Source organism: Bhargavaea cecembensis (genome assembly GCF_000826125.2).
GTDB lineage: Bacteria > Bacillota > Bacilli > Bacillales_A > Planococcaceae > Bhargavaea > Bhargavaea cecembensis_B.
In genome coordinates, this window is sequence record NZ_LN651373.1 from 1,742,299 (window position 1) to 1,799,717 (window position 57,419).

General features: G+C 57.9%; 53 protein-coding genes, 1 tRNA gene, 1 pseudogene and 1 other annotated feature (1 of these 56 running past the window's edge). Of the genes and pseudogenes, 4 read left to right on the forward strand and 51 right to left on the reverse strand.

What is annotated here, in order from left to right; all coding sequences use genetic code 11:
- From BN1189_RS14115 to BN1189_RS14200, 18 genes are all read right to left on the reverse strand, one after another.
- Positions 1–300: Maf family protein (locus BN1189_RS14115; RefSeq protein ID WP_040228954.1), on the reverse strand; the 300-nt coding region annotated here is incomplete at its 3' end.
- Positions 301–394: 94 nt separating this feature from the next.
- Complete coding sequence (locus BN1189_RS14120) at positions 395–1,066, reverse strand: hypothetical protein (RefSeq protein ID WP_040228955.1); 672 nt, start codon at positions 1,064–1,066, stop codon at positions 395–397.
- A gap of 86 nt (positions 1,067–1,152) precedes the next feature.
- Positions 1,153–1,908, reverse strand: a complete 756-nt coding sequence (locus BN1189_RS14125; RefSeq protein WP_040228956.1) for a prepilin peptidase — start codon at positions 1,906–1,908, stop codon at positions 1,153–1,155.
- Entirely contained in the window at positions 1,905–2,588 is a 684-nt protein-coding gene (gene gspM / locus BN1189_RS14130) for a type II secretion system protein GspM (RefSeq protein ID WP_052455884.1), read from the reverse strand. Before gspM ends, BN1189_RS14125 begins: the two co-directional genes overlap by 4 nt.
- Complete coding sequence (locus tag BN1189_RS14135) at positions 2,585–3,388, reverse strand: PilN domain-containing protein (protein WP_052455885.1); 804 nt, start codon at positions 3,386–3,388, stop codon at positions 2,585–2,587. Before BN1189_RS14135 ends, gspM begins: the two co-directional genes overlap by 4 nt.
- A gap of 2 nt (positions 3,389–3,390) precedes the next feature.
- Complete coding sequence (pilM, locus tag BN1189_RS14140) at positions 3,391–4,308, reverse strand: type IV pilus biogenesis protein PilM (protein WP_040228957.1); 918 nt, start codon at positions 4,306–4,308, stop codon at positions 3,391–3,393.
- Between the two features lie 26 nt (positions 4,309–4,334).
- Positions 4,335–4,799 carry a prepilin-type N-terminal cleavage/methylation domain-containing protein gene (locus BN1189_RS14145; protein ID WP_052455887.1) on the reverse strand — a complete coding sequence of 155 codons (465 nt, stop codon included), beginning with the start codon at positions 4,797–4,799 and terminating at the stop codon, positions 4,335–4,337.
- Positions 4,800–4,929: 130 nt separating this feature from the next.
- Entirely contained in the window at positions 4,930–6,135 is a 1,206-nt protein-coding gene (locus BN1189_RS14150) for a type II secretion system F family protein (RefSeq protein ID WP_040228958.1), read from the reverse strand.
- Entirely contained in the window at positions 6,135–7,175 is a 1,041-nt protein-coding gene (locus tag BN1189_RS14155; protein ID WP_040229065.1) for a type IV pilus twitching motility protein PilT, read from the reverse strand. The genes BN1189_RS14150 and BN1189_RS14155 overlap by 1 nt, the downstream gene beginning before the upstream one ends.
- Before the next feature lie 12 nt (positions 7,176–7,187).
- Positions 7,188–8,843, reverse strand: a complete 1,656-nt coding sequence (locus BN1189_RS14160) for a GspE/PulE family protein (protein WP_040228959.1) — start codon at positions 8,841–8,843, stop codon at positions 7,188–7,190.
- A 29-nt stretch (positions 8,844–8,872) separates the two neighbouring features.
- Positions 8,873–10,465, reverse strand: coding sequence for a hypothetical protein (locus BN1189_RS14165; RefSeq protein ID WP_052455888.1), 1,593 nt, complete (start codon positions 10,463–10,465; stop codon positions 8,873–8,875).
- Positions 10,452–11,381 carry a hypothetical protein gene (locus BN1189_RS14170; RefSeq protein ID WP_040228960.1) on the reverse strand — a complete coding sequence of 310 codons (930 nt, stop codon included), beginning with the start codon at positions 11,379–11,381 and terminating at the stop codon, positions 10,452–10,454. The genes BN1189_RS14165 and BN1189_RS14170 overlap by 14 nt, the downstream gene beginning before the upstream one ends.
- A gap of 18 nt (positions 11,382–11,399) precedes the next feature.
- A complete protein-coding gene (locus BN1189_RS14175; protein WP_040228961.1) occupies positions 11,400–12,812 on the reverse strand; it encodes a hypothetical protein in 1,413 nt (470 codons plus the stop codon).
- Positions 12,784–13,338 (reverse strand): PilW family protein, encoded by a 555-nt coding sequence (locus BN1189_RS14180; RefSeq protein ID WP_040228962.1) that lies wholly within the window; start codon positions 13,336–13,338, stop codon positions 12,784–12,786. Before BN1189_RS14180 ends, BN1189_RS14175 begins: the two co-directional genes overlap by 29 nt.
- Positions 13,335–13,841 (reverse strand): type IV pilus modification PilV family protein, encoded by a 507-nt coding sequence (locus tag BN1189_RS14185; RefSeq protein WP_040228963.1) that lies wholly within the window; start codon positions 13,839–13,841, stop codon positions 13,335–13,337. Before BN1189_RS14185 ends, BN1189_RS14180 begins: the two co-directional genes overlap by 4 nt.
- A gap of 118 nt (positions 13,842–13,959) precedes the next feature.
- The gene (locus BN1189_RS14190; protein ID WP_179860964.1) at positions 13,960–15,660 is read right to left on the reverse strand and encodes a GGDEF domain-containing protein; all 1,701 of its coding nucleotides are present in this window, start codon (positions 15,658–15,660) and stop codon (positions 13,960–13,962) included.
- A gap of 18 nt (positions 15,661–15,678) precedes the next feature.
- Complete coding sequence (locus tag BN1189_RS14195) at positions 15,679–17,376, reverse strand: GGDEF domain-containing protein (RefSeq protein ID WP_040228965.1); 1,698 nt, start codon at positions 17,374–17,376, stop codon at positions 15,679–15,681.
- Between the two features lie 105 nt (positions 17,377–17,481).
- On the reverse strand, positions 17,482–19,515 hold the full coding sequence (locus BN1189_RS14200; RefSeq protein WP_441296274.1) for a bifunctional folylpolyglutamate synthase/dihydrofolate synthase: 2,034 nt from the start codon (positions 19,513–19,515) through the stop codon (positions 17,482–17,484).
- Positions 19,516–19,668: 153 nt separating this feature from the next.
- Here BN1189_RS14200 and BN1189_RS14205 point away from each other — a divergent pair, with 153 nt between their 5' ends.
- Positions 19,669–20,535, forward strand: a complete 867-nt coding sequence (locus tag BN1189_RS14205; protein WP_040228966.1) for an ATP-grasp domain-containing protein — start codon at positions 19,669–19,671, stop codon at positions 20,533–20,535.
- Complete coding sequence (locus tag BN1189_RS14210; RefSeq protein WP_040228967.1) at positions 20,532–21,323, forward strand: ATP-grasp domain-containing protein; 792 nt, start codon at positions 20,532–20,534, stop codon at positions 21,321–21,323. The genes BN1189_RS14205 and BN1189_RS14210 overlap by 4 nt, the downstream gene beginning before the upstream one ends.
- Positions 21,324–21,426: 103 nt before the next feature.
- Here the strand turns inward: BN1189_RS14210 and BN1189_RS14215 are convergent, their stop codons facing one another.
- The gene (locus tag BN1189_RS14215) at positions 21,427–22,443 is read right to left on the reverse strand and encodes a nuclease-related domain-containing protein (RefSeq protein WP_040228968.1); all 1,017 of its coding nucleotides are present in this window, start codon (positions 22,441–22,443) and stop codon (positions 21,427–21,429) included.
- A 291-nt stretch (positions 22,444–22,734) separates the two neighbouring features.
- Complete coding sequence (locus BN1189_RS14220; protein ID WP_040228969.1) at positions 22,735–25,386, reverse strand: valine--tRNA ligase; 2,652 nt, start codon at positions 25,384–25,386, stop codon at positions 22,735–22,737.
- Between the two features lie 51 nt (positions 25,387–25,437).
- Positions 25,438–25,660 (reverse strand) — a binding site (T-box leader).
- A 63-nt stretch (positions 25,661–25,723) separates the two neighbouring features.
- On the opposite strand from BN1189_RS14220, the gene BN1189_RS14225 reads away from it, so the two are divergent.
- Complete coding sequence (locus BN1189_RS14225) at positions 25,724–25,915, forward strand: hypothetical protein (protein ID WP_082194284.1); 192 nt, start codon at positions 25,724–25,726, stop codon at positions 25,913–25,915.
- Here the strand turns inward: BN1189_RS14225 and BN1189_RS14230 are convergent.
- The 22 genes and pseudogenes from BN1189_RS14230 to BN1189_RS14335 all read right to left on the reverse strand — a co-directional run bounded on the left by BN1189_RS14230 (position 25,874) and on the right by BN1189_RS14335 (position 48,377).
- Positions 25,874–26,539, reverse strand: coding sequence for a hypothetical protein (locus BN1189_RS14230; RefSeq protein WP_098049702.1), 666 nt, complete (start codon positions 26,537–26,539; stop codon positions 25,874–25,876). The two genes, BN1189_RS14225 and BN1189_RS14230, sit on opposite strands and share 42 nt — an antisense overlap.
- A gap of 176 nt (positions 26,540–26,715) precedes the next feature.
- Positions 26,716–27,123, reverse strand: a pseudogene (locus BN1189_RS14235) (aminotransferase class III-fold pyridoxal phosphate-dependent enzyme); the annotation flags it as partial.
- A 573-nt stretch (positions 27,124–27,696) separates the two neighbouring features.
- Positions 27,697–28,989, reverse strand: a complete 1,293-nt coding sequence (gene hemL / locus BN1189_RS14240; RefSeq protein ID WP_040228972.1) for a glutamate-1-semialdehyde 2,1-aminomutase — start codon at positions 28,987–28,989, stop codon at positions 27,697–27,699.
- Between the two features lies 1 nt (position 28,990).
- The gene (gene hemB, locus BN1189_RS14245) at positions 28,991–29,971 is read right to left on the reverse strand and encodes a porphobilinogen synthase (RefSeq protein ID WP_040228973.1); all 981 of its coding nucleotides are present in this window, start codon (positions 29,969–29,971) and stop codon (positions 28,991–28,993) included.
- Positions 29,968–30,732 carry a uroporphyrinogen-III synthase gene (locus tag BN1189_RS14250; RefSeq protein ID WP_040228974.1) on the reverse strand — a complete coding sequence of 255 codons (765 nt, stop codon included), beginning with the start codon at positions 30,730–30,732 and terminating at the stop codon, positions 29,968–29,970. The genes hemB and BN1189_RS14250 overlap by 4 nt, the downstream gene beginning before the upstream one ends.
- The gene (gene hemC / locus BN1189_RS14255) at positions 30,725–31,654 is read right to left on the reverse strand and encodes a hydroxymethylbilane synthase (RefSeq protein WP_040228975.1); all 930 of its coding nucleotides are present in this window, start codon (positions 31,652–31,654) and stop codon (positions 30,725–30,727) included. Before hemC ends, BN1189_RS14250 begins: the two co-directional genes overlap by 8 nt.
- A 23-nt stretch (positions 31,655–31,677) precedes the next feature.
- Positions 31,678–32,508, reverse strand: a complete 831-nt coding sequence (locus BN1189_RS14260; RefSeq protein ID WP_040228976.1) for a cytochrome C assembly family protein — start codon at positions 32,506–32,508, stop codon at positions 31,678–31,680.
- A 221-nt stretch (positions 32,509–32,729) separates the two neighbouring features.
- Complete coding sequence (gene hemA / locus BN1189_RS14265) at positions 32,730–34,091, reverse strand: glutamyl-tRNA reductase (protein ID WP_040228977.1); 1,362 nt, start codon at positions 34,089–34,091, stop codon at positions 32,730–32,732.
- Positions 34,092–34,647: 556 nt separating this feature from the next.
- Positions 34,648–35,229 (reverse strand): ribosome biogenesis GTP-binding protein YihA/YsxC, encoded by a 582-nt coding sequence (gene yihA / locus BN1189_RS14270; RefSeq protein WP_040228978.1) that lies wholly within the window; start codon positions 35,227–35,229, stop codon positions 34,648–34,650.
- Positions 35,226–37,550 carry an endopeptidase La gene (lon, locus tag BN1189_RS14275; RefSeq protein ID WP_040228979.1) on the reverse strand — a complete coding sequence of 775 codons (2,325 nt, stop codon included), beginning with the start codon at positions 37,548–37,550 and terminating at the stop codon, positions 35,226–35,228. The genes yihA and lon overlap by 4 nt, the downstream gene beginning before the upstream one ends.
- A gap of 126 nt (positions 37,551–37,676) precedes the next feature.
- The gene (gene clpX / locus BN1189_RS14280; protein ID WP_040228980.1) at positions 37,677–38,951 is read right to left on the reverse strand and encodes an ATP-dependent protease ATP-binding subunit ClpX; all 1,275 of its coding nucleotides are present in this window, start codon (positions 38,949–38,951) and stop codon (positions 37,677–37,679) included.
- Between the two features lie 179 nt (positions 38,952–39,130).
- The gene (gene tig, locus BN1189_RS14285) at positions 39,131–40,417 is read right to left on the reverse strand and encodes a trigger factor (RefSeq protein WP_040228981.1); all 1,287 of its coding nucleotides are present in this window, start codon (positions 40,415–40,417) and stop codon (positions 39,131–39,133) included.
- Between the two features lie 100 nt (positions 40,418–40,517).
- Positions 40,518–41,498, reverse strand: a complete 981-nt coding sequence (locus tag BN1189_RS14290; RefSeq protein WP_040228982.1) for a tetratricopeptide repeat protein — start codon at positions 41,496–41,498, stop codon at positions 40,518–40,520.
- 170 nt (positions 41,499–41,668) lie between these two features.
- Positions 41,669–41,742 (reverse strand) — tRNA-Arg (locus BN1189_RS14295).
- A gap of 60 nt (positions 41,743–41,802) precedes the next feature.
- Positions 41,803–42,324, reverse strand: a complete 522-nt coding sequence (locus BN1189_RS14300) for a metallophosphoesterase (protein ID WP_052455890.1) — start codon at positions 42,322–42,324, stop codon at positions 41,803–41,805.
- On the reverse strand, positions 42,324–42,929 hold the full coding sequence (locus BN1189_RS14305) for an XTP/dITP diphosphatase (RefSeq protein WP_040228983.1): 606 nt from the start codon (positions 42,927–42,929) through the stop codon (positions 42,324–42,326). Before BN1189_RS14305 ends, BN1189_RS14300 begins: the two co-directional genes overlap by 1 nt.
- Before the next feature lie 98 nt (positions 42,930–43,027).
- Positions 43,028–43,519, reverse strand: coding sequence for a MarR family winged helix-turn-helix transcriptional regulator (locus BN1189_RS14310; RefSeq protein ID WP_098049703.1), 492 nt, complete (start codon positions 43,517–43,519; stop codon positions 43,028–43,030).
- A gap of 72 nt (positions 43,520–43,591) precedes the next feature.
- Positions 43,592–43,816 carry a helix-turn-helix domain-containing protein gene (locus BN1189_RS14315; protein ID WP_040228984.1) on the reverse strand — a complete coding sequence of 75 codons (225 nt, stop codon included), beginning with the start codon at positions 43,814–43,816 and terminating at the stop codon, positions 43,592–43,594.
- A 129-nt stretch (positions 43,817–43,945) separates the two neighbouring features.
- Positions 43,946–44,407 carry an acyl-CoA thioesterase gene (locus BN1189_RS14320; RefSeq protein ID WP_040228985.1) on the reverse strand — a complete coding sequence of 154 codons (462 nt, stop codon included), beginning with the start codon at positions 44,405–44,407 and terminating at the stop codon, positions 43,946–43,948.
- A 738-nt stretch (positions 44,408–45,145) separates the two neighbouring features.
- Positions 45,146–45,943: a succinate dehydrogenase iron-sulfur subunit gene (sdhB, locus tag BN1189_RS14325; protein ID WP_040228986.1), complete on the reverse strand. Its 798-nt coding sequence runs from the start codon at positions 45,941–45,943 to the stop codon at positions 45,146–45,148.
- A gap of 24 nt (positions 45,944–45,967) precedes the next feature.
- Positions 45,968–47,716, reverse strand: a complete 1,749-nt coding sequence (gene sdhA / locus BN1189_RS14330; RefSeq protein WP_040228987.1) for a succinate dehydrogenase flavoprotein subunit — start codon at positions 47,714–47,716, stop codon at positions 45,968–45,970.
- 55 nt (positions 47,717–47,771) lie between these two features.
- Entirely contained in the window at positions 47,772–48,377 is a 606-nt protein-coding gene (locus BN1189_RS14335; protein WP_040228988.1) for a succinate dehydrogenase cytochrome b558 subunit, read from the reverse strand.
- Positions 48,378–48,624: 247 nt separating this feature from the next.
- Here BN1189_RS14335 and BN1189_RS14340 point away from each other — a divergent pair, with 247 nt between their 5' ends.
- Positions 48,625–49,035: a YslB family protein gene (locus tag BN1189_RS14340; RefSeq protein ID WP_040228989.1), complete on the forward strand. Its 411-nt coding sequence runs from the start codon at positions 48,625–48,627 to the stop codon at positions 49,033–49,035.
- 73 nt (positions 49,036–49,108) lie between these two features.
- Here BN1189_RS14340 and BN1189_RS14345 read toward each other — a convergent pair whose 3' ends face one another.
- The 9 genes from BN1189_RS14345 to BN1189_RS14385 form a co-directional block, all read right to left on the reverse strand.
- Positions 49,109–49,477 (reverse strand): J-domain-containing protein, encoded by a 369-nt coding sequence (locus tag BN1189_RS14345; RefSeq protein ID WP_040228990.1) that lies wholly within the window; start codon positions 49,475–49,477, stop codon positions 49,109–49,111.
- Positions 49,474–51,282 carry an excinuclease ABC subunit UvrC gene (gene uvrC / locus BN1189_RS14350; protein ID WP_040228991.1) on the reverse strand — a complete coding sequence of 603 codons (1,809 nt, stop codon included), beginning with the start codon at positions 51,280–51,282 and terminating at the stop codon, positions 49,474–49,476. Before uvrC ends, BN1189_RS14345 begins: the two co-directional genes overlap by 4 nt.
- A 58-nt stretch (positions 51,283–51,340) precedes the next feature.
- Positions 51,341–51,655, reverse strand: coding sequence for a thioredoxin (gene trxA / locus BN1189_RS14355; RefSeq protein ID WP_040228992.1), 315 nt, complete (start codon positions 51,653–51,655; stop codon positions 51,341–51,343).
- 183 nt (positions 51,656–51,838) lie between these two features.
- Positions 51,839–52,816, reverse strand: coding sequence for an electron transfer flavoprotein subunit alpha/FixB family protein (locus tag BN1189_RS14360; protein ID WP_040228993.1), 978 nt, complete (start codon positions 52,814–52,816; stop codon positions 51,839–51,841).
- A gap of 32 nt (positions 52,817–52,848) precedes the next feature.
- Positions 52,849–53,622 carry an electron transfer flavoprotein subunit beta/FixA family protein gene (locus BN1189_RS14365; protein WP_040228994.1) on the reverse strand — a complete coding sequence of 258 codons (774 nt, stop codon included), beginning with the start codon at positions 53,620–53,622 and terminating at the stop codon, positions 52,849–52,851.
- Between the two features lie 24 nt (positions 53,623–53,646).
- A complete protein-coding gene (locus BN1189_RS14370; RefSeq protein ID WP_040228995.1) occupies positions 53,647–54,420 on the reverse strand; it encodes an enoyl-CoA hydratase in 774 nt (257 codons plus the stop codon).
- Between the two features lie 16 nt (positions 54,421–54,436).
- The gene (locus tag BN1189_RS14375; RefSeq protein ID WP_040228996.1) at positions 54,437–55,021 is read right to left on the reverse strand and encodes a TetR/AcrR family transcriptional regulator; all 585 of its coding nucleotides are present in this window, start codon (positions 55,019–55,021) and stop codon (positions 54,437–54,439) included.
- Between the two features lie 88 nt (positions 55,022–55,109).
- The gene (locus BN1189_RS14380) at positions 55,110–56,807 is read right to left on the reverse strand and encodes a long-chain-fatty-acid--CoA ligase (RefSeq protein ID WP_040228997.1); all 1,698 of its coding nucleotides are present in this window, start codon (positions 56,805–56,807) and stop codon (positions 55,110–55,112) included.
- A gap of 243 nt (positions 56,808–57,050) precedes the next feature.
- Positions 57,051–57,419: the 3' portion of a DUF350 domain-containing protein gene (locus BN1189_RS14385; protein ID WP_040228998.1), read on the reverse strand. The gene runs 45 nt beyond the window's last position; the window shows 369 of its 414 coding nt (coding positions 46–414); its start codon lies off the right edge, out of view; its stop codon occupies positions 57,051–57,053.

A 57,419-nucleotide genomic window follows, 5' to 3' on the forward strand; every position in this document is an offset into this window, starting at 1 on the left:
CTCGTTCAGATAGCGGCGGGCCCCCGCCTCCCCGTCCGGCTTCCCGTAGACGGTGCCGTCTCTGTGGACGACCGTGTCGGAGCCGATGACGGCCGCTCCCGGCGCCTTCCCGTGCACGGCATGCGCTTTGAGCGAAGCGAGCCGGACGGCGTAATCGCGCGATGCCTCCCCCGGTTCGATCGGCGGCTCGTCCACGCCCGGCTTGACGACTTCAAAATCGATGCCGGCCAGTTCCAGCAGTTCTTTTCTCCTCGGCGAACCGGACGCGAGCACGACCGGCTTTGACAATCTGAATTTCATCGTTCATTCCCCCTTCATGGCTATGCGTCTATCATAGCCGAGACGGCGGAATCGGGAAAATCGCGACTTTTTGATTTTGAGCCAAAATCCGGGGTCAAAATTCAATTTTGAGGCACCCGGAATTCGGCGCATAATGGTTCAAAAGCTGTAGCCGGATGACCCCCATTTCGTCCGAAATCGCCTCAACGGCGGCGATATTGCGGTCCCAGTCTTTCGGCAGATTCGCCTTTTGGGCGGCATCCTCAAATTTCAAACTTGCAAGTTCCTTCGCGGCGAGCAAAACCGGCAGTTTTCCGTCCCCTTCCGCCGGGCAGGCCGCCGCATCGAGCGTGAACGGCTTGACGAATGTGTCGGCCGTGAGCGCGTCTTTCGCCTCCCCGTCGGTCAGATGCACGGACGACCAGAGATAGAATTTCCCGTCGACCGGGAACACGGCCGCGTTGCGGAGGTTCGTGTCCGCCGCGATGAACGACTGGGCCGATTCGCTCGTCGAGAACAGGCCGTGCTGCACCGCGAAGAACGCCGTCCGCCGGTTGCCCGTCGGTTCGCCGGCGCCGGCCCCTTCCTCCTTCCCCTCCTCCGCCTTCTGTTTGTCCGCCTGCGCATCGACCGGCAAGGCGTCCCCCTCCTCCGCGGCCTGCCCGCCTTTCCCGTCCCCCGACATGACGATGAACCCGAACAGCAGCACCCCGCCGATCCCCATGAGGAAGCCGTGGAACACCGCCATCGCGAGCGCGCCCGTCGTATATTTCTTTTTGAACCGCATGACACCACCCCTTTATAAGCGACATTACCATCCGGCCATTGAAAAAGGACAAGACGTTTGTCGTCTTGTCCTGGAAATTTATCGGGCTAAAAGAACAGGTTTACATACGAGCCGACAATCGCGTCCCCGTACAGGTAGGCGATCGCCGCACCAAGCGCGATCCACGGTCCGAACGGGATCGGCGTCCGCCGTCCCTTCCCCTGGCGCCTTAGATGGATAATGCCGAAAACCGCACCGAGAAGCGCCGCGAAAAACAGGGACAGGAATGAATCGACCGTGCCGAGCACGATGCCGATCGCGACGTACAGCTTGATGTCGCCGCCGCCCATGCCGCCCTTCGACACGATCGCCGTCACTAGCAGCACGCCCGGCAGGACGATCGCCGCCGCGACGCTGTCCCACCAAGGATCAAGCGGGAGAGCGACGCGGAGCACCGCAAGCGGGACGCCGAACAGAAGGAGAAACTTGTCCGGAATGAGCATATAGGCGAGGTCCGACACCGTGATGATGACGAGAAGCGACATGAACAGCAGCGCGACGATCAATTCGCCAGAAAAGCCGAACCGGAGGAAGGAAAGTGCGAACGAAATCCCCGTCAGCAGCTCCATCACCGGGTACACCCATTGGATCTTCGAACCGCACCCCCGACACTTCCCTTTCAGGAAGACGAATGAAAAAAACGGGACGAGGTCGGCCGCCGTCAGACGCCTGCCGCAGTTCGGGCAGTGCGACGGCGGACGGACGATCGACTCGCCCTTCGGCACCCGGAGTCCGACCACGTTGAAGAACGAGCCGAACACGAGTCCGTAAATGAAGAACATCGCCGCCCAGAGCCACGTCATTCCCCGGCCCCCTGTTCCGTATCGTCGTCAAACGGGAACGGATCGTCCTTCAGCGAAGCGGATGGCGCCGGCACTCTCGGCACTTCTCCCTTGAGCGTCTCGAGATCCGGACGGAAGAACGACGAGAACGTCACTTCCAGCTGGACCTGCTCGTCCTCATCGGCTTCTTCCGTCTTTTCCGGCGGGCCGGAGAACGCGACCGAATCGGTCACGGTGATGCGCTCGAGCCGCTCGACTTCTTCGATGAACGAAGCGATCCCTTCGTAGTCCGGCGACAGGATCGATACCGTCGTGAGCAGCTCGCTCACGTTCTCGACGCCCTCCGGCGGATTCTCGATCACCATCTCGCCGGTCGTGAACGCGACGTTCTCGATCTCCGTTCCGGAAATGATCTCCGCCTTGCCGAGCTGGAGGAGCACCATCTCCTCGACCGGCTCGACCGGCACTTTCCGCTGGAGCGGAAGCGAGCTGGCGGGTTCCCGGTCCGTCGCAGCCGCCGCCTGCTGCTGGAGCGTCGACAGCACCTGGCGCTCGGCCTGCAAAGAGTCGCGGGACTGCTGCAGCTGATCGCGCGCCGGCTTAAAGAGAAGGAAGTACGAATACAGCAGGAGCGAAATGAAGAACAAAACCGACAGGACGACGAGGATCGCCTCTTTGCGGTTCATGTTGAATCGGTTCACTGGCCGCCGCCCCCTTCCCCGCCGGACGGTTCATCGGCCGTGTCCGGATCAGCGCCGTCTTCCGGCACGGTGTCCGGATCCGTTTCGGCGTCCGGGTTCTCTTCGTCCACGTTCACATCGACGTCGTTATCGACGTTGACATCGACATCAGTCCCGTCGCCCGTCTCGTCCGGCTCTTCTTCGCCTTCGGCAGGCTCTTCTGCCGTGCCTTCCGCTTCCGCGCGCGGGTCGACAAAGTCGATCACGTAAGTCGCGACGTAGCGCGGGACGAGCGGTTCATCACGGACGACCGGATTCCCTTCTTCGTCGGTCTCTTCCTCGAGCGGGACCGCGGTAACGTCATTTAAAGTGGCGGCCTCCACCATCGTCGCGGCCTTCAGCCGCGCCAGATAGTGCGCGGCCTGTTCATATGTATCGAATTGCACGGACAGATCGGCCGTATGCGGCCCGGTATATGTATAGTCCGTAATGAAGCCACGGAGCGGCAGGAGCGAGACGAGATGGCGGAGCAGCGGAGCCGTCTGGAAACGGTATTCCTCCGCCCAGCCGACCGTCGCTTCGAGCTGCGTCCGGTCTGCCATCGTCTCGGTCCCCGCGATGCGGGACTGGATCTCCTGCTGCTCGGCGCGCATCTCTTCTGCACGGGCATCGACCCGCTGCGCTTCTTCGGCGTCCTTGTTCGCCATGAGGAACAGCGCAAGCCAAAACAGGACGGCCGACAGAAGGATGATGATCGAGACCAGAAGGGCCTTCGATCGCTCCCGGTCCCGCCCGGGCAATAGGTTAATGTCGACGAGCATCGTTACACCTCTTTCAGGGCCAGTCCGATCACCCGGTCAAACCGGGCCGGCAGCTCCCGGCCGTCCGCAGTCTCGACCGGCCGCTTCATGAGCGGCCCGGCCTCGACGCCCATCTGGTCCAGGAACATGGCGGCGAGTTCATCGGATCCTTCGTATTCGCCTGCGATGAACAGGCAGTCGACCGTTTCCTGGCCGTCCATCATGTTGTATGTATAGAAATTGATGAGCTTCCCGATTTCGCGGAACGCCGCGTCGGTCACCCGCTCGGTCCCCTCATCAAATTCAATCGGCCGCATGAACAGCGGCTGGTGACGGTGGAAAATCGACACCGTCAGCTCAGAATCCCGGAAATCCGCGATCAGCACATTGCGGTGCGTGTCGAGATCATGGAGCACGTAAGCGAGGCGGTACAGCGCAAGCGGCGCAATATCGCACTCGACCGGCTTCAGCTTCGCCGTGTCGAGCAGGCCCTCATACTGCCGGATAATCTCTTCTTTCGACGCAATGATGATCGATTCCTTCTCCTCTCTTTCGCTGTCGTACGGAACGACATCGAAAAGCGGGTCATCGAACGGCAGATAAAGAGAAGAGCCGATCTCGATGAAGAAGTAGCCTTTCAGCTCATCTTCAGGGACATCGGCCGGGGTTTCCACTTTTCGGATCATGACATATTGGTCGGGTGCGAGGAACCGGACGCGCTTGCGCCGCAGCCCCCACTCCGCGACCGCCCCTTCCACAACCGCCGCCAGCGCCATTGGATCGGTCACCTTGCCCTCATCCACCAGCCCTTCCGGAACCGGCAGCTCGGCCGCCCGCTCCACGAGGAGGGGATCGGCCGAACGCAGCTCCGCAAAGCGGATGGCATCAGGCTCCAGGGTCATCGATATTACGCGCTGTCTGCGACGGAATGGATTGTTCATGGGGTGTCAGCTCCTATTAAAATTATTTATCCTTGTCCACCAGTTCCTCCACCAGTTTTAGGGATTGTCTTATCACCCTCTGTGCTGCCTTTTTGATCGTCATTATTAATTTGCTCTGCTGTAGCATTGATAGTCACTGTCTTGCTTCCGGAATAATCAATAGCTGTTTTAGTAACTAGTTTACGCGGGCTAGTTTGGGAGACAGTGTCTTCATCACCGATTTTACCCTGGGACTCCAAGTATCCTCCGTCTTTAAGTTGCTTCACTGTTACTATCTCTTTAGAGTTAGTGTCTGAGTAGTAAATCTGGGCCGCATTCAGGACGTTAAGAGCATCTGATTTTACCGCGTTATACCGGCTGTTCTCAATAATATTCCCAATTGCCGGAATGGCAATAGCTGCGATGATGCCGAGGATGACGATGACGGCGAGGAGCTCGATGAGCGTGAGGCCTTTTTCCTCCTTAAGCTTGTTTTTGACGAATTTGATCATAATTGATTCCTCCTTGGAAAATCTTGTAGTATTCTACAACCCTATTATACCAATACCCCAAAATAAGCGATAGATACATAGAAAAATATTTTTACCGGAAGAAGTCATTTGTTACAAGACGGTTACAAGGTCAGCCGACTTGCTCGTACATGCTGAACATCGGCATCATGATGGCGAGGACGATTGTGCCGACGATGATGGCGAGGAAAATCATCATGAGCGGCTCGATGAGTGATTTCAGCCGTTCGGTCGATGCGTCGACTTCCTTTTCATAGAAGTCGGCGACTTTCGCAAGCATCTTGTCGAGCGAGCCGGTCTGCTCGCCGATTGCAATCATATGGGGAATGAGCGGCGGGAACGCCCAGTGGCCGGTCATCGGGCCGGCGATCGAGTTCCCCCGCTGCAGCTCGTCCCGGGATTGCTTGAGAACCCGCTTGATCACTTCGTTGTCGACGACCCGTTCGACCATCGCAATCGCCTGGATGATCGGCACTGAACTTGTAAACAGCGAACTGAGTGTCCGGGTCAGCGTGGCGAGCACCGATTTTTTCATCATGTCGCCGATCAACGGCATCCGGAGGATAAACATGTCCAGCATATATTTCCCCTGTGTGCTCCGGTGCATCAAGTACAGCCCGAGCACAAGCAGCAAAACGATCCCGACGAGGATATACCAGTAGTTCCGCATAAAGTCACTCGCACCAAGGACGAACAGCGTGATTCCCGGCAGCTCGGCGTCCAGGCTTTCGAACATCTCGACGAACATCGGGATGATCGACGTCAGAAGGAAAATGACGACGCCTGTCGCGAGCACAAGCACGACGACCGGATACACCATCGCCGACGTCACTTTCTGGCGGGTCGCAAATGATTTCTCGTAGTGGACCGCAAGCCGGTCGAGCGCGTCGTCGATGTTCCCCGAGGCCTCTCCGGCCGCGATCATGTTCAAGGTGAGTGGTTCAAACGCCTTCGGGTGCTTCGCCATCGAGTCGCTGAGCGAGCCGCCGCCTTTCAGGTCGTCGCCGATTTCGGTGAGGATCCGGCGGAACGGCTTTGATTCGACTTGCTGGGAGAGGATGTTGATCGCGTCGACGATCGTGACGCCCGCCCGCAGCAAGGTCGAGAACTGCTGCAGGAACATGATGAGCTGCGGGCGCTTCACCGGGTTCCCGAACGAGATTTCCTTCGTCAGGGTCGTTTCCGGCAGTTCTTTCATGTCGAGGACGCGGACGCCCTGCTCGCGGAGTTTCAGGACGGCTTCGCGTTTCGTGTCCGCCTGGATTGTTCCGCGCCTCACCCGCTTCCGGTCGCGGCCGTCGTATTGGAAGCGGGGCATCAGTGCTCGTCCCCTTCCAGGTACGGCTTGGCGACGTCGTAGGAGATGACTCCGGAATCGACGAGCTTCTGGATCGACGATTCCATCGTGTGCATGCCCGCCGCCCGGTTCGTCTGGATCGTGCTCGGGATTTGGTGGATCTTCTCGGTCCGGATCAGGTTGCCGATCGCCGGGTTGTTGATCATGATTTCGGTTGCGGCGCGCCGGCCTTTGCCGTCCGCCGTCTTGAACAGCCGCTGTGAAATGACGGCGGTGAGGACGCCGGCGAGCTGGACGCGGATCTGCGTCTGCTGGGTGGGCGGGAACACGTCGATGATCCGGTCGATCGTCGACGCTGCGCTCCACGTGTGGAGCGTGCCGAACACGAGGTGGCCCGTTTCGGCAGCGGTGATCGCGATCGAGATCGTCTCGAGGTCCCGCATCTCCCCGACGAGGATGACGTCCGGGTCCTGCCGGAGAGCTGCGCGGAGGCCGTTCGCGAACGATTCCGTGTCAAAGCCGACTTCGCGCTGGTCGATGATCGAGGCACCGTGGTTATGGACGAATTCGATCGGGTCTTCGAGCGTGATGATGTGCTTTCGTGAGGTTTCATTGATATGGCGGATCATCGCGGCGAGCGTTGTCGACTTCCCAGATCCGGTCGGACCGGTCACGAGGATCATTCCCTGCGGCGTTTCCGCGAGCCGCTTCAGGGTGTCCGGCATGCCGAGCTCCTCGACGCTCATGATCTTCGTCGGGATCGTCCGGAATGCGATCGACACCGAGCCGCGCTGGTGGTAGGCGTTCACCCGGAACCGGGAGACGCCGGGCACGGAATAGGAAAAGTCGAGCTCGCCGTGCTTGAGGAAATCGTCATAGAGTTTTTCCGGGATGACCGTCTTCGCCACGTCCGCGGTGAACTGCGGCGTGTTCGGCTCTTTCCCGTACCGCTTCAGGTCTCCGTGGATCCGGAAGACGGGCGGCACCCCGACCGTCAAGTGAACGTCGGATGCCTTCAGCTGGAACGCCGCGGAGAGCAGCGCATCGATCGTCTGTTTCATCGAAATCACACCTTAGTCGAGCATTGCGACCCGGAACACTTCCTCCGTCGTCGTAATGCCTTGTTTTACTTTCAGGAGTCCGTCGTCGAGAAGGAAAATCGTCTTATTCCGGATGGCGATTTCACGGAGTTTGGCCACGCTTTCCCCGCGGTTGACCGCACTCCGCATCGCCTCGTCCATGATGAGCACTTCGTGGATCGCGATCCGTCCGCGGTAGCCGGTCATGTTGCAGGACGGGCAGCCTTTGCCGCGCATGACGTGATCGATCTTGATGCCGCGCTTTGCGGCGATCTCCATTTCCCGTTCGGTTGCCGGTTCTTCAACCTTGCAATCGCGGCACACCCGGCGGAGAAGCCGCTGGGCGACGACCGCGTTGAGCGAAGCCGTCACGAGGAACGGTTCCACGCCCATGTCGAGCAGCCGCGTGATCGTGGCGATTGAGTCATTCGTGTGGATCGTGCTGAGGACGACGTGGCCGGTGAGGGACGCCCGAACGGCGATCTCTGCCGTCTCGACGTCCCGGATCTCCCCGACCATGACGATGTCCGGGTCCTGCCGGAGGATCGACCGGAGCCCGGCCGCGAATGTCATGCCGACGTTCGCGTTCACCTGGACCTGGTTGATGCCTTCGAGCTGGTACTCGACCGGATCCTCGACGGTCACGATGTTCACTTCTTCACGGTTCAGCTTGTTGAGCGCCGCGTAGAGCGTCGACGACTTCCCGGAACCGGTCGGGCCGGAGATGAGCACGATGCCGCTCGGCTTCGTGATCTCCTGCATGAACCGCTCCAGGTTGATGCGGTTGAATCCGAGATGCGTCAGGTCGGAGAGCGTGCTGCTCAGGTCGAGGATCCGCATGACGATCTTCTCTCCGTACACGGTCGGCAACGTCGACACCCGGAGGTCGATCGGACGGAAGTCGACGTTCGTCTTGATCCGCCCGTCTTGCGGCACCCGGTGTTCGGTGATGTCGAGGTCTGACATGATCTTGATCCGCGCGTTGATCATCGGCTGCATATGCTTTGGCAACACACGTTCGTCGTGAAGCATGCCGTCGATCCGGAACCGGATGAGCAGCTGGTGCTCACGCGGGTCGATGTGGATGTCCGACGCCTTCTGGACGACCGCCGCCGAGAGGATCTGGTTGACGAGCCGCACGACCGGCGAGTCGAGGTCGGTCAGGTTCTCCTCCTCTTCCCGCTGGAGCTTTTCTGTTTCCAGGAACAGCTCGTCAAACGACTCTTCATAATACTTGGCGATCGTCCTCATGACGTCGTCTTTGGAAGCGATGACCGGCTCGATCTGGAAGCCGGTCGAAAGCCGCAAATCTTCGATGGCGATGTAATCCATCGGGTCGACCATCGCGACGAACAGCTTGTCCCCTTCTGTCTTCAGCGGGACGATGAGGTTCCGCTTCGCGTACTCTTTTGAAACGAGCGAGAAGATCTGCGGTTCGAACGGGTACCGATACAAGTTGACGTGCGGAATGCCGAGCTGGATTTCCAGCGTTTCGACAAGCTGCTGTTCCGTGATGAGTCCGCGCTGAAGGAGTGCATCGCCGAGCCGCTGATCCTTGATTTTGTCTTTCATCGTCTCTTCCAGCTGTTCGGGGGTGATCAGTCCCGACTCGATCAGGATGTCCCCGAGCCGCTTTCGTGTCTGGACCATGTCCTCACCTTCCTATGGCCGGCAGCCCGTCACGGCGTGATCGGGTTGCCGCCTTTGTCGTATTCGATTTCACCGTCTCCAGAGCCGGAGCCGTTGTTGCCGCTGCCCGCGCCGTTGCCGCCGGTGCCGGAGTTTCCGCCGGAACCGCTGCCCGAACCGGATCCTGAGCCATTGCCGTTTCCGGACCCGCTACCGGATCCCGAGCCGGTGTTGCTGCCGGAGCCGTTTCCGGACCCGGAACCATTCCCCGAGCCGGAGCCGCCAGAACCACTTCCGGAATTGTTGCCGGAACCGGAACCGCTGCCGGAGTTATTGCCGGGGCTGCTGTTGTTGCCCGAGCCCTGGTTGTCGCCGGATCCGCTGCCAGAACCGGATCCGCCCGTATTGCCGGAGTTATTGCCGCCGGAACCTGAAGCATCTCCGGTTCCGGCCGTTCCCGTCCCGTCGCCCGGGTCGTCCGGCTGTTCTTCCGGCTTCAGCCGGTGCACTTCGATGCGGTGGACCGGCGGGTAGAAGTCGGTCGACACTTCTTCGAGCCGCTCCTCGATCGGTCCGTTGTACACATGTTTCAGGACCGTCGCACGGACGCCGTCCTGCCCGGCTTCTTCGATTCTCGGAGCGACGGATCGGACGTTTTCGCTGAACTGCTTGATCGTCCGGGGTTCGTATGTTTCCATGCCCGTGATGCTCGTCGTGTATTCATAGAAGAACGGAAGGCCTTCGAGCGAAAGCGTCGCCGCGTCGCCGATCGCCTCGGTGCTGATTGTAAAGGATGTGCCGTTCGGGTTCGTCAGCATGAAGTCGGTTTTCGTGAACGGATCGATCGCCGCCTCGTAGCCGACCGGGATTCCTTCCGGCAGCCGGTCGCTGATCGAACGCTCGTCGACGATGAAGTTCGTCTGGAGAACCGCCGCATACAGGAGCGAAGCCAGTCGGGTCATCTCGTCTTTCGTCAGGGAGCCGGCGTGCGCATCCTCCATCATCTGGAGGAATGAAACCGAAGTCCCCGCCTCGATCCGGTAGCCGTTGATCGCGGCAAGCCCGATCTGCAGGCCTTCCGTGACCGGGATGCCGGTGAACGTCGCCGTCGCTGCGGCCGCTTCGTCTTCTTTCCGCGTGGCGTCGAGGAAATCGGTGATCTGGATATTTGCCGGCATCGTGCCGTTGCGGAGACGCCGCTCGATTCCGTCCGTGATCGACTTCACTTCATCGTCGGTAAACGCGACCATGCCGAAATTTTGGTCGAGCAGCGTCCGGATCGCTTCCTCGTGCACATGGACGATGAGAGGGTTCTCCTCGCCGGTATTCGCCCCCTGGATCGTCTGCTGGACGTCATACTGGACGGCTTCGGGCGGCAGCTTGAACGAAGCGTCCTGGTAATAGACGTCCACGTCAAACCGCCCCTCAAGATCGGTCACTCCTTCGCTCAGCACTTTCGTCGTCTGGGCTTCCTTGAAATCCGAAACATCGTACGGTCCGATATATGTATTGTCCCCGAAGTCCTTCGAAGGGAACAGCCAATTCCCGGCGAGCAGGGAGCCGCCGGATGCAAACAGATAGAAGAAAACAGTTGAAATGAGGACCCCGAGGAAGACGGTCAACGTACGTTTATTGTTTTCCATCCTCTTCCTCCTCTACGATAAAGTCGTCATCATCCAGCAGATCGAACGGGTTGGAATCAGGGAGTTCGTCTTCCGCCGCTTCCTCGGCCGGGACGTCCTCCGGCTCAGGGCGGCTGGAAAGCCAGGCCTCGAGTTCATTGTCGTCCAGCAGGTCATCTGCCGGTTCGTCTGGGGGCTGCACATTCGGTTCACCGGGTGTTGTTGTAAAGCTCGCCGGATCAATGAAATCATCGTCCTCCAGCATGGCGGGATCGTCGTCCGGGTCGATGTCCGGCTTTGTAAACTCGGGCATGTCCTGCTTGCCGATCACATCAAGCCCGTGGTCATTGAAGCCGGACGGCTCAATATCGAGCTCCGCATCGACGACTTCCGCTGGATCCGCGTCTTCCGGCTTTTCGCCGAAATCCGGAGGTCGGACAATGTCCGCGGTTCCCGGCAGGACGATCTCTTCCATGCCGGGGATGTCGTCCACCTGCAGTTGCGTCGGCTCCGCGGCTGTGTCACCCGCTTCCGGGCCGGCGTCAATTGGCTCGATCGTGCCTTCATCTTCATTCAGGATCGCGGCGCGCACCTCGGCCGGCGTGATGACCGGCACTTCGTCTTCATCCGCCGCAGCTTCGGGCTCTCCGCCGAGGCGGATCGGTTCGCGGATCACTTCATCGACCCCCTCGGCCACGGCCGCGTCGCCCATCCGCTTGTCGATCAGGACACCGGCCGCAAACGCGAGCCCGATCATCGCCAGTACCGCATAATAAAAGGCGAAATGCTCCTGCAGATAAACCCCCGCCAGTGCGATGAAGAACCCCGCCGCCGCCATGACGGCGACCGACTTCCCGGCCTTGCCCTTCGTCATGAGGTAGTAAATGACCGGAAACACAATCACCGCTCCGATCACAAGAAAAATATAGTCCAGCATGGCGGGCCTCCTTTCGGTTTACTCATAATTGATTTCGATGTCGTAATCCGTCAGCAGATTCGGAAACAGTACAGGCGTCTTTACAGTCGTAGATTCAGAATCGCCTGTGTTGATCCTGACACCGCAAGATTCCAAAAAACTGCGTGTATCATTTGTGTATTTGACATTGGCGTTACCGGCCGGGAGCGGCGATTGGCTTGTGAAAATATAGATCATTCCGGACCCCTTGTAGTTCAGGTCGCTTTTGCTGTTTCTCAAGCTGTTGAGACTCAGCAGCGTAGAGCTGATATCCAAGTTCTCTTTATTCAGGCAAAATCGTGATCCGCTATTGATCGTTAATTTGTCCGGTGCAAATCTAGGTCTTTTTGCATTTCCGATCAAAACAAAGGTGCTGTTGCTCAGGTCTTGGTTGTTCTGGAAAGTGATCAGCTCTGCCATCATAAAGTGCCTTGAGCTGTTGTTCAGATTTTTCAGCGCCAGTAAGCCCTCATAATACATCGTCATATTCGTCGAGTTGTTCAAGTTCGGCTCGTTCTCGATCACGCCATTTGGAATATAAAGAGGAATGCCGTAACCGTTGAATTTGTTCAGCTGGTTTTCAACCGCATTTACTTTCACATAGAAATCCGACGAAACGCCGAGACGGCTGATGTGATATAAGTAAGAAGAAGTCAGCGTGCCTTTGTACTCGCAAGAAGGCATGTTCTTCACCGGTGTGGATGGACAGGCAGGAAGAGTCTCGTGTTTGAGCTGAGGGAAAAACTGGACCAGGTCTTTCGGTGGTGTTGTCTGAGTCACCGTAATCTCATCAGGATCCTTTCTGTTCAAAAATTTAGGATCAGGAATGGCGATTTTCCCTGCCAGTTCTTCGTTCCTCTCTGAAGTTGTCCCTCTTACCCTAAACTCAATTGACTTATCCTTGACCTGATAGCTGATGACTTCATATAGCACATCTTCAGTCACATCTTTGTGACTATTGAATTTTAAAGCTGAACGATTTTTTCTAACATCCTCCGCCAAGACGCCGACTCTCTCGGTGAACTTCCTCTTTTGTTCTTTATTCAGTTCTTCGTAATTGCAATCCACCCATTGTTGGAGATCGGAGATTGTGGAGCAGGCCTGATAAACCGGTTTCTGATGGGGATACAGTCTTGCCTCGGCTTTAATTTTCTCCGATTTCTCCTGCCCCTCAAGGACCAGCTCGTCATAAATGTCGTCGATCGCTTCTTGCGTGAACGTTACCGTGTATTCCACGCCCATCTCCGCAGCGGCAACCGCCTGGTTACCGGACTCCACTGTCCTTTCTTGGCGGGAATGGTTCATCGAAGTGGCGATGAACACGGCTGAAAATGAAAGCAGTAGAGTGATGATCAGTAAAACCAGGACAAGCGTATATCCCTCTTCACTCGGAAACCTCTGTTTCCTTCCCATCGTCCTCCACCTCCTTGAACCGGGTGAGCGTCGTTTCTTCTGTAAATTCTTTGCCGTCATCGGAGAGCAACTGGATTGAAATCCTTAAATCCTCTCTTCTCGGGTCCACTTTTTCAATCGGCGCACACTCTGTAAGTTCACCAGGGGCGTTAGCTTCTTCTTCAAACAATGGAAGGCGGCAGACTTTAACTTCGGCTCCTGAATAGATTTCAGTCGGCTGTTTTGCTCCGTCTCCACATGGGGCTTTGCTGGATACCTTGCCATCTTTTCTTGGGTTCACGGAAAGTTCCAAACGATTACCCGAGGCCTGCAATGAATAGCATTCCCCCGTCCGGTGCTCCTGCGTCAGTTTGGTGATGATCAGATTCATGTCCTGCTGCAGATGAACATCCCGGGTCGCAACCGAATTGAATTTCGAACCGATCGAAAATAGGGTCATGATGATGGCGACCACCATTCCGACAAGGGCAAGCACTGCAATCAATTCGACGAGCGTCATTCCTTTTTCATTAGTCGCCCGCTTCATAATCTAAATACCTCTCTAACTTTCAGGTAGCCGTAGGTTTCCGACATGTTGTGACTTCCTTCGCGTTCAGAGACCATTAAATGCACTTTATGCAGTTGATAATCGTCGAATTGCTCATCTTCATCCGGCGGAGAAATGATTGCTTCCACAAACTCTCCGCTCTTTAATCCATAGGTGAGAACGGCAATGCCTCCGGTTCCCCCTCGCACGTTCACCATGTCTGCATTGGGATTTACAGCTTCGAAATTTTCCGCGAGTCTTTTAGCGAATGTAACCAAATCCTCATTTTGCAATTTCTCGGCATCCAAACTTTTGAACAGAGCCATCTCTTCCCTGGCAATGTTCATTGCATCGAGCTTCACGTCGGTGCGTTCATTGAAGAGGGTCATCTGCGGAAAGATCGACATGACGCCGATGAAGACGATGCCGATAATTACGAGAGTAGCCAGGATTTCGACAAGCGTCAGTCCGTTTTCTTCATTGAAGACCGGCCTATTCCGCATGCACTCCACCCCGTTTCTCTTAATCTCTCTTCATTATCATTCATTCGACATCGTTTGTCATTTTCCTTTTCCCTAATTTTCCGCCGGGCACACCAAAAAGCCGGAACGGGGCCGGGTGTCAGTAGACACCCACCCGGTTCCGGCCTGCCTGTTTGCCTCCGACGTAGAGGGCGCGATCGGCGTTTCTGAGAAGTCCCATCGGTTCGTCGGAGTCATCCGGCGCGGTGGCGACCCCGATGCTGACGGTAATGCTGACGAATGCCGGCTCCCGCACCGCTCCAAGGTCCGGCCTAATCTCGAAGACCGATTGTTCGATGTACTTCCGGAGATGTTCGGCGAATTCTTCCGCCTCCTCTTTCAGCCAGCCGGGCAGGAGGATGACGAATTCTTCGCCGCCGAACCGGGCGACTCTCCCCTTCCCGGCAGATTCCCTCTGCAGGATCGAGGCGAGCGACTTCAGGATGTCGTTGCCGCTCTGGTGGCCGTATGTATCGTTCAGTTTCTTGAAGTGGTCGATGTCAAGGATGAGGAGCGACAGCCGGCTGATCGCGCCGCCCTTCACGTTCGCCATCGTGTAATCCAGTTCTTTTTCAAACCAGCGGAAGTTATAGAGCCCGGTGAGCGGGCACCGTTCGCTTTCCGTCAGGGCGGTTTCATGGATCCGCGCTTTTTCGAGCGAGACGCGGAAGTGGGTGCAGATCAGCTCAAGCATCGGCATGTCTTCGCGGTCGAACGCGTGGCGGCGGTGGGAGCCGACGATGACCCAGCCGGTCTGCCCCCCTTCGCGCCGGAGCGGGGCGGTCATGACGCTCTCCGTCCCTTCCGGCATGTTGACGGGCAGGTGGCGCTTCCATTCATTCGCCGTGCTGTACTGGCGTACGTTCGACCGGTCGAGGCCGCTCCCCCTGACCCCGTCCCGGCTGAAGGAGAACAGGCGGGGCACGGTCGTGTACCGGCCTTCCTCCCAGGCGCTTACCGGGACGAGCCGGCCTTCCGCGGATTCGATGACGTAGACGGCGTCGGCCTCTTCCATCTCCTGAAGCCTCCTCGTGAACAGTTCCGTGAGTTCACTGTAGGACAGGCGGTCGGCGAGTTCATATCCGATCTCCGAGGCTTTGCCGAGCCGCCGGTTGACCGATTCGGTCGAGTTGTAGCGGGCGGCGAACACGAGGGCGATGAAAAACGGGACGGCAATCGGCAGCAGGCCCGCCGTCCCGAAGTTCATCTCGAGGAAATAAGCGGCGATGCCAAACGGGAAAATGACCGAAAGCGATCCGAGGTCCCACAGCGTCTCGACCGACCTGAACCGGTACGGACGGCCGGAAAGGCGCGAATCGACGAACAGGCACAGATGATTGACGAGCATATAAGTGAGCGCGTAGACAGCGCCGAATACGATGACGCTCTCCGGCTCCAGCATCCCCGTTCTCCCGCCCGCGAGGAAAAAGGCCCCCGCGGCCGCCACCGAACTGACGAAGAAGATGAGCGAGTTCAGGGTGAACCGGTGGAAAACGGGCATCGGGCTTCCGACGGAGAGCACTGTGATCAGCGTGATCAGCTGGGAAACGGCGATTTCCGGTCCGAGCCCGAACTGGAGGAAAATCGGAATGAGCAGCCATTCCTGGAACGTGACCGTAATATTCTTGAAGCTGATCGGATAGAAGGCGGTGATGACTGCTAGCAGGGCGAGACTGAAGAAAGTCGGCCACGCGTCCGCCGTCACGCCAAAGCCGTCTCTGACGATCAAGGCATAGCCTGCCGGGACGACGGCCGCCCAGACAATAGGCAGCAGGATCCGCTCTTTTTTACTGATTCCCACGTGGACGCCCCCCTTCATTCAGCCGGTGTACGCGGCCACCTTGTTCCGTCCCTCTTGCTTGGCGCCGGTGTAGAGCGCGCGGTCGGCATTGCGGATGAGCGACATGGCGTCATCCCCGTCGTCGGGCACTGTCGAGACGCCGATGCTCACGGTCACCGGCACCGGAGCGGCGGGACCGCTTTCGGAATCCACTGTGAACCGATGGGCGCCGACCGCCTGGCGGATGAGTTCCGCGTGACTGAGCGCCGCGTCTTTTCCGGTCTCTGGCATGATCGCGACGAATTCCTCTCCGCCGTACCGGGCGACAATCCAGCTTTCGTCCGCCGTCTTTTGGAGCAGATCGGCAAATTCCACGAGGATTTCATTGCCCGCCTGATGGCCGAACCGGTCGTTCACCCCTTTGAAATGGTCGATGTCGATCATGAGGAGCGACAGTCCGCCGAGTTCACCGGAGTTCACCCGCTCGACCTGCTGGCGGAGTGTGTTTTCCATATAGCGGTAGTTGTACAGCCCGGTCAGGCCGCAGCGCTCGCTTTCGCTCACCGTCTGCTGGAAGTGGCGCGCTTTGTCGAGGGCGACCGCGAGGTAGGAGCCGAGCAGTTCCAGGATCCGGAGCTGATATTCTTCGTAGGCGTTCTCGCTCTTCGACATGATGCCGAGGATGCCTTCGATTTTCTTGTTCCGGACGATGTGCACGCCGATCAGGCTTTCCGCCTCAGCCGGGTAATAGTCGTTCGCATAGCTTACCCATTCGGATTGACTGCCGAACATGCGCCCCTTTTCGGACCGGTAGATCATCCCGCCGATCCCTTCCTCCGGCTTGCTCTTCGTCAGGCGGATGTCGGCGAATTCGCCTTCTTCCATGATTTTGAGCGGCTCGATCCGGTCGTTCCGGATATCAAAAATATACAGATAATCAACCGGCAGAAGCGTGGCGACCCGCTCCGTGAACAGGTTGAGCACTTCCGGCTGGGTGAGCTTTCCGGACAGCTCATGCCCGAGGCTGACCGTTTTCATGAGCACATCATTCACACGTTCCGATGCATCGTACAGCCGCACGAGCAAGGTCACGGTGAAAAACGGGAGAGCGAGGAGCGGCAGGCTCCAGTAGCCGATCAGGCCGTAGAGAAAATAAAACGCCAACGCATACGGAAAGACGATCAGCGCGGTCAAGGTGTCCTGCCGGCTGATCCGCGACCAGAACGGGGTCGGGACGCCGGCCAGGAATTGATACACGTACAGGAACAGCGTGTTCCCTCCCGCATGGACCGTCATGTAGGCGGCCGCGGGAACGACGAGCGTCATGATTCCGTCCGCTCCGTGTTCACCTCCCGTCAGTCCGAATGCCGTCGCAGACAAGACCGACAAGATGAAGAACATGAGCGAGTTGAAGAAAAACCGGTGGACGGGATCCGGCGCATGGCGGTTCAGCGGAATGGCCGCGAGTAAAGCCAGCTGCATGACGGCCGCTTCCGCCAGCACGCCGTAGCGGAGAAACACGGGGATCGTGAGCCATCCGACGAGCAGGAGCGGCACGCCGTTCCGGATGACCGGGAAAAAGACGGCGGCCATCGCCAGCAGGACGACCGGGCCGAACAGCTGCAGATCCGGCGATTCCACCGGGCGGTTCAGGGCGAGCCAGACGAAGCCCGCCGGTACAATGAGAAGCCAGATGAAGAATGTGACTGCCTTCAGTCTCGTTTTCCGGTCATCCATCCGACTTCCCCTCCCGCTTTACGAAATGAACGAAAATTGCACCAACTATTATTCAACTCTACCAAAATTATCTGATTCTGTCTTGCACGATTCTGCTTTATTCATTTAATTATTCAGCAAGGAAGGGCGTATTTCCGACAGGAGATAAAGCGAGCCGGTGATGACGGCCGGGGCCCCCCCGTGATCCCAGCGGCCGTGCTGCACGTCGGCGAGCGTCAGCCGGCGGGACGGGATCGACGCGGCCGCCTGGAGCCGTTCCGCCGATGCCGCCTCTTTATGCGGGAATGAAACGAATGTGAGCGTCTCGGCGAGCGGCTCCAGGATCCGGATGACTTCTCCGTAGTCTTTCCTCGCGAGCATGCCGATCAGGAAGTGCACTTTCGCCTGCGGGCCGAAATGTTCCTTGATCGTCTCGGCGAGTGCGGCTGCGGCCGCCGGGTTGTGTGCGCCGTCGAGGAACACGCCCGGCCGGATCTGCTCGAATCGGCCGGGGACCGATGCCTGCCGCGCGCCTTTTCGGACGGCTTCTTCTTGCAGCGGGATGCCGGCCGCGAGCAGCGTCTCGAGCGCGAGCGCCAGATTGATCCGCTGGTGCGGGCCGGGAAGTCCGGATTTCAAATCGCTGAATGTCCGGCTGTTTTGGAAAGTGTTGCCGGTGAGCGTGAAGTCCTGCCCGAAGATCCGGAGCGGGGCACCGGTTTTGCCGGCTGTCCGTTCCACTTCCCTCATGGCTTCTTCCGGCAGCGGGCCGATGATCCCCGGGACGCCCGGTTTCAGGATGCCGGCCTTGTGTGAGGCGATCTCCCGCAGCGTGTTTCCGAGGAAGCCGGTGTGGTCGAGCGCGACGGACGTGATGACGGACGCCGCCGGGATGTTCACGTTCGTGCTGTCGAGCCGGCCGCCCATCCCCGCTTCAAGGAGGACGAGGTCCGGACGGGCTTCAAGGAACACGAGGAACGCCGCCGTCGTCAGGAGCTCGAAATCGGTCAGCTTCCCGGAAAGGCCCGCTTTTTTTATTCTCCCGAAAGCATCGTCCAGCATCTCCGGCGTGACCGGTTCCCCGCAGATTTTGATCTGATCGTGGATATCCGTAATGGCGGGAGNCGTCAGCCGGCGGGACGGGATCGACGCGGCCGCCTGGAGCCGTTCCGCCGATGCCGCCTCTTTATGCGGGAATGAAACGAATGTGAGCGTCTCGGCGAGCGGCTCCAGGATCCGGATGACTTCTCCGTAGTCTTTCCTCGCGAGCATGCCGATCAGGAAGTGCACTTTCGCCTGCGGGCCGAAATGTTCCTTGATCGTCTCGGCGAGTGCGGCTGCGGCCGCCGGGTTGTGTGCGCCGTCGAGGAACACGCCCGGCCGGATCTGCTCGAATCGGCCGGGGACCGATGCCTGCCGCGCGCCTTTTCGGACGGCTTCTTCTTGCAGCGGGATGCCGGCCGCGAGCAGCGTCTCGAGCGCGAGCGCCAGATTGATCCGCTGGTGCGGGCCGGGAAGTCCGGATTTCAAATCGCTGAATGTCCGGCTGTTTTGGAAAGTGTTGCCGGTGAGCGTGAAGTCCTGCCCGAAGATCCGGAGCGGGGCACCGGTTTTGCCGGCTGTCCGTTCCACTTCCCTCATGGCTTCTTCCGGCAGCGGGCCGATGATCCCCGGGACGCCCGGTTTCAGGATGCCGGCCTTGTGTGAGGCGATCTCCCGCAGCGTGTTTCCGAGGAAGCCGGTGTGGTCGAGCGCGACGGACGTGATGACGGACGCCGCCGGGATGTTCACGTTCGTGCTGTCGAGCCGGCCGCCCATCCCCGCTTCAAGGAGGACGAGGTCCGGACGGGCTTCAAGGAACACGAGGAACGCCGCCGTCGTCAGGAGCTCGAAATCGGTCAGCTTCCCGGAAAGGCCCGCTTTTTTTATTCTCCCGAAAGCATCGTCCAGCATCTCCGGCGTGACCGGTTCCCCGCAGATTTTGATCTGATCGTGGATATCCGTAATGGCGGGAGAAGTGAATGAAGCCGTCCGGAGACCATGCGAAGCGGCGATCGCCTCCATGAACGCGACCGTCGATCCTTTGCCGTTCGTCCCGGCGACGTGGATGAACCGGAGGCCGTTTTGCGGATGGCCGAGCGTTTCCACTGCCTCTTCCATCGCTTTCAGGCCCGGCCGGATTTCATCCGCCGCCTGCAGGTTATGACGTTCTTTATAGAAATCCAATTTCGGAATCAATGCCGTCGCCTCCGGTGTGGTAAACTTGTCTTGAATTTATTTATTAGTATAGCATCACTAGGTGGAGGAAACGCCATGAACAGCTGTTGGATCATTTATAACGGAAGCCTCGTCTCCGACAAGTTTGCCGATCAGGCCCGCCTCGTCGCGGACGCTGCGGAGCGTGCAGGCATCCGGGCAGAGACGAAGAAAAATTACGAGGTCATGATGGATCTCCGGAAAGAGCCTGCCGGCCGTCCGGATTTTGTCGTGTTCCTCGACAAGGACATCCTTCTCGCCTCCTGGCTGAAGTCGTGCGGCGTGCCGGTGTTCAATGACCCGGACGTGATCGAGACTTGCGACAATAAAGCCAAGCAATACATCCGGCTCGCCGCGGCCGGACTGCCGATGCCCCGGACGGTGATCGCGCCGAAAGTGTATCAGTCGTTTTCGATTGCCGGCAGCGGCTACTTCGAGCGGGTGCTCGGCGACTTCGGCCTGCCGCTCATCATCAAGGAAGGCCACGGGTCGTTCGGCGCGAAGGTGTATTTGATTGAGACCGAGGAAGCGTTCTTCGAGAAAGTCGATTCGCTCCGCGGCGTGGATTTCGTGTTCCAGGAATTCATCGCCTCGAGCCGCGGACGGGACATCCGGGTGAACATCGTCGGCGGCGAGATCGTCGCCGCGATGCAGCGGCACTCGGAGACCGACTTCCGGGCGAACATCACGAACGGCGGGAAAGCGGAGCCGATCGAGTTGACCGAATCGCAGCGTGCGGTGGCGCTTGCTGCGGCGGAAGCGGTCGGCGCCGAGTTCGCGGGCGTGGACCTTCTGTTCGGACCGGACGGGGAGCCGCTCGTCTGCGAAGTGAATGCCACCGCGCACATCCGCAACATCTTGAACGTCACCGGCGTGAACGTCGCCGACTCGATGATCGCCTATATTTTGGAGAAGCTCGGATGAACGGCATCCTCTATTACCGGGCGGAAGAAGCGGAGCGGAACGCCGGGTTCATCCGCTTGATGCAGCAGGCGGCCGACCGGACAGGCACCGGGCTGCGGCTCGCCGTGAATGCGGAGGAGATTCCGGAGGATGCGGACTTTATCTTATTCCGCGACCGCGATCCGGAACTCGCACGCATGCTCGAGCGGGCCGGTCACCGGTTGTTCAACCGGGCGGAAGTGAACCGCATCGCCAACGACAAATACGCGACGTTCGAGCTAGGCGCGCTCCTCGGCCTCCCTGTCGTGCCGACACGCCGGGTTGCGCACCCGGATGAGATGAATGTGTTCCCCGCAGTCCTGAAGACCGTCGACGGCCACGGCGGGACGGAAGTGGTCCGCTGCCTCGACAAGATGGACGCCGGCTGGTTCTTCTCCAGGCATGCGGGACGGAAAATCATCGAACAGCCGTTCATCGAATCCGGCGCGGCCGATGTCCGGCTGTTCATGATCGGCGAAGAAGCGGCGGGTGCCGTCAAGCGCACCGGCAGCACCGGATTCAAATCCAATTACACCCTCGGCGGCCGCGCGGACCCGTATCTCCCGTCGGCCGGCATGACCGCCGCCGCCGCCAAAATTGCCCGCGCCCTGAAAAGCGACTATATCGGCGTCGACTTCCTCCTCCTCCCCGACGGCGGCTTCCTTTTGAATGAAATCGAAGACCCCGTCGGCTCCCGCTCCCTCTACGACACAAGCGGCATCAACATCGCCGAACTGATCATGGAGCGGATCCAGGAACAGATGAAGTGAGTGAAACGAAACCCTTCCACGGCATGCAGCCCGGGGAAGGGTTTTTGGGTGTGGTTCTATCTATTCGGGGCGGCTTTCTATCTATTCATGGAGTCCGAGGGTCTTAATTGGAATAGTCCTTCTCCCCCAGCAGCATTACACGAGTTCCTTCCCTCTGGAGAAGCCGTAAAAATTGCAGTTCATAATCCAGTTCATACTCGGTCTGTTTTCCGCTGCCTACTTTCTTGACGGCCAGCCGGTTAAGAATGTTCCGTGCATGCGTGGAGCTTTTTAATGACAGGAGCTCCATGCATTGCTTAACTGTGATCCTCCTGCTGACCAGCAGAAAATAGGCCAGAAGCGTTTCTTCATAAGGATCTTGAACCGTTAAGCCGCATGCAGGGCATTTCCACGCCCTTTCAGTCTGCTTGATCAGCTTACTCCAGCATTTGCACAAAGGACCGAGGTAAAAGTCATTTCGATTGAAGCCTTCCCGTTCACAGAACGGAAACGGAAAATAGCGGATTTGCTGACGTTGCAGGAACATCGCAACATCGTCAATGTCTTTTCCGGTCATACTTCGGGGCTCCATCAGCTTCGAGCGGATCAACCTGCGCAATTCTCTTGATTTGATCACCGGCAAGTTTGGGGGGATTTGCTCAATGATCGGGTGATTGGCAAATACAACTCTTCCGGTTATCGGTACCGGGAAGCCATGCTTGTAAAGCAACGCGGCCAGGTTCCCGATTTGGTCTTGCAATTGTGCCGCAGGGCATTCCATCGCGGTGGTCACCTGTCCATATTCGTCAAGCTTGTGCAAAGCTGCGGGTGATGTGCAAAACTTCAGCCTGCCGGCAATCTGCTTTGTCTCCAGAAGAATCACGCCGCTATGAAGGATTGCCAGTATGTCGACCTGGAATTGCTGACCTCCCGGCAATGGGAGATTGAGATCATGAAGAATCCGGCTTTCTTCCGGCAGTTCCACTGAGCGCAGTACATCAAGAACTTTTCGTTCCCCGGACATTCCGGCTTGGACATTGTCTAACTTCTTATGCAGCTCCTTGCGTTTGCTGTCGCTCTTCCAGTATCGATTGGCAGCCTCCTTTAAAGCCCATTCCATCGCAAACGAATTTAGTGTCATTTCCCCCCGAACACCCGCTTTCCTGTTTTATTAACCATAGCATAAAAGGAGTGGGAGGGGAGGTTTAGGCGGGGGAATATTCTGCTTTTTTAACGATTAGATGGAATCGCTCCATGAATAGATAGAAAGGGTGTGCGAATAGATAGCAAGCGACCTCGAATAGATAGCAAACGCCTCCGAATAGATAGAAAGCGCCCACGAGTAGATAGTACACCCTCAATTAGAAAGCACCCGCCCCCTCTCACATCGAAAAACCCCCGACACGCTTTACGCATGGCGGGGGCCAATCACTTAAAGTTCCTTCAGTTCCGCGATCCGCTTCTGGACCGCGTCGTATTTCTCTTGGTAGTCTTTTTGCTTGGTGCGTTCTTCTTCGACGACGCTCTCCGGTGCCTTCGAGACGAAGCGTTCGTTGGAGAGTTTGCCTTCGACGCGCTTGAGTTCTCCCTGCCATTTGCCGAGTTCTTTTTCGAGGCGGGCGAGTTCTTCGCCGATGTCGATGAGGCCTTCGAGCGGCATGAACAGTTCGGCGCCGGTGACGACGGCGGTCATGGATTTGCCCGGGGCTTCGAGGTCGCGGCTGATTTCGAGCTCTTCCGGGTTGCAGAAGCGTTCGAGGTAGTCGCGGTTGCCGTCGAGTGCCGCCTGGGTCGCTTCATCGTGCGTGCGGATGAGGAGCGCGACTTTCTTGCTGATCGGCGTGTTCACTTCGGCGCGGATGTTGCGGACGGCCTTGATGACGTCCATGAGGTGCTTCATGTCGCCGGAGCGCTGTTCATCCGAGAGCGACGGATCGGCGATCGGCCATTTCGCCGTGACGATCGATTCGCCTTCGTGCGGCAGGTTCTGCCAGATCTCCTCGGTGAGGAACGGCATGAACGGGTGGAGCAGCCGCATCGTGTTGTCGAGGACGTAGGCGAGGATCGAGCGGGTCGTTTTCTTCGCGGCTTCATCGTCGCCGTAGAGCGGCAGTTTCGACATCTCGATGTACCAGTCGCAGAAGTCGTCCCAGATGAAGTTATAGAGCGCGCGTCCGACTTCGCCGAATTCGTACTTGTCGGCGAGCTTCGTCACGGTGTCGATCGTTTCATTCAGCCGGGTCAGGATCCACGCGTCGGCCGCGGATTTCTTGCCGCCGAGGTCGATCTCATCAAAAGTCATGCCTTCCATGTTCATCAGGGCGAAACGGGACGCGTTCCAGATCTTGTTCGCGAAGTTCCAGACGGCCTCGACTTTCTCGTTCGAGAAGCGGAGGTCCTGTCCGGGCGATGAGCCGGTCGCGAGGAAGTAGCGCAGCGAGTCGGCGCCGTACTGGTCGATGACGTCCATCGGGTCGACGCCGTTGCCGAGCGACTTTGACATCTTGCGGCCGTCTTCCGCACGGACGAGCCCGTGGATGAGCACGTCTTCGAACGGGCGCTCGCCGGTGAATTCGAGCCCCTGGAAGATCATGCGGGACACCCAGAAGAAGATGATGTCATAGCCGGTGACGAGCACGTCGGTCGGATAGTAGCGCTTGAACATCTCGCTGTCTTCGTCCGGCCAGCCCATCGTCGAGAACGGCCACAGTGCGGACGAGAACCAGGTGTCGAGCACATCTTCGTCCTGATGCCAGTTTTCCGCGTCAGCCGGCGGTTCCATGCCGACGTACACTTCGCCGGTTTCATTGTGGTACCAGGCCGGGATCCGGTGGCCCCACCAGAGCTGGCGGGAGATGCACCAGTCGCGGATATTCTCCATCCAGTTCAGGTACGTCTTCTCGAACCGCTCCGGCACGAAGTTCACTTTCCCTTCGCCTTGCTGGAGGTCGATCGCCTCATCCGCGAGCGGCTGCATCTTGACGAACCACTGGGTCGACAGATACGGCTCGACGACCGCGCCGCTCCGCTCAGAGTGGCCGACCGAGTGCGGGTGCTCTTCGATTTCGAACAGGACGCCCATATCCTGGAGATCCTTGACGATCGCTTTGCGGCAATCAAACCGGTCCATGCCCTCGTATTTGCCGGCACGGCTGTTCATCGTGCCGTCCTCGTTCATGACGAGCACGCGCTCCAGGCCGTGGCGGTTGCCGACTTCAAAGTCGTTCGGGTCATGGGCAGGCGTGATCTTGACGGCGCCGCTTCCGAAGTCCATTTCGACGTAGTCATCCGCCACAATCGGGATTTCCCGTCCGACAATCGGAAGGATGACCGTCTTGCCGATCAGGTCCTTGTACCGCTCGTCATCCGGGTGGACGGCGACGGCCGTGTCCCCGAGCATCGTTTCCGGGCGGGTCGTCGCGATTTCGATATGGCCCGTGCCATCCGCAAGCGGGTACCGCATATGATAGAAGGCACCCTGCACGTCTTTGTAAATGACTTCAATGTCGGAAAGGGCCGTCTTCGTCTTCGGATCCCAGTTGATGATGTACTCGCCGCGGTAGATGAGCCCCTTTTCATAGAGCTTCACGAACACGGTGCGGACCGCATCCGACAGGCCTTCATCGAGCGTAAACCGCTCGCGGGAGTAGTCGAGCGCCAGGCCGAGCTTCGACCATTGTTCGCGGATGTGGCCGGCGTATTCCTCTTTCCATTTCCACGTTTCTTCAAGGAATTTTTCGCGGCCGAGGTCGTAGCGCGATTTTCCTTCCTCGCGGAGCTTGCCTTCGACTTTCGCCTGCGTCGCGATTCCGGCATGGTCCATCCCCGGGAGCCAGAGCGCATCATAGCCCTGCATCCGCTTCATCCGGATCAGGATGTCCTGGAGCGTCGTATCCCAGGCGTGGCCGAGGTGCAGCTTGCCCGTAACATTCGGCGGCGGGATGACGATCGTGTACGGCTCTTTCCCGCTTTCGGGATCCGCTTCGAAAAATTTGCCGTTCACCCACCATTCGTAGCGTCCCTGCTCGATCGACTGGGGATCGTACTTGGTCGGCATCGATGTCTGTCCGTTGTTCTGTTCCATTCAATTCTCCTCCTTCGGGTTCCCGGAAAACCAAAAAACCCCCCGTCCAAAATAAAGGACGAAGGGTTGATCTCGCGGTACCACCTTTAGTTCCGGCGCGCAAAAAAGCGGCCGGCGCTCAATACGATAACGGTCTGGGACCGGCACTCCGCTACTCGGTTTCGCGGAGGCTGCTCACGGGCGACATTCGGACGGCGCTGCCGGGGGCTTTTCACCGGGCGCCCCCTCTCTGAAGACAGCATCCGGGCCTACTCTTCCCGCTCGATGCATCATTATCCATTTCGTCCATTGTACAAAACGGCCGCCGGCAAGTCAACCGCCGAAAGGAGGAATTCCAGTGAGAAGAAAATACAATCCATACCTGCTGCCGACCTGTCTGAGGAAGGCCCGGTTCTACTGCAAGGCCGCCATCATCCCGGTGTGCTGCTTCCAGCTCATCCGCACGCTCATCGTACCGACGACCGGCGATTTCCTGCTCCTCGCCGTCCTAGTCGGAATCGCCGTAGCTTTTTACAAAGATCTTATATGAGGGATAAGAAAAGACCGTATACGTGTCTTCCAGGCCGGCGATGAACGCCCTGGCCTCGTCCGGTTCATCCGGCAGGGACACATCGTCCGACCGTGACGCCCCGCCCGCTGCCTCGGCGGGCGCCTCCTCTTCGGCCAGCGCCAGCCGCGGAGTCGAAGACGATTCCGGACGCCTCGCCTCGGATGTCCGTTCCGCCGGTTCTTCTGCCAACGGTTTCTCTTCGGCCGGGGAGTCGCTCCCGTACTCGCAGTCCACTTTCCAGGAAATGCAGAAAGCCCCGTCATCGGTAATATGAGCCCTCACGTCGTGGGCCTTGAGGGTGGCGGCCGCCGCCTTGTCCGCAGGAAGGTCGATATAGAGGGGCACCGCATACTCGAAATAGCCGGTCTCCCCGTCCATGTCGATTTCCTCGATCATCGTGGCTCCTGCAGGGGCAGGCGTCGCTTCCTCCCCGTTGAACACCGCCATGCAGGTCATATGGTAGATCCCCGTCAGCCGGTAGGAATTGTCCGTCCGTTCGTCCGAATACTGCGGCGTCACATTCACCGACTCCGCCCTCACCGGCTCCCCGCACCCTTCAGGGAACCGGAACAGCTGCTCCATCGACCAGGTCGACATGCCCATGTGCTTCTCCTCCTTCATGAACTTGCGCATACCGGAGTATATGCACGGACAGGCATGGATATGGCGGAATGGAATAAAAAAAGCAAGGACGGCCGGCCCGCGGAAAGCGACCAACGTCCTTGCTTTTTGCTTTTACTGATATGGAGCCGGTTTTTCGGACAGCCCCTCTTCTTTCCTCAGCGTTTCAGCTGGCGGAAGACTTTATGGAAGGCTTCGATCGTGCGGTCGATGTGTTCTTCGGTGTGGGCCATCGACAGGAACACGCCTTCGAACTGGGACGGCGGCAGGAAGATGCCTTCCTCCGCCATGAGTGCGTAGTATTTGCCGAACAGTTCCAGATCCGACGTCCGGGCACTGTCGAAGTCGGTGACGTCCTCGTTTGTGAGGAAATAGCCGATCATCGAACCGGCACGGTTGACCGTGTGCGGGATGTTGTTTTCTTCGGCCGCTTCGCGGAAGCCGGCCTCGATCCGGTCGCCGAGCTTCTTGAAGTGATCGTACGATTCCGGCGTCAGCTTCTTGAGCGTCGCGAGGCCTGCGCTCATGGCGAGCGGGTTGCCGGAAAGCGTGCCGGCCTGGTAGATCGNAGTCGCTCCCGTACTCGCAGTCCACTTTCCAGGAAATGCAGAAAGCCCCGTCATCGGTAATATGAGCCCTCACGTCGTGGGCCTTGAGGGTGGCGGCCGCCGCCTTGTCCGCAGGAAGGTCGATATAGAGGGGCACCGCATACTCGAAATAGCCGGTCTCCCCGTCCATGTCGATTTCCTCGATCATCGTGGCTCCTGCAGGGGCAGGCGTCGCTTCCTCCCCGTTGAACACCGCCATGCAGGTCATATGGTAGATCCCCGTCAGCCGGTAGGAATTGTCCGTCCGTTCGTCCGAATACTGCGGCGTCACATTCACCGACTCCGCCCTCACCGGCTCCCCGCACCCTTCAGGGAACCGGAACAGCTGCTCCATCGACCAGGTCGACATGCCCATGTGCTTCTCCTCCTTCATGAACTTGCGCATACCGGAGTATATGCACGGACAGGCATGGATATGGCGGAATGGAATAAAAAAAGCAAGGACGGCCGGCCCGCGGAAAGCGACCAACGTCCTTGCTTTTTGCTTTTACTGATATGGAGCCGGTTTTTCGGACAGCCCCTCTTCTTTCCTCAGCGTTTCAGCTGGCGGAAGACTTTATGGAAGGCTTCGATCGTGCGGTCGATGTGTTCTTCGGTGTGGGCCATCGACAGGAACACGCCTTCGAACTGGGACGGCGGCAGGAAGATGCCTTCCTCCGCCATGAGTGCGTAGTATTTGCCGAACAGTTCCAGATCCGACGTCCGGGCACTGTCGAAGTCGGTGACGTCCTCGTTTGTGAGGAAATAGCCGATCATCGAACCGGCACGGTTGACCGTGTGCGGGATGTTGTTTTCTTCGGCCGCTTCGCGGAAGCCGGCCTCGATCCGGTCGCCGAGCTTCTTGAAGTGATCGTACGATTCCGGCGTCAGCTTCTTGAGCGTCGCGAGGCCTGCGCTCATGGCGAGCGGGTTGCCGGAAAGCGTGCCGGCCTGGTAGATCGGACCGCTCGGGGCCACCTGTTCCATGATTTCGCGCTTGCCGCCGAATGCGCCGACCGGCAGCCCGCCCCCGATCACTTTCCCGAGGCAGGTCATGTCCGGCGTGACGCCGAAGTGCCCCTGGCCGGAGTTGTAGCCGACCCGGAAGCCGGTCATGACTTCGTCGAAGATCAGGATCGTGCCGTTCTGCTCGGTGAGTTCACGGAGACCTTCCAGGAAGCCCGGCTGCGGCGGGACGACGCCCATGTTGCCGGCGACCGGCTCCACGATGACGGCGGCGAGGTCTTCGCCGAACCGCTCGAACACTTCGCGGACCGCTTCAAGGTCATTATAGGCAACGGTGACCGTATTGCCGGCGACCGATTTCGGCACGCCCGGGCTGTCCGGCAGGCCGAGCGTGGCGACCCCGGAGCCCGCCTTGATGAGCAGGGAATCGCCGTGGCCGTGGTAGCAGCCTTCGAATTTCAGGATCTTGTCCCGGCCGGTGACGCCCCGAGCCACGCGCAGTGCGCTCATCGTCGCTTCCGTCCCGGACGATACCATGCGGAGCATCTCGATCGACGGAACACGTTCCTTCACGATCTCCGCAAGTTCGTTTTCCACGAGCGTCGGCGCGCCGAAGCTGGATCCCCGCGACGCCTGCTCCTGGATTGCCCGGACGACGTCATCGTCCGTGTGGCCGAGGATGAGCGGTCCCCATGAGAGGACGTAGTCGATGTATTCATTGCCGTCGATGTCCTTGATGATCGCGCCTTTTCCTTCTGACATGAAGATCGGATCCATGTCGACCGCCTTGAACGCGCGGACCGGCGAGTTGACGCCGCCCGGCATCAAATTCACCGCTTCGGCATAGGCCTTGCGGGATTTCTCATACGAACGTGCCATTTCAGTTCCCCTCCATGTAACGTACCGCATCTTTCGCGAAATACGTGATGATCATATCCGCACCCGCGCGTTTCATGCCGGTGAGTGTTTCCATGACGATCTTTTCTTCATCAACCCAGCCGTTCTGCGCGGCCGCCTTGATCATCGCGTACTCGCCGCTGACGTTGTAGGCGACGAGCGGCAGGCCGGAGAAGTCCTTCACTTCGCGCATGATGTCCATGTAGGCGAGCGACGGCTTGACGATGAGCATGTCTGCGCCTTCCTCGATATCGGACTGCGCTTCGCGGATCGCTTCGAGCCGGTTGGCGGGATCCATCTGGTACGTCTTCCGGTCGCCGAACTGCGGCGAGCTGCCCGCGGCTTCGCGGAACGGGCCGTAGTAGGCCGACGCATACTTGACGGCATACGACATGACCGGGATGTCTTCGAAGCCGGCTTCATCCAGTGCATGGCGGATGACCGTCACGAATCCGTCCATCATGTTGGACGGCGCGATGATGTCCGCTCCGGCTTCGGCCTGGCTGACCGCCGTCTTGGCGAGCAGGTCGAGCGACGGGTCGTTCAGGATCTTGCCACCTTCGATGACGCCGCAGTGTCCGTGGTCGGTATACTCGCAGAGGCAGGTGTCGGCGATGACAAGAAGTTCCGGATGGCGTTCTTTCGCAAGCCGCGTCGCTTCCTGGACGATTCCGTGATTGTGATAGGCGCCCGTGCCTTCCGCATCTTTCTCGGCAGGCACGCCGAACAGGATGATCGCCGGGATTCCGAGGGAGACGATGTCGTCGAGTTCCTCGCCGAGCAGATCAAGCGACAGGTTGAAGACACCCGGCATCGAGCTGACTTCCTGCCGGATGTTCTCGCCTTCAGCCACGAACAGCGGGTAGATCAGATCTTCTTTCTGAAGCTTCGTCTCCCGGACCATGGAACGCAGCGCCTCCGAGTTGCGGAGACGGCGGTGTCGGGTGAATTGAAGTGGGTTCATGAGATTCCTTCCTTTCGGTTCCGAAGTTCGCGGACAAGGTCGAGCAACGTATATTTCTCCGGCATCACATCCGCACGGACGCCGGCGTCAAGCAACGCTTTTTCTGTAATATGGCCGATCGCTCCGATCGTAAACCGGTCCCAGCCCGTCACGGGCGCCACCCGCTCCGCGAATATGCGTACCGCGGAAGGGCTCGCAAACAGGACGGAAATCCGTCCGTCCCGGCCGAGCTCCTCGGTGAGCGACCGGATGCCGTCTTCGTTCTGGACCGTTTCATACACGGTCCATTCATCGACTTCATTCGGGAGGCCTTCCTTGATCGTGTCGCCGGCGAGCGCCCCTTTGACGAACAGGCAGCGCTCTCCTTCCGACGAGACATCCGGGAATTCCTCGACGAAGAAGTCCGCACTGTACGTTTCCGGGATGAAGTCCGCCGTGAAGCCGATTTCCTCCAGCGCCCTGGCCGTCTCGCTCCCGACCGCGGCAATCTTCACGGGAATGTCGCCGGCGGTCATTCCTTCATTCTCCATCTTGTTGCCGAACACGCGGACCGCATTGGCGCTCGTGAAAATCAGCCACTCATAGGACGTGCAAGTCTGCATGCGGAGCGAATCCGTCGGAACGACGCGTTCGACCGTCTTGATCAGCGGCAGGATGAGCGGTCGTCCCCCGTAGAGCCGGACGGCCGCCACCGCCTCCTGTGCTTTTGGGGTGCCGGTGAAGATGACCGTTTCACCGGCGAGGGAATATTGGTCATTCATCGAGCTCCGCCTTCACTTTCCGGAGCACCTCGTCCGCCCCCTGCTCTTTCAGCATCCGGGCAACCTCCATTCCGGCCTTGACCGGATCCGCATCCACGACGGTCGCGCGGAACACATCCGATGCATCGGGACTCGCGATAAAGCCGGTGAACCGGACCTGGCCACCGTCCACGACGGCATGGCCGCCGATCGGAACCTGGCAGCTTCCGTCCATCGCGGAAAGGAACGTCCGCTCCGCGGAGACCGCTTCCTGCGTCGTCCTTTCCGTCAGCTTGGCCAGTTCGGCGAGGAGCTCCTCGTCGTCCGCACGGCATTCGATGCCGAGCGCCCCCTGGCCGACAGCCGGGATGCATTCTTCTTCATTCAGGTACTGGGTGACAATCTCCTCGTTCCAGCCCATCCGCTTGAGCCCGGCGGCTGCGAGGAGGATGGCGTCATATTCGCCGTCCTGCATCTTTTTCAGGCGGGTGTCGATATTGCCGCGGATCCACTTGATCTCGATGTCCGGCCGCATGAGCAGCAGCTGGGCGCTCCGGCGCAGGCTCGACGTCCCGACGACCGCGCCGGCCGGCAGGTCCTCAAAACGGACATTGCCGTTTGAAATGAATGCATCCCGCGCATCTTCCCGTTCCGGAATGCAGCCGACCGTGAGGCCTTCCTGGAGCTCGGCCGGCATGTCTTTCATGGAATGGACCGCAAAGTCGATTTCCTTGTTGAGGAGCGCCTGCTCGATCTCCTTGACGAAGAGGCCCTTGCCCCCGACTTTGGACAGCATGACATCGAGGATCTGATCCCCTTTCGTCACGATTTCCTTCACTTCGAACTCAAACGGCGCACCTGCCGCCTTCAGTTGATCGATGAACCAGTTTGTCTGTGTAAGTGCTAGCTTGGAACGTCTCGATCCTACGATGATTTTTCTCAAATTGACCCCGTCCTTTCAAAACTTCAGTACCAGAAATGGAAAATCGACAGCCGGCTGACGAGGAGGAAATTGACGATGAGCGCGAGAAACGCGAAGATATGCCCCCATGCCACGTCCGGCCCCTGCAGCCTGCCCCGCTTCTGCAAGAACAGAAGGATGCAATAAATCACGATCAGCAGAAACGATCCGATGATCTTCGGGTCCCAGACCGGGAACCCCTTCGCCGCGATGAACGCCCACTGCAGCCCGAGGATCAGGCTGACGAGCAGGATCGGGATGCCGACGATGGCAGAACCGGTCATCGCCCGTTTGGCCTGCTCCAGCGAAGGCAGCCTGCCCCACTGGCTGTTCCACTTTTTCTTCTTCAATGTTTTGTAAAGCCTCAAGTAGAGGATGGCAAAAACGAATGACAGCGAAAATGCGGCGTATGCAAGCATCGCCGATGTGATATGGATAAACAGCAATTCCGAAATGAGCGTGTCCCCGACTGCCGAGCCCCGTGTTCCGGCCGCTCCGAACGTGGCAATGACCACCGAAGCGAAACCGATGACATTCAGGAAGAAGACGGCAAAGTCCGCTTTCCTGAAGAAATGAATCACGAGCGACAAGCTGATCACGAGCCATGCGTAGAAGTTCACGCCCGCAAACAGGCTCAGGACCGGCAGGCGGCGCTCTTCCAGAAAGTCCATCCCGAGATAGATCGACTGGAGGACCCACACGAGGATCAGCGTCCATTCCGCAATCCTTCTGAGCCGGGCATTGCTGTTCAGAAAATCGATGAAATAAAAGACGAGGCTCACCGCATAGACGACGACCATCACCTCATGCAGCCTCATCGTCCCGATATCGGTCATAGAATTCCTCTGCTTTCATGGATCAAAAACGCTGGACTGCCATGGCATGCTTAGGGCAGAGCACAATGCGGGAAACCCGCCGTCATGCCTTGCCGCCCGGCAGATTGGGCCATGCGCCCGCAACCGGACGGGCCGTCCCTTGTTTGATGTTTTCCTCAATGAAAAAGGCGTTTCCGCGTCTATAGTGTATCACATAGATGCGGAAACGCCCCGGTAAAGACTCAATGTGCGGCAGACGGCTCAAGCGGTCCGGGAACTGCGCCGGCCCGGCGCTTTTCCCGTTCCCTCTCCGCGGCATTCGCCTTCTCGTCGGCGACCGCCTCTTCAATGCCGAAAATCTTCTGGAACAGTTCAAGCTCGCGTGCGGCATTCGGCGAACCGGCAATTTCCTTCGCCTGGAGGATCGGCTCTTTCAGCATCTGATTAATGATGGATTTCGTGTGCTTGCTGAGGACTTTCCTCTCCCGGTCATCAAGGTCGGGAATCTTGTTCAGAATGCTGTCCATCGTTTCCGCCTGGATGGCGAGCGCCTTTTTCCGGAGTGCGGAAATGACCGGCACCACGCCGAGCGTGGCCACCCAATCATTGAAGGCGTCCAGTTCCGAAGCGATCATGCCCATGATCTCATCCGCCGCGCGCCGGCGTTCGGCCAAGTTCGCTTCCACGATCCCCTGCAGGTCGTCGATGTCATAGAGGAAGACATTCGGCAGGTCGCCGATCCTCGGATCCAGATCGCGGGGAACCGCGATGTCCACCATGAACAACGGCTTCCCTTTCCGGAGCTTTTCGACAAACTGCATCAGTTCCAGGTCGATCACGTAGTCTTTCGCTCCCGTCGAACTGATGAGAATATCGGCCTCCAGCAGCGTGCACTGCAGTTCGTCCATCGGCTTCGCCGTCCCGTTGAACTCCTCTGCCATCGCCTGTGCCTTGCTGAACGTACGGTTTAAAACAGTCACCTTGCCTGCGCCGCTCCCGTGCAGGTTCTTGATGGCCAGTTCGCCCATCTTGCCCGCCCCGAGGATCACGACATGCTTTTTCTCGAGCGTTCCGAAGATCTTCTTGCCGAGCTCGACGGCCGCATAGGAAACCGAAACCGCGTTGCCGCCGATATCCGTATCGGCATGCGCCCGCTTCGCTGTGGTGATCGCCCTCTTGAAGAGCTCATTGAACACGGTGCCGCTCGTGCCGTTCTCCTGCGCCAGCAGGAAACTCGTCCTCACCTGGCCGAGGATCTGGGTTTCGCCGAGGACCATCGAATCGATGCCGGCCGCGACGCGGAACAGATGCTCCATAGCCTGGTCCTGCTCCTCGATGATGAGGTACGGCTCCAGTTCCTCAAGCGGGATTTTGAACCACCGGGCGAGGAACCGCTTCACATAATAGCGTGCCGTATGGAGCTGGTCACCGACGACGTACAGCTCGGTCCGGTTGCATGTGGACACGATGACGTTCTCGAGGATGCTCTTTTCTTGTTGGAGTGCCTGCATGGCGGAGGGCAGCTCGGATTCATGGAAGCTCAGCTTCTCCCTCAACTCAACAGGCGCCGTGCGGTAGTTCACTCCGACGACAATCGTATACATAAGGTTGTCACGCCTCTCACGTTCTGATTCACGGCTTCTATTATAACACGGTTGAGCCCGCGCCATTCCTGCCAATTGTGAACAGGCAATGAAACCAGGGCTCCGCCGGCCGCTTCTTCTTTATAATTATTCTAATTGAATATACCAAAGAACTTTCTTGAAATCAATGCAATTGCCCGTGCCTTCAGATTACCCTCGCGGACTGCCGGATAACCTGGGAGAAAAGGGTGATTCGCGGTGCGGGGAGCACAGGGGCGGTGGTGTTTTTTCGGCTGTTCGATCGATTTGTGATTGTGGGGGGGAGGTTTTTCCGGCTGCTTGCCCGCTGCCGGGGTTTCACGGCCGCGATAGGCGTTTTCGCGGCCGCATTGACCCTTTTCGCGGCCGCTTTTCCGAAGCGGGGATTTTCGCGGCCGCATTTGGGGGTTTCGCGGCCGCATTGATCCTTTTCGCGGCTGCTTTTCCGATGAGGGGGTTTTCGCGGCCACTAATCGCCATCCGAGAAAACCTCTCCCCATAAAAACAGGACAGGCTGCCGGGGCAGCCTGTCCTTTCTTTACATTCGTTTTTCGATTTCGGCCCATGCTTCTTCTTTGCCTTGTCCAGTCTCGGAGGAGAACAAGATGAGCGGGTCGGATGGAGCGAGGTCGAGGGCTTCTTTGATGATCTTCCGGTGTTTCGGAAGCCGGGCCCTTGAGATTTTGTCCGCTTTTGTGGCCACGATGATGATCGGCAGGTTGTAGTGCCTCAGAAAATCGTGCATGAGGATGTCATCCTCGCTCGGCGGATGCCGGAGGTCGACGAGCTGGATGACGGCCCGCAACGGTTCGCGGCCCGTCAAGTATTGCTCGATCATCCTTCCCCATGCTTCCCGCTCGGACCGGGATACTTTCGCATACCCGTAGCCCGGCACGTCGACGAAGAAGAGTTGTTCTTCGATTTTATAGAAGTTCAGCGTCTGGGTTTTCCCCGGCTTGGACGATGTCCTCGCCAGACTTTTTCGGCCGATCATCTTATTGATGAACGACGATTTTCCGACGTTTGACCGGCCGGCCAGCGCAAACTCCGGATAGCCGTCTTCCGGGTACTGTTCCGGCTTTACGGCGCTGATCGTGATTTCTGCCTGATTTACCTTCATGCTTGTTCCTCCTTGAGCGCCAGTGCGAGTACTTCGTCGGCCGTGTGGACAAGATGGAAGGTCAGGTCTTCACGGACGCTGTCCGGAATGTCGTCGATGTCCCGCTCGTTGTCTGCCGGGATGATGATCGTCGTCAAACCCGCACGATGTGCGCTCAGCGTCTTTTCTTTCAATCCGCCGATCGGGAGAACCCGGCCGCGGAGCGTGATTTCACCGGTCATGCCGACTTCTCGCCGGACCGGCTTTTTCGTCAATGCCGATACGAGCGCCGTGGCGATCGTGATGCCTGCGGACGGCCCGTCTTTCGGGACGGCGCCTTCGGGCACGTGGATATGGATGTCGGTTTCGTCGATGAAGTCCGGTTCGATCCCGAGTTCCTTCGCATGCGAGCGCACGTAGGAAAGGGCCGTCTGGGCGGACTCCTTCATGACGTCGCCGAGCTTCCCGGTGAGAATCAGCTTCCCTTTTCCGGCGGACAGCGCCACTTCGATCTGCAGCGTGTCTCCGCCGACCGTCGTGTAGGCGAGACCGGTCGCCACGCCGATCTGGTTTTCCCGTTCGGCCATGCCGTACCGGAATTTCGGTTTTCCGAGCATGTCTTCCACTGTCGCCGGATTGACCGTGACCCGCTTGCTTTTGCCGGAGACGATCCGCTTCACTGCTTTTCGGGCGATCGCGGCGATCTGCCGCTCAAGGGAACGGACGCCCGCCTCCCTCGTATAATAGCGGATGATGTGAAGGATCGCTTCGTCGGTGATCCGCAGCTGGTTCTTCGTCAAGCCGTGTTCCTCCAGCTGTTTCGGATACAGGTGGTTCCGGGCGATCGCCTGTTTCTCAAGCTCGGTGTACCCGGCGATCGAAATGATTTCCATCCGGTCGCGGAGCGGTCCCGGAATCTGGCTCAAGTCATTCGCCGTCGCGATGAACAGCACATTCGACAAGTCATACGGCTCTTCGATGTAATGATCGCTGAAATCGTGATTCTGTTCCGGGTCGAGCACTTCGAGCATCGCCGAGGACGGATCTCCCCGGAAATCGTTGGACATCTTGTCCACTTCGTCAAGAAGGAACACCGGGTTGATCGTACCGGCCTTCCTCATCCCCTGGATGATCCGGCCGGGCATCGCCCCGACATAGGTCCTGCGGTGCCCTCTGATTTCCGATTCGTCCCTCACTCCGCCGAGGGAGATGCGGACGAATTTGCGTCCGAGCGATTCTGCGACGGACCGGGCAAGCGACGTCTTTCCGACGCCCGGCGGTCCGGCGAGGCAGAGGATCGGCCCGCGGAGCGAGTTCGTCATCTGGCGGACGGCGAGGTATTCAAGCACCCGTTCCTTCACCGACTCGAGGCCGTCATGGTCCCGTTCAAGGATGCGTTCGGCCCGGTTCAGATCAAGCCGGTCTTCCGTCGCTTCCTTCCACGGGAGCACCAGCAGCCAGTCGATATAGCTGCGGATGACGCCGCTTTCGGCCGCGGCGGCCGGGAGCCGCTCGTACCGGTCGAGTTCACGCAGTGCGGCGGCGAGAACATGATGCGGCATGTCCGCTTCAAGGATCTGTTCGCGCAGCTCGGCCACTTCCCCGCCTTTGCCGTCGGCGTCTCCGAGTTCGGTCTGGATGGCCTTCATCTGTTCGCGCAGGTAGAACTCTTTCTGCGTCCGCTCCATCGCTTCCTTGACCCGCTGGTTGATCTTCTGTTCCAGCCCGAGCACTTCCTGCTCATTGAGCAACCGGCTGATTAGCCATTCAAGCCGTTCTTTCACGTCGAGCTGTTCGAGGACTTCCTGCTTTCCGGCCACTTTCAGCGGCAGGTTTGCTGCAACCATATCCGCCAGCCGGCCCGGCTCCGAGATATCGGAGACCGATTCGAATGTCTCGGCGGTCACTTTCTTGGACAGTTTTGAGTATTTCTTGAACTGGTCCAGCAGCGAGCGCATGAGTGCCTCGTGCTCGATATCCTTCTCGGTCGTTGCGTCCAGGATCTCGATATCGGCCGTATCGTACTTTTCGCCTTCATGCAGCCGGGTCAGGCGGGCCCGGTCCGTTCCTTCGATCAGGACGCGCATCGTCCCGTTCGGCAGTTTGACCGTCTGTTTGACCTCTGCAATCGTGCCGATTTCATACAAGTCGTCCAGTTCCGGACGTTCGACGGCGATGTCCCGCTGGTTTCCGAGGAAGACGAGGCTGTCCTCGAGGAGAGACTGTTCAAGGGCTGCCATCGACCGCTCCCGGCCGACGTCAATATGGAGCACCATTTTTGGAAAGACCAGCATTCCCCTGAGCGGCAGGAATGGGATCTCGTTTCGATTTGTTGTCGGCATATCCGGAGTCACCTCCATGTATTCATGTCCGTTTGGGGATCGTTTAAACATCCCCGGTTGCGAAAAAAGCCGGCGTCCGCGCCTCGCCGTCCGGCGGCTGGGCGGATGCCGGCTCTTCCTTTTGGATCAAGCCGATGTTTTTTCGCTGTTCGGATCATCGTTCACCGGTTTTCCGTCCTTGTCGAGCAGGATCGGATGTTTTTCATCGGTGACAGACTCTTTCGTGATGATGCAGTCAACGACGTCTTCCCTTGATGGAAGGTCGTACATGACATCCAGCATGATATTCTCGATGATGGACCGGAGGCCGCGCGCCCCCGTCTTCCGCTCGATCGCTTCGGCTGCAATGGCATGCAGGGCGTCATCTTCAAACGTGAGGCGGACGCCGTCCAGTTCGAGCATTTTTTGATATTGCTTGACGATGGCGTTTTTCGGCGCCGTCAGAATCTGGACGAGCGTATCCTCATCGAGCGGTTCGAGGCTCGCAAGGACCGGCAGCCGGCCGATGAATTCGGGAATGAGCCCGAAACGAAGCAGATCTTCCGGAATGAGTTTCGAAAGAAGGGATTCTTCCATGACTTTCTTCTCGTTCGGTTCTGCCCCGAAGCCGATGACTTTCTTGCCGATCCGGCGCTTGATGATGTCTTCAATGCCGTCGAACGCACCGCCGACGATGAAGAGCACATTTGTCGTGTCGATCTGGATGAATTCCTGATGAGGATGCTTGCGGCCGCCCTGCGGCGGTACGCTTGCAACCGTGCCTTCCAGGATCTTCAGGAGCGCCTGCTGGACGCCTTCGCCGGAAACATCACGGGTGATCGACGGGTTTTCGGATTTCCGCGCCACTTTGTCGATCTCATCAATGTAGATGATGCCTTTTTCCGCGCGATCGACGTCATAGTCGGCCGCCTGGATGAGTTTCAGGAGGATGTTCTCGACGTCTTCACCGACGTAGCCGGCTTCCGTGAGAGATGTGGCATCCGCCATCGCGAATGGAACGTCCAGAATGCGCGCAAGCGTCTGGGCGAGGAGGGTCTTCCCGCTCCCGGTAGGCCCGATCAGGACAATATTGGACTTGGCCAATTCCACATCGTCGATCTTGCTTTCGGAGTTCACGCGCTTATAGTGGTTGTAGACGGCGACGGAGAGGGACTTTTTGGCCCGGTCCTGGCCGATGACGTACTCATCCAGGATCCCCTGGATATCCCGGGGCTTCGGAACGTCTTTCAGCTCGAAACCTTCTTCGGTCCCGACTTCTTCCTCGACGATTTCCGAGCAGAGCTCTATGCATTCATCACAAATATATACACCCGGTCCGGCTACCAGCTTGCGTACCTGTTCCTGAGGTTTGCCGCAGAAGGAGCAGTTCAGGTTTTCATTTTCATCGTTGAATTTAAACAAAATGGTTCACCCCTTATCAAGTGACAATCTTACAAGATTGCCTATATGATGGCAAATAATTCGTCCTCTCCCTGCCTGAGGACAAGCTTTCCTCTATTGTACCGGAAATCAATCTATTATATGTATAAAATAAGGCGCTGGATGTCCCGGCGCCTTATTTGCCTTGCTATGGAGATGAATTATTCGTTTACGCTTGCGTTGTCGACGAGGAATTCGATCGTCTTTTTGAAGCGGATGTCGTTCTCGAGCATTTCTGTCCCGCCGAGCACCGATTTGATCTGCTCAGGTTCCATGCCGAACTGCTCGGACATCGTCTTCAGTTCTTCCTGGACATCGTCTTCCGACACGTCGATGTTCTCTGCATTGGCGATGGCTTCAAGAACAAGCGATACGCGGACGCGCATTTCTGCATCTTCCTGCATTTGCGCACGGAGCGCCGCCTCGTCCTGGCCGGAGAGCTGGAAGTACAGGTCAAGCGTCATGCCCTGCTGCTGAAGGCGCTGGCCGAATTCCTGAACCATGCGGTCGACTTCCGATTCAATCATCACTTCCGGAAGTTCGATCTCGGAGTTTTTCGCGACGGTTTCAACGAGCTCGTCGCGGAGCGCCATTTCAGCGGCTTCTTTCTTCTCCGTGGCTGTCTGTTCTTTCAGCTTGCTGCGGAGCTCGTCGAGTGTTTCGACTTCGCTGTCCAGTTCCTTGGCGAACTCGTCGTCAAGTTCCGGCAGCTCAGGCGACTTCACTTCGTGGACCGTCACTTTGAATGTCGCCGGCTTTCCTGCGAGTTCCGCTGCATGGTACTCTTCAGGGAAAGTCAGTTCGACGTCTTTCGATTCGCCGGTTTTGATGCCGACGAGCTGTTCTTCGAATCCTGGGATAAAGCTGTCGGAGCCGAGTTCGAGCTCGTAGCCTTCCGCTTTGCCGCCTTCGAAGGCCTCGCCGTCCGTGAAGCCTTCGAAATCGATGACGACCGTGTCGCCTTTCTCTGCCGGCTCGTCCTCTTTGATGATGAACTCGACATTGGCCTGGCGGCGGTCGTTCAGCTGTTCCTCGATTTCTTCATCGGTTACGTCCGTGTCCTGGCGTTCGACTTCAAGACCTTTGTAATCGCCGAGTTTCACTTCAGGCTTCACGGTTACGGTCGCCTTGAAGATGAGCGGCTGGCCCTGTTCGATCTGTTCGATCTCGATATCCGGACGGTCGACCGGGTCAATGCCGGCTTCGTCGATTGCATTGGAGTACGCTTCCGGAAGGATCTCGTCGACTGCATCCTGGTAAAGGGACTCGACGCCGAACATCTGCTCGAACATTTTGCGCGGTACTTTGCCTTTGCGGAAGCCCGGAACGTTCACTTGCTTGACGACTTTCTTGAACGCCTTGTCGATGCCTTCGTTCACTTTCTCTGCGGGCACTTCTACAGTCAGGATTCCCTGGTTGCCCTCTTGTTTTTCCCAATTCACTGTCATATTAAAAACCTCCAGACATGATCATTCGCACGGTAGCGTTCGTGTTCACTTGTTTGACAACTTTTTCAGTATAGCACAGATGTGCGCAGTTTCAACAATTTCATAACTGCCGGCTGTTGTGGGCGAGCTCGATGCGATTGATGAGGTCGATCACCGGATGGGCACCCGCATCCGTGCCATCGAACAGGCTTTCGATATATGTATGATAGGCATCCGCCACTTCCTCCGCCGGCTGTCCCGGCCACTCGAACGGATAAGCCGTGAAACGATAGGTCCTGAGCAGCTGGACGGCGATCTGTTCCTTCGACGGATCCTTAGAGAACCGGTCGATCAGGAGCCGCTCCACTTCGGCGGTCTTTTCCATCTGTTCGGGTCCCGGCAGGCCGTTCGGGATGAATTCACCGGAAAGGCCCAGCTTCCTGACGGTGACCGGTTTTCTGTACCCTGCCGCAGAAAGCAGGATCAGCGCATAGGTGATCACCATCGGCGGAGCTTCCTGCCTGCCGGCCAGTCCGACGAGAAAATCCGTCCAGCTGTGCAGCCCCGCGTCCGGGATGGCCGACAGGAGATCATGCTGCTCCACTTCCGGCAGGGAAAGGAAGTCGACGATCGCCGGCGGCTCGCTCTCCGGTTCTTCTTCCGGCTCATCATCCCGGTCCTGCAGGCGCCGGTTCAGCCCTCTCAGGTAAATGAATTTCTCCCGTCTTTCCGGCGGGATGGCCCCCTCGTCAAGAAGTGCGGAGATCGTCTCCTCCACCTCCTCGTATTCCCGGAGCTGGATGCAGATCGACAAGTACATCTCCATCGCCTCGACATATTTGGCCGGCCCCGCCTGCAGGTAGCGGGAAGTCGCTTCCTTCGCCTCCGGGTATTCCCTCATCTCATAAAGACAGACGGACAAGGCGCCGAGGAGCCTCGGATTGGCCGGCTCATGCCGGAGTGCCTGATGGAGGACAGGAACCGCTTCGGCAAAGCGTTCCTCGTTCACGAGGCGCATCCCTTCCGCATACAGGCGTTCAAAGGATCCCGGCAGAAAGATGACATTGCCCCGCTTTCGAAGATTTCTTTTCTTTCTGCGCAACGATGCCACCCCTTCCACCTCTTGTCTTTACATCATAGCATAGCCGGAGGCGTGTTTGAAATACGCATTTCCTTTCGGTTCCCGCATCCAACGGGAAAATAAAGGCACGAAGACAGCCAAAAATAAAAAACGCCTTTCCTCGGCCAGGAGCCGTTGGAAAGGCGCAGGTACGTCCCAGGCAGGATTCGAACCTGCGACCGACAGCTTAGAAGGCTGTTGCTCTATCCTGCTGAGCTACTGGGACAAGCGGCAACCTGAAAGTTGCACAAGACAAAAACTATTATAGGATGACGGAACTTGAAAGTCAACGCCGCCCGGGGAAATTAATGAATTCCTGCGCAGCCGCTTCCGTGCCGTCCGGCTTCTTGAACCGGACGGTGACTTGATCCCCCTCTTTTTCGATCACCGCATAGGTCGGCGGGTTTCCGGGCCAGGGCTTGGCGGCACTGCCCGGATTGACGAACAGCGTGCCGGCATCCTCTACTGCCCCGAACCGGTGGGTGTGGCCGAAGAGGACCAGGTCGGCGTCCCGTTCGGCCGCCTCGTACCGGAGACCGAGCATTCCGCTCTTCACACCTTGAATATGTCCATGGACGGCCAAAATCCGGAGATCCCCGGCTTCCAGCATCCGGTGCTCGGGAAAGGCCCCCGGCGGATCGCAGTTCCCCTGGACCGCCGCGAAGCCGGAGAGCGCCGGGTCACCGGACTGGAACTCACTGTCCCCGCAGTGGATCAGCAAGTCCGCGCCTTTCTCGGCCTCCCTGAAACAGCGGATGACTTCCCGGTCGCCATGCGTATCGCTCAGGACGGCGATTTTCCAGTCCATCAGCCTTCCTCCCCGAAGAGGGTCCCCGCCTCTTCTTCCAGCTGGCGGATGGCGGCTCCCCGGTGCGAGACCGCGGCTTTTTCCTCCGGAGTGAGCTGGGCCATCGTCCGCTCTTCGTTCGGGACGTAAAACACGGGGTCATAGCCGAATCCGTTGTCGCCGGAAGGTGTGCGCATGATCCTGCCTTCACACGAACCTTCATAGTAATGGGTCTCTCTCCCCGGTCCGGACACTGCCAGCACACAGATGAACCGGGCGGTGCGTTCCTCGTCGGGCACATCGGCGAGTTCTTCAAGTAGCTTTTCGATATTCTTCCCGTCGGTCGCATCCGGTCCGCTGAATCGCGCCGAATAGACCCCCGGCCGGCCGCCGAGCGCATCGACGGCCAGGCCGCTGTCGTCCGCGATGACCATCTTGCCGAGCCGTTCCGCCACCGTTTCCGCCTTCAGACGCGCGTTTTCCCTGAATGTGGTGCCCGTCTCTTCCACATCCAGATCCTCCGCCACGTCGTGGAGCGTGAGCACCCGGACGCCGTACGGTGCCAGCAGGGTTTCAAAGTCCTTCGCCTTGCCTTTGTTTTTCGTCGCAATGATAACTTCCTTCATTTTTCGTCTCCTCCTTGTCGCTCCTCCGTATGATTGCCTGTTCGGGAAAATCCAAAACCCGGAGGCACTTTCCGGCCCCCGGGTCATGATCAACGGATTCACTTACCTTTTTGCTGCTTCCGCTTCCGTCTGCCTTCCTGCATGCCTTCCTGCAGTTTCGTCAGCATCGACGAAAGATTCACCACTTCCTCCGGTGAAAAATCCGAAAGCACTTCCTGGAGATCATACCGCCGTTTTTCGATCACTTCTTCGATGATCCGCTCCCCGTCCTCCAGAAGGTGGATCCGGACGACCCTGCGGTCCTGATCATCCCGAACTCTCTTGACCAGCCGATTTTTCTCCATCCGGTCGACAAGGTCGGTTGTCGTCGAGAAGGCAAGATACATCTTGTTCGACAGGTCCCCGATCGTCATGTCCCCGTGTTCGAGCAGCCATTGAAGGGCCACGAACTGGGGCGGCGTGATCGGATAGTTGTCGAGAATCTCCCGTCCGCTCTGCTTGATCAGCGCGGATATATGACGCAGCTCTTTTTCCAGGAATGCGATTTCATCCGGATTGTGCTGCCCATGTTCTCTGTTGGAACCAGCCATCATCTCACCACTCCCCGAAACCGATTGCATGTCTATATTGTGACGCGTTTCCACCGGAATGGCAAGGGGCTTTTAGTCAAGCGAGAGTTCCGACAGCCGAAGAAGCTCGACGATCGCCTGAGCGCGCCCGGATACCCCTAACTTCTGGATGGTGTTCGAGATATGGTTCCGGACCGTCTTTTCGCTGATTCCCAACCCGGCGGCGATCTCTTTTGTCGTCTTGTCCTTCACGAGCAGCTGGAAGATCTCCCTCTCCCTTTTCGTCAGCAATGAACGATGATGCAGCTCATCCGCCACTTAGCGCCCCTCCCCTCAACTCTTCATCACAGCGTATGATGAAAAGGCCCGGCGGGTGAGGGCTTTCGCCCGGCCGGCATTCAGATGAGAGGAAAACTTTCGGCTCCCGGCTTGAGGGTGCGCCGTCTCTTAGCGTGCAGGCGTACCGGCCGGATTGAAGGCAAGGCGGTCGGCTTCCGTCCATGGTGACGGCTTTCCGGTCTTCCGGTTGATCTTGACGATCGTCCCGCGGCCGGTGAACACGGCATCGCCGTCCCCGTCTGTTGCAAGATAATGCAGGTCAACGGAAGAACCGCCGACTTTCGCGGCTTTCACATGAAGATGAATCGTCTCATCAAAAAACACTTGTTTCAGATAATCACATTGCAGATCCGCGACAACCGGGATATGTTCCTGGTCAGGATTGAGCCAGTCATTCACCAGTCCGATGTGCTTGAAAAATTCAATCCGGGCATGCTCGAAATAAGTGAAGTTCACTGTATTGTTCAGATGCCCGTACATATCCGTTTCAGAAAAACGGACGGTCACCGGCGTGGAAAACCGGAATCCCTCTTTCCATGCATCGAAGTCCTCTATATATTGTACTCTCATCCTTATCCCCCATTCCACCGACTGAACGGTCATTCATTTTCAATGATAGCAGAATATTCAATGGAACGGAAGGAAATCCGCAAGAATCGATTGGAGTGTGCGCCGAAAACCTCGGGGCCCGTCCCAAAACCTTGCAATCGTTGTGCAGGAATGCGGTTTGGATTGAGGATGAGGCAATTTGGAAGATAGGTTTGCAATTAGAATATGGAATTTGCAATTAGAGGAGCCGATTTGCAATTAGAAGCAGGAATTTGCAATTAGAGGACCGGATTTGCAATTAGAATCACGAATTTGCAATTAGAAGATCCGATTTGCAATTAGAATCACAAATTTGCAATTACAGGATCCGATTTGCAATTAGAATCAGGAATTTGCAATTATATAAGTTGAATTATATTCTGTGCATTCATTATCCTGGCCGATTGGAGTGGAAGGCGGCGACTCCAGTGGGAACAGCGCGAGCTGAAGACCCCGCATGTGCTGTCCAACGCTTCGCTTTTGGACGCAGACGCCAACCTCCGTATTGGCGCCGGCTGAAGCCGTGCCCACGGAAAGCGTCCGCCTGCAACGGAAATCGACGGAATGAAGTTAATTATCTCAACTTATATAGAAACACAGTTTTGCAATTAGAGAACGGATTTACTATTGGTCATACGGATTTGAAGATATTGTGCCGAAAATGCAAAAAACCCGTCCGGGCCGGGTATGCCGGCTGCGGGCGGGTTTTGGGCTTTTCGATCAGTCGACCAGGTGGTCACTGCCGAAGAAGTTTTTGAACGAATGGATCGTTGCCGAGCGGTTCATTGCGGCAATCGACGTTGTGAGCGGAATGCCTTTCGGGCAGGCGACTACACAGTTCTGCGAGTTTCCGCATTCCTGGAGACCGCCGTCCTGAAGGAGCGCATCCAGACGTTCGTCTTTGTTCATGGCGCCTGTCGGGTGCGTGTTGAACAGGCGGACCTGCGAAATCAGTGCAGGGCCGATGAAGTTGGTCTTGTCGTTGACGTTCGGGCAAGCTTCGAGGCAGACGCCGCACGTCATGCACTTCGAGAGCTCGTAAGCCCATTGGCGTTTGCGTTCAGGCATGCGCGGACCTTCGCCGAGGTCATACGTGCCGTCGATCGGAATCCATGCTTTGACCCGCTTGAGCGAGTCGAACATGACTTCCCGGTCAACGATGAGATCACGGACAACAGGGAATGTGCGCATCGGCTCGAGTTTGACCGGCTGTGAAAGGTTATCGATCAATGCCGTGCAGGCCTGGCGCGGACGGCCGTTGATGACCATCGAGCAGGCACCGCACACTTCCTCGAGACAGTTCATTTCCCAGTTGATCGGAGTCGTCTTTTTGCCGTCGGTATTGACCGGATTACGCCGGATTTCCATGAGTGCCGAGATGACGTTCATATTCGGGCGGTATTCCACCTCGAATGATTCCCAATACGGCTTCGAATCCGGACGGTCCTGACGCTGGATGTCAAAACGGACTGTCTTCTTCGCCGTATTCTTTTCCTGTACGGCAGTTTGTTCAGCCATTGTTTGTGTCTCCTTTCTCGGTGATCAATGCTTCTTCGTATAGTCGCGTTCACGCGGCGGGATAAGCGAGACGTCGACGTCTTCGTACGAGAAGACCGGTGCAGAGACGCCGTCGAACTTGGCTTTCGTCGTCTTGAGCCACTCTTCGTCGTTCCGTTTCGGGAAGTCCGGCTTGTAGTGGGCACCGCGGCTCTCATCCCGGTTAAGGGCGCCGAGCGTAATGACGCGCGCCAGATAGAGCATGTTCTTAAGCTGGCGGGTGAATGTCGCGCCCTGGTTGGACCAGCGCTGCGTATCGTTGACGTTGATGTTGTTGTAACGTTCCAGGAGTTCCTGGATCTTGTAGTCCGTTTCCTGGAGCTGATCGTTGTAGCGGACAACCGTCACGTTCTTCGTCATGATCTCGCCGAGCTCTTTGTGGAGGACGTAGGCATTTTCCGTGCCGTCCATCTTCAAGATGCCTTCCCACTTGTCCTGTTCCTTCTTGACGGCGCCGTCATAAAGGGCCGAGGACAGGTCTTCGGCATGCTTGTCAAGACCTTCAATGTACTTGACCGCGTTCGGTCCGGCAACCATGCCGCCGTAGATCGCGGACAGGAGCGAGTTCGCACCGAGGCGGTTCCCGCCGTGCTGGGAGTAGTCGCATTCGCCGGCAGCGAACAGGCCCGGAATGTCCGTCATCTGATCGTAGTCGACATAGAGACCGCCCATCGAGTAATGGACTGCCGGGAAGATCTTCATCGGCACCTTGTGCGGATCTTCGCCCGTGAATTTCTCGTAGATTTCGATGATGCCGCCGAGCTTGACGTCCAGCTCATGCGGATCTTTATGGGACAGGTCGAGGTAGACCATGTTTTCGCCATTGATGCCGAGCTTCTGGTTCACGCAGACGTCGAAGATTTCACGCGTCGCGATGTCACGCGGCACGAGGTTTCCGTATGCCGGGTATTTCTCTTCAAGGAAGTACCACGGCTTGCCGTCTTTGTAAGTCCAGATCCGGCCGCCCTCGCCCCGTGCGGACTCGGACATGAGCCGGAGCTTGTCGTCTCCAGGGATCGCAGTCGGGTGGATCTGGATGAACTCGCCGTTTGCGTAAGTTGCACCCTGCTGGTAAACGATCGATGCTGCGGAACCGGTGTTGATGACCGAGTTCGTCGACTTCCCGAAGATGATCCCCGGTCCGCCGGTTGCCATGATGACGGCATCCGAGCGGAACGACTCGATTTCCATCGTTTTGAGGTTCTGTGCCATGATGCCGCGGCAGACGCCGTCGTCATCCACGACTGCCCCGAGGAACTCCCAGTTCTCATACTTCTTGACGAGGCCTTCCACTTCATAGCGGCGGACCTGCTCGTCAAGGGCATAGAGGAGCTGCTGTCCAGTCGTCGCACCGGCGAAAGCCGTGCGGTGGTGCATCGTTCCGCCGAAACGACGGAAGTCCAGAAGACCTTCCGGCGTCCGGCTGAACATGACGCCCATCCGGTCCATCAGGTGAATGATGCCAGGTGCAGCCTCTGCCATTTTCAGGACAGGCGGCTGGTTTGCAAGGAAGTCACCGCCGTATACGGTGTCATCGAAGTGGATCCAAGGGGAGTCGCCCTCCCCTTTCGTGTTGACTGCACCATTGATGCCGCCCTGTGCGCAGACGGAGTGCGAACGTTTAACGGGAACCAATGAAAACAACTCGACCGGCGTGCCTGCTTCGGCAGCCTTAATCGTCGCCATCAGTCCGGCAAGTCCGCCGCCGACGACGATCAATTTGCTTTTCGCCATTTCTAGTTCACTCCTCAGTTCGTTCAATACTAAGCTACAATTGCGGATCCGGCGATCAGACGAATGCGAAGATCGCGCGGATGCCGATCACGGACAGGGCGAGGAACAGCACTGTCATGACGTATGTGGAGATGCGCTGGGAACGGGCAGACTGGGTAACGCCCCAAGTGACGAGGAACGACCAGAACCCGTTGGCGAAGTGGAATGTCGCGGAAACGACGCCGAGCACGTAGAACGCGATCATGAACGGACTGGAGAACACGTCCGCCATCATGTCGAAGTCCACTTCGGTTCCGAGCGCCTTCTGGATGCGGGTCTGCCAGATGTGCCATGCGATGAAGACAACAAGAATCACACCCGTGATCCGCTGGAGCAGGAACATCCAGTTCCGGTATGTACCGTATCGGTTCACGTTCGGCTTCCCGGTGAACGCGATGTACAGACCGAAGAATGCGTGGAACATGAGCGGGATGTAGATGACGATCCACTCCAGCCAGAGCACGAACGGCAGATTGCCCATGAAGGCGGATGCCCTGTTGAACGATTCCACTCCATTCGTGGCAAAGTGGTTGACGATCAAGTGCTGGGTCAGGAACAGGCCGATCGGAATGATCCCGAGGAGCGAGTGCAGCCGGCGCAGGCCAAAATCATAATCTCTCATGAATTCTCTTTACCTCCCTTGGTACTGACAAACAGGCAGGCGACGACGCCCCCGCCTGTTGACGGAAGCGAACATTGACTGCTTATTTCATCATGATTACAATATTAGGACATGACCATTGTACTCCTCCCCCCTAGGGAAATCAAGGTGACCGACACAAATTCGACAAGAGCCGCCAATCCGGCTGCGGAGCAGCAGATAGCGGTGCCGGATCAGTTCGGAAGGTCAGAATGGATGAGGTGATTGGATGTCTGAGGAAAACGGGACGGCCGTCCGGGAAGAGGCGACCCGGTTCGGTTATGAATTAATCCGCGACCACGTGCTTCCGTCGGTGCTCGGGAAGCATGAGAGTGATATCCTCTATTGGGCCGGCAAAGAACTGGCGAGGACCTTTCCCCTGTTCCGGATGGATGAGGCTCCGGAATTTTTCCGGGAGGCCGGCTGGGGTGGCCTTTCCGTCGAGCGGGAGGCCAAAAAGGAGGCTGTCTGGCTGCTGGAGCCCGATCCCGAGTACGTGAAGAGGGGCAGCCGGTCCTACATGCTCGAGGCCGGTTTTTTGTCCGGCCAGTATGCGAAGATCCACGAGTGCGAATGTGAATGCCATCCCGAGCCGGACAAAAAGAAAGGGCTGGTCCGGCTGAATCTGGTATGGGCTTGAAACATGATAAAAGCGAAGGCCGCGACAGAGTGATCCACCCGCCGCGGCCATTTTTTTGTTGCCCTTTCTCCGTTCACCATTTCAGCTTGTCCTGGATCTGCCGGTTATACTCCTTGAACGCGCTGCTGTTCGTCGGAACTCCCTTTTTTGCAAGGAGAGAGTTCATTTTTTTCATCTGTTTGTTGTAGGCGGTTTCCAGGTCGGTCTTTTTCGAAGCCGGCGCATGCTCGATCCGGCCGCCGAGTTCGGTCATCTCTTTCTGGACGAACATCGCCTCGTCATCATAGCCGCTGTTCTTCAGGATCCGGACCGCCATCCGGATGTCGGGCGGCAAGTGTTCGAATTCATCTTTCGGGAGCGGCTTCCCTTTGCCCGGCAGGTGATCGAAGTCGCCCTGCTCCCTCGCCTTCCGGATCGCGTCTTCAACGATCGTCCAGTTCATCCCTTCTCCTCCGATCCTTCTTTGGCCGCCTCCGCTTCCTTGAAATAGCCGGCGACGGTCTCGGCCACCGCCTGCGGAAGGCCCGCTTCCTTCAATTGTTCGGCGGTGGCTTCGCGGATTTTCTTGACGGAACCGAAATGCTTGAGCAGCTGGCTTTTCCGCTTCGGACCGACACCCGGAATTCCGTCGAGCGAGGAGGTGAGGGACTTGGCCCCCCTCCGCTGCCGGTGGAACGTGATGGCGAACCGGTGGACCTCATCCTGGATCCGCTGCAGCAGGTAGAATCCTTCGCTCGTCCGCTTGAGCGGAACGACTTCCGGCGGGTCTCCGTACAGGAGGAGTGCCGTCTGGTGCTTGTCGTCCTTCGCCAGTCCCGCGATCGGGATGTCGAGTCCGAGTTCGTCTTCCACCACTTCCCTGGCGGCGCTGATCTGCCCTTTCCCGCCGTCGATGAGGATCAGGTCGGGCAGCGGCAGCCCGTCTTTCAGCACCCGGACATAGCGCCTGCGCACCACTTCCCTCATGGCCCCGTAGTCGTCATGCCGGGCGGCGGTCCGGGTTTTGTACTTCCGGTAGTTCTTTTTATCCGGCCGCCCGTCGATGAATGACACCATCGCGGAGACGGCTTCCGCCCCGTACGTGTGCGAGTTGTCGAATGCCTCGATCCGCAGCGGGGCGGCAATGCCCATCGCCTCGCCGAGTTCCTCGCACGCCCCGACCGTCCGCTGTTCCTGCCGTTCAATCAGCTGGAACTTCTCGGAAAGTGCAATGCGCGCATTTTTGGCGGCGAGCCTGACGAGGTCTTTTTTCTTCCCGCGCTGGGGGACACTGACTTTCGCACTGAGCAGCTCCTGGACGATTTCCGCGTCCGTGCCTTCGGGCAGCAGCAGCTCTTTCGGCAGCAGGTGCTCGGACTTGCCGTAGAACTGTCCGATGTACGTGAGGAATTCCTCGTCCGGATCCCGGTAAAGCGGGAACAGGGAAACATCCCGTTCGATGAGCTTGCCCTGGCGGATGAAGAACACCTGGACGCACATCCAGCCCTTGTCGACCGCGTAGCCGAACACATCGCGGTCCGTCATGTCGTTCGTCGTGATCTTCTGCTTTTCCATGACCGTCTCGATATGGGAGATCTGATCCCGGTATTCCTTCGCCCGCTCGAACTCCAGTTCTTCCGCTGCCCGGTTCATCTTTTCCGTCAGGTCCCGCTTGACGTCCTTGTATCCGCCGCTCAGGAATCTGGCGATGCCGTCGGTCAATTCCCGGTAGGTTTCCGCGGGCACTTCATTGATGCACGGGGCCAGGCACTGGCCGAGATGATAATAAAGGCAGACCCGGTCCGGCAATGTCTGGCATTTCCGGAGCGGGTAAAGCCGGTCGAGCAGCTTTTTCGTCTCCGCTGCCGCGTAGGCGTTCGGATAAGGGCCGAAGTATTTGCCCTTGTCCTTCTTCACATTCCGGGTGATGATGAGCCTCGGGTGCCTCTCCGCGGTGATCTTGATATACGGATACGTCTTGTCATCCTTCAGCATGATGTTATATTTCGGGTCATGCTTTTTGATCAGGTTCAGTTCCAGTATGAGCGCTTCGATGTTGGATGATGTGACGATATACTCAAAATTCTCGATTTCAGAGACGAGCCGCTGGGTCTTCGCATCATGCGACCCGGTGAAATAAGACCGGACCCTGTTTTTCAGCACTTTCGCCTTGCCGACATAAATGATCGTCCCCTGCCGGTCCTTCATGAGGTAGCAGCCGGGCTGATCCGGCAAGATTGCCAGCTTCTGCTGGATTCGTTCGTTCATAGTTTCTCACCTGCCAAAAAGAACCGGGCACCACAGGGGCCCGGTTCTCGTGTTTCTGTTACGCGTGCTGTTCGATGAATTGGACAAGTTTTTCCTTCGGATTGAATCCGACGACTTTGTCCACGATTTCGCCGTTCTTAAAGAGGACGAGTGTCGGGATGGACATGATGCCGTACTTGCCGGCTGTTTCCTGGTTTTCATCCACATCGACTTTCACGATCTGTACTTTGTCTCCGATTTCAGCGTCCACTTCTTCCAGGACGGGCGCGATCATCTTGCACGGTCCGCACCACGTTGCCCAGAAGTCGACGAGCACGAGTCCGTCGGATACTTTGTTCTGGAAGTCCTGGTCGGTTGCATGTTGAATAGCCATATTGGAGATCCTCCTTGTTATCGGGCAATGCCCCGGTGAAAACAACCGGTGCACGCGGTACGCGGCATCGCCTTTTTTATTGACTGCTACCGGTAGTATAGCACGGCCCCGGATTCCGGAGCGAATGTTCTGCCCGGGCCAAAATGCGGCCCCCGAAGTACTCATACCCGGGGGCCTGCAGGATCATGCATTCACTTTTGTTTTCTTGATCTCTTCGATCATCATCGGAACCACTTCGAACAGGTCGCCGACGATTCCGTAGTCCGCCACCTTGAAGATGTTGGCTTCCGGATCTTTGTTGATGGCGACGATCACTTTCGAGTTCGACATCCCGGCGAGGTGCTGGATTGCCCCGGAGATGCCCGCTGCAATATACAGATCCGGTGTGATGACCTTGCCTGTCTGCCCGATCTGCAGGGAGTAATCGCAGTAGTCGGCGTCGCACGCTCCGCGCGATGCGCCGATTGCTCCGCCGAGCAGGTCTGCGAGTTCTTTCAGCGGTTCGAAGCCTTCAGGCCCCTTGACGCCGCGGCCGCCGGCCACGACGACCTTCGCCTCGGACATGTCGACGCCGTCGGTCGCTTTTGTGACGACATCCTTTACAACGGAGCGCAGGTTCTGGATGTCTGCGCTCACGGACGAGACGTCGCCGGAGCGGCTTTCGTCCTTTGCCGGTGCCGCGATGTTGTTCGGGCGGATTGTGAAGAAGATCGGTCCTTCGTTGATCTTCACTTTTTCAAACGCCTTGCCGGAGTAGATCGGGCGGATGAAGACCGCGTCTTCCCCTTCGCCTTCGATGTCGGTTATGTCGGAGACGAGTCCGCTCTTGAGCTTGGCCGCGATCTTCGGCGACAGGTCCTTCCCGAGCGCCGTGTGGCCGAATACGATTGTTTCCGGCTGCTCCTGTTCGTAGACGGCCATGAATGCCTGGCCGAAACCATCGGATGTATAGTGTTTGAGGTGCGGGTGTTCGACTGTCACGACACGATCCGCGCCGTATTGGATCATTTCCTGGCCGAGCCCCTGTACGTCGTCCCCGATCAGGACACCGACAACTTCTCCGCCGTCCGATACTTTCTTCGCTGCCGCGATGGCTTCAAACGAAACATTCCGCAAAGCGCCGTCGCGCGCTTCCCCTAGTACAATCACTTTGTTGGACATAGATTACCCCTCCTGATTCGAATAATACCGGCTCAGATGACTTTCGCTTCGGTGCGGAGCAGCTGGACGAGTTCCTTGACCTGGTCCCCAAGATCGCCTTCAAGCACACGTCCCGCAGCTTTCTCGGGCGGAAGGAAGATTTCGATCCGCTCCGTTTTCGCTTCGACCTCATCTTCATCGATGTCGAGGTCGTCAAGTTCGAGTTCCTCAAGCGGCTTTTTCTTCGCCTTCATGATCCCCGGAAGGGATGGATACCGCGGATCGTTCAGTCCCTGTTGCGCCGTGACGAGCAGCGGCAGTTCCGCTTCGATCGTCTCGGAGTCGCCTTCGACGTCCCGCACGATGTTCGCCTTTTCGCCGTCGACCTTCAGTTCGGTGATCGTCGTCACGTAGTTGATGCCGAGAAGCTCGGCCACACGCGGGCCGACCTGACCGGAACCGCCGTCGATCGCCACGTTGCCGGCGAGGATGAGGTCCGCGTCTTTGTCCTTCAGGTATTCGGCGATGATCGTGGCCGCCGTGAATTCGTCGATGTCATCGAGATCGTCGTCCGTGTCGATGAGGACCGCTTTGTCGGCTCCCATCGCAAGCGCCGTGCGAAGCTGCTTTTCCGCGTCTTCCCCGCCGAGCGTGAGGACCGTCACTTCGCCGCCATGCTCGTCGCGGAGGCGGATCCCTTCTTCAACCGCATATTCGTCGTACGGGTTGATGATGAATTCCGCTCCGTCTTCTGCAATTCCACCGTTCTGGACAGAGATCTTCTCCTCTGTGTCGAACGTCCGTTTTACAAGTGCGTAGATGTTCATGTTGCCATCCTCCCCTTCGAATGTTTATCTTCCCTGGAAATCGGGTTTGCGCTTTTCGATGAAGGCTGCGATGCCTTCTTTGGCGTCTTCCGAAACAAACACTTCTCCGAATGACTCGGCTTCCGCCTTCACGCCTTCATGGAAGCCTTCATGCTTTCCGTACTGCAGCATCCGGAGAGCGGCCCGCACGGAGACGGGGCTCATTTTGGCAATCTTCCCTGCCGTTTTGAGCGTCTCATCGAGCAGTTCGTCTTCGCCGAAGGCCCGGTTTGCGAGCCCCCAGCTGACGGCTTCCTCCCCGGTGATCGGCTCGGCGGTCAGCATCATCTCCGCAGCCTTGGCCGGTCCGACGTACCGCGGAAGCCGCTGCGTGCCGGCAAACCCCGGGATCAGTCCGAGCGAAAGCTCAGGAAGCCCCAGCTTCGCTCCGCTCGTGACGAACCGCATATGGCAGGACATCGCCAGTTCGAGTCCGCCGCCGAGCGCCGCGCCGTGAATGGCGGCAATCACGGGCTTCGGGAAGTTTTCCAGCCGTTCGAACACTTGCTGGCCTCTCCCGGAAAGCCCGGAAAATTCCTCGCCGGACTCTACTTCCGTGAATTCCTTGATGTCCGCCCCTGCCGAGAAGAAACGTCCTTCCCCGTGCAGAACGATCACCCGGACGTCCGGATCCTGTTCGACTTCATCCAGGAGCTGGTCGACCTCGCGGATCAAGCCTTGTGAAAGCGCATTCGCAGGCGGCCGCGTGATTGCGGCGATCGCCAGTTTGTCCTTCTTCTCCACTTTCAGGAATTCCATCCGAAACTCATCCCCTTCAGTCGGCTTTCATGCCTTTCATGAGCAGCCTATGTACATTCGGCGCCAGTTTCATTAAATCATATTTCTGACCGTTCATCACCCATGAGGTGATAATTTCATCCATGGTGCCGAACACCATCTGCCGCGCGAGCCGGATATCCATCTCTTTTTCAAATTCTCCCCGCTCGATCCCTTCGGCCAGGATCCGGTCCAGGAGGGCCAGATAATCTTTGAGCACATTATTGATCTTGTGCCGCAGATCCTGATTGGATTGGCGGAGCTCGAGCTGGGTGACGATGGCCAGATGATGGTCCGAGTAGATCACGCGGAAGTGGTTCTCGATCATCCGACGCAGCTTCTCCTCGGAAGTTTCGTTCCCATCCAGGATCTTCTGCAGGTTCTCAACGAAGATCGACATCTTCTCACGGAACACCGAAACGAGAATGTCTTCTTTGTTTTTGAAGTAAAGATAAATCGTCCCGTCAGCGACGCCCGCCTGTTTGGCAATCTTCGAGACTTGCGCCTGATGATAGCCGTTTTCGGCAATGACGATGACCGCGGCGTCCACGATCTGTTTGTATTTCGGCTTGTTCCGCTTCAAAGATTCCACCACCAAAGAAAAAGAAATATGAATGATGGTTCATTCATATTTCTATATTAGACTGCATATATCGGTCTGTCAAGCGTTCTCAGGAACCGACTTTCTCCTCGTCGAGTTTCTTTTTCTCCTCGTCCACAAGCTTGCGGCGGAGGATTTTTCCGACGGCCGTCTTCGGCAGTTCATCACGGAATTCATACAGCCTCGGCACTTTGTAGGCAGCCAGATGCTTCCGGGAGAATTCGTTGAGTTCCTCTTCCGTCACTTCATGGCCTTTCTTCAGGACGATGTAGGCCTTCACGGTCTCTCCCCTGTACGGATCCGGCACGCCGGCGACCACGCATTCCATGATGGCGGGGTGCTCATAAAGCACTTCTTCGATGTCTCTCGGATATACATTATACCCGCTCGCGATGATCATGTCCTTCTTCCGGTCGACGACGTAGAAGTAACCGTCCTCGTCCATGTAGCCGAGATCGCCTGTCAGGAGCCAGCCGTCTTGCAGTGTGGCCGCGGTATCTTCCGGACGGTTCCAGTACCCCTTCATCACCTGGGGCCCCTTCACCGCAATTTCACCGACTTCTCCGACGGCCAGCGGCTCCGTTGTCCCGTTCTTGAACACGGTCGCTTCGGTATTCGGCCAAGGGATGCCGATCGAGCCTCTTTTGCGCTCCCCGTCCCAGATGAGGTTCGCGTGCGTGACCGGGGAGGATTCGGACAGGCCATAGCCTTCCACCAGTTTCCCTTTCGTCACTTTCTCGAACTTCTCCTGGATGTCGACCGGAAGCGGAGCGGAGCCGCTCAGGCATGCCTTGATCGACTGGAGGTCGTATTTGGAGATGTCCGGGTGGTTGAGCAGGCCGATATAAATGGTCGGCGCGCCCGGGAACAAGGTCGGCGACTGTTTGTCGATCAGCTTGAGGACGGTCTCCGGATCGAATTTCGGAACGAGCACCATCTTGTTCCCCTGCGCCACGGACAGGACGAGGACGGTCGTCATGCCATACACGTGGAAGAACGGGAGAATGCCGAGGACCGTTTCTTCGCCCGGCTCGCATTTGTACATCCAGGCCTCGCACATCTTCGCATTGGCCATCAAGTTGCGGTGGGTGAGCATGACGCCCTTCGGAGAGCCGGTCGTGCCGCCCGTGTACTGAAGGAGTGCCACTTCATCCGGCTCGGGGCCATCAAGCGCAATCGGTTCCGCCTCGGAGCGCTTGATGGCTTCCGTGAACAGATGGTTCCGTCCCCGGTGCTCGACTTTAACGGTCATCCCGTATTCCTTGCGCTGGACGAACGGGTATAGGAGGTTCTTCGGGAATGGCAGGTAATCCTTGATGCCCGTGATGATGACCTGCTCCAGAGGCGTTTCGCCGATGACCTTGGCGATCCGCGGATACAGGATATCCAGGCCGACGATCACTTTTGCTCCGGAGTCCTTCAACTGATAGGCGAGCTCCTTCTCGGTATACAGCGGGTTCGTCTGGACGACGATCGCCCCCGCATACAGGATTCCGTAGAAGGCAATGACGTTCTGCGGACAGTTCGGCAGCATGATCGCCACGCGGTCCCCTTTTTGGACGCCCAGCCCCCGGAGGTAGTTGCCGAACTTCAGCGAGGACTCATACAGTTCCCGGAATGTCACTTCCCTTCCGAGAAAATGGATGGCGACTTTGTCCGGATACTTCTCTGCCGAGTGCGTGAGACTCATCTGAATCGGTTCTTCCGGAATCTCGACGATCGGCGGGATTTCCTCGGGATAGTGCTTGAGCCATGGTTTTGCCGTCATGAACAGACCCCTTTCTCCTGTTTAATCGTTAGAATATTCCTATTTCAAGGATACACAACATTGGAGGCGCTTTCAATAGCAGAATGAATAAAAGCACGGGGGTCCCCCGTGCTCAGTTGAAAAACAGCCACCAGATGCCGACGATGATGAAGCCGGCGCAGATAACCAGCAGCAGTTTTGCAAGTTTGATCATATCCAATTCGGTTTACCGCCTTTCGATCGCTGCGGATGGTGCCATGCGGGTCAGGTGATGCTCGCTCCGATGACAAAGCTGAGCCCGACCGAGATGATGAATGAAATAAAACCGACCGCCCGGTTGTCGTTGCCGATTTCCTCGTCGATCTTGAACTTCGGAGTGAGGAATTCGAACAGCCAGTAGGCCATGATGAGGAGGAAGAAGCCGAACAGGCCCCAGAGCAGCATTTCCGGCAGGGTCGAGTGCTGCTGGATGGAGTGCCGGAAGATATTGGCCACGCCGAAGATCTTCCCGCCGGTCGCCATGGCGACGGCCAGGTTGCCGTTCTGGATTTCTTCCCAGTTCTTATATTTCGTCACGAGTTCGAACAGCACCATCGCCACGACAAGGCAGAGGACGGTGACGCTGAAGTAGCC

Bases quoted from the DNA above. Each gene is read 5' to 3' on its own strand.
- BN1189_RS14180 (WP_040228962.1), bottom strand. From the start codon at position 13,338: ATGAAGCGGGCGACTAATGAAAAAGGAATGACGCTCGTCGAATTGATT.
- trxA (WP_040228992.1), bottom strand. From the start codon at position 51,655: ATGGCTATTCAACATGCAACCGACCAGGACTTCCAGAACAAAGTATCC.
- BN1189_RS14135 (WP_052455885.1), bottom strand. From the start codon at position 3,388: ATGCTCGTCGACATTAACCTATTGCCCGGGCGGGACCGGGAGCGATCG.
- BN1189_RS14125 (WP_040228956.1), bottom strand. From the start codon at position 1,908: ATGACGTGGCTCTGGGCGGCGATGTTCTTCATTTACGGACTCGTGTTC.
- BN1189_RS14205 (WP_040228966.1), top strand. From the start codon at position 19,669: ATGAACAGCTGTTGGATCATTTATAACGGAAGCCTCGTCTCCGACAAG.
- yihA (WP_040228978.1), bottom strand. From the start codon at position 35,229: ATGAAGGTAAATCAGGCAGAAATCACGATCAGCGCCGTAAAGCCGGAA.
- BN1189_RS14335 (WP_040228988.1), bottom strand. From the start codon at position 48,377: ATGAGAGATTATGATTTTGGCCTGCGCCGGCTGCACTCGCTCCTCGGG.
- BN1189_RS14155 (WP_040229065.1), bottom strand. From the start codon at position 7,175: ATGAAACAGACGATCGATGCGCTGCTCTCCGCGGCGTTCCAGCTGAAG.
- hemA (WP_040228977.1), bottom strand. From the start codon at position 34,091: ATGTATACGATTGTCGTCGGAGTGAACTACCGCACGGCGCCTGTTGAG.
- uvrC (WP_040228991.1), bottom strand. From the start codon at position 51,282: ATGAACGAACGAATCCAGCAGAAGCTGGCAATCTTGCCGGATCAGCCC.
- BN1189_RS14120 (WP_040228955.1), bottom strand. From the start codon at position 1,066: ATGCGGTTCAAAAAGAAATATACGACGGGCGCGCTCGCGATGGCGGTG.
- BN1189_RS14210 (WP_040228967.1), top strand. From the start codon at position 20,532: ATGAACGGCATCCTCTATTACCGGGCGGAAGAAGCGGAGCGGAACGCC.
- BN1189_RS14170 (WP_040228960.1), bottom strand. From the start codon at position 11,381: ATGCTGGACTATATTTTTCTTGTGATCGGAGCGGTGATTGTGTTTCCG.
- BN1189_RS14175 (WP_040228961.1), bottom strand. From the start codon at position 12,812: ATGGGAAGGAAACAGAGGTTTCCGAGTGAAGAGGGATATACGCTTGTC.
- BN1189_RS14305 (WP_040228983.1), bottom strand. From the start codon at position 42,929: ATGAAGGAAGTTATCATTGCGACGAAAAACAAAGGCAAGGCGAAGGAC.
- BN1189_RS14250 (WP_040228974.1), bottom strand. From the start codon at position 30,732: ATGAATGACCAATATTCCCTCGCCGGTGAAACGGTCATCTTCACCGGC.
- BN1189_RS14340 (WP_040228989.1), top strand. From the start codon at position 48,625: ATGTCTGAGGAAAACGGGACGGCCGTCCGGGAAGAGGCGACCCGGTTC.
- BN1189_RS14165 (WP_052455888.1), bottom strand. From the start codon at position 10,465: ATGGAAAACAATAAACGTACGTTGACCGTCTTCCTCGGGGTCCTCATT.
- BN1189_RS14310 (WP_098049703.1), bottom strand. From the start codon at position 43,519: ATGGCTGGTTCCAACAGAGAACATGGGCAGCACAATCCGGATGAAATC.
- BN1189_RS14300 (WP_052455890.1), bottom strand. From the start codon at position 42,324: ATGGACTGGAAAATCGCCGTCCTGAGCGATACGCATGGCGACCGGGAA.
- sdhA (WP_040228987.1), bottom strand. From the start codon at position 47,716: ATGGCGAAAAGCAAATTGATCGTCGTCGGCGGCGGACTTGCCGGACTG.
- hemB (WP_040228973.1), bottom strand. From the start codon at position 29,971: ATGAACCCACTTCAATTCACCCGACACCGCCGTCTCCGCAACTCGGAG.
- hemL (WP_040228972.1), bottom strand. From the start codon at position 28,989: ATGGCACGTTCGTATGAGAAATCCCGCAAGGCCTATGCCGAAGCGGTG.
- lon (WP_040228979.1), bottom strand. From the start codon at position 37,550: ATGCCGACAACAAATCGAAACGAGATCCCATTCCTGCCGCTCAGGGGA.
- BN1189_RS14360 (WP_040228993.1), bottom strand. From the start codon at position 52,816: ATGTCCAACAAAGTGATTGTACTAGGGGAAGCGCGCGACGGCGCTTTG.
- BN1189_RS14380 (WP_040228997.1), bottom strand. From the start codon at position 56,807: ATGACGGCAAAACCATGGCTCAAGCACTATCCCGAGGAAATCCCGCCG.
- BN1189_RS14150 (WP_040228958.1), bottom strand. From the start codon at position 6,135: ATGCCCCGCTTCCAATACGACGGCCGCGACCGGAAGCGGGTGAGGCGC.
- BN1189_RS14365 (WP_040228994.1), bottom strand. From the start codon at position 53,622: ATGAACATCTACGCACTTGTAAAACGGACGTTCGACACAGAGGAGAAG.
- BN1189_RS14345 (WP_040228990.1), bottom strand. From the start codon at position 49,477: ATGAACTGGACGATCGTTGAAGACGCGATCCGGAAGGCGAGGGAGCAG.
- tig (WP_040228981.1), bottom strand. From the start codon at position 40,417: ATGACAGTGAATTGGGAAAAACAAGAGGGCAACCAGGGAATCCTGACT.
- BN1189_RS14215 (WP_040228968.1), bottom strand. From the start codon at position 22,443: ATGACACTAAATTCGTTTGCGATGGAATGGGCTTTAAAGGAGGCTGCC.
- sdhB (WP_040228986.1), bottom strand. From the start codon at position 45,943: ATGGCTGAACAAACTGCCGTACAGGAAAAGAATACGGCGAAGAAGACA.
- BN1189_RS14185 (WP_040228963.1), bottom strand. From the start codon at position 13,841: ATGCGGAATAGGCCGGTCTTCAATGAAGAAAACGGACTGACGCTTGTC.
- BN1189_RS14220 (WP_040228969.1), bottom strand. From the start codon at position 25,386: ATGGAACAGAACAACGGACAGACATCGATGCCGACCAAGTACGATCCC.
- BN1189_RS14160 (WP_040228959.1), bottom strand. From the start codon at position 8,843: ATGGTCCAGACACGAAAGCGGCTCGGGGACATCCTGATCGAGTCGGGA.
- BN1189_RS14195 (WP_040228965.1), bottom strand. From the start codon at position 17,376: ATGGATGACCGGAAAACGAGACTGAAGGCAGTCACATTCTTCATCTGG.
- BN1189_RS14145 (WP_052455887.1), bottom strand. From the start codon at position 4,799: ATGATCAAATTCGTCAAAAACAAGCTTAAGGAGGAAAAAGGCCTCACG.
- BN1189_RS14230 (WP_098049702.1), bottom strand. From the start codon at position 26,539: ATGGGCATGTCGACCTGGTCGATGGAGCAGCTGTTCCGGTTCCCTGAA.
- BN1189_RS14260 (WP_040228976.1), bottom strand. From the start codon at position 32,508: ATGACCGATATCGGGACGATGAGGCTGCATGAGGTGATGGTCGTCGTC.
- pilM (WP_040228957.1), bottom strand. From the start codon at position 4,308: ATGAACAATCCATTCCGTCGCAGACAGCGCGTAATATCGATGACCCTG.
- BN1189_RS14370 (WP_040228995.1), bottom strand. From the start codon at position 54,420: ATGGAATTCCTGAAAGTGGAGAAGAAGGACAAACTGGCGATCGCCGCA.
- BN1189_RS14320 (WP_040228985.1), bottom strand. From the start codon at position 44,407: ATGAGAGTACAATATATAGAGGACTTCGATGCATGGAAAGAGGGATTC.